The organism is Vibrio lamellibrachiae, from assembly GCF_050337265.1.
Lineage (GTDB): Bacteria > Pseudomonadota > Gammaproteobacteria > Enterobacterales > Vibrionaceae > Vibrio > Vibrio kyushuensis.
Genome location: NZ_JAKJSU010000010.1, coordinates 114809 through 170449, shown reverse-complemented (window position 1 = coordinate 170449; position 55641 = coordinate 114809). Strand labels below are relative to the sequence as shown.

Genomic DNA, 55641 nt, shown 5'->3' with positions numbered 1-55641 from the left:
ACCAAATCGGCTCTCTACTCGGCTGATGTAAAACGGGTCAACGTAGTATCCGCCGTTTGCAAAGACAGAGTAACCTTGAGCCATTTTAACCGGCGTTAAGCTACCTGCACCCAGAGCGATGGTTTCAGAACGAGGAAGCTCATCAATTTCAAAACCAAAGCGCGTTAAGTATTCGCGGGTTTCATCAAGTCCGACAGCACGAAGGACACGTACAGCCATCACGTTCTTAGATTGAGCTAAACCAATACGAACACGAGTTGGACCAATATACGTTGGTGGCGAGTTTCTTGGGCGCCATGCAGTGCCTTGGCTTTTATCCCACTGGTTAATAGGGGCATCGTTAATCAGTGTTGCCAGTGTCATGCCTTCATCCATCGCTGCAGCGTAGATAAACGGTTTGATACTTGAGCCTACCTGACGTACCGATTGAGTGGCACGGTTAAACTTGTTATGCACAAAGTTAAAGCCACCGACCAATGACAAGACAGCACCATTTTCAGGGTTCATAGCAACAAAAGCTGTGTTGGCATTAGGAACTTGGCTTAGTCGCCAAACTGCACTCGCTTTTTCAGCTTCTTCTTTCGCTTCTAGCTCTTCTAGTGTGAGTTCGTTATTTGTTTCAGTACTAATCGCTTCTTCATCTTGAACAGCAATATTACGAACCCAGATTTGTTCACCGATCGCTAAAACATCACTGGCTTCTTTTGGTTCAGGACCTTGACGGTCATCGGTCAAGAAACGGCGAGCCCAGCTTATCTCTTCCCACTTTATCTCTTGTGGACCATAGTTTTTGACCCACACATAAGTCGTGTTATCACGGATATCCGTCACGATAGCTGGAAGTAGAGAACCATACGACGGCTCTCTTGAAAGGTGACGGTTAAACTCTTTTTCAGTAGAAAGTGTTTGTTCATCAGTCCAGATTACTTTTTCTGCACCACGGTAACCATGTCGTTCGTCGTAGGCGATGAGATTATTAATCGCTGCTTCGTTAGCCGCCGATTGAAGCTTTGAATCTACCGTTGTATAGATGCTCATGCCTTGTGTATAAGCATCTTCGCCATGTTGCTCAACCATCCAAGCACGTGCCAATTCAGCGACGTATGGTGCTCTTAGCTCTATTTCGGCGCTGTGGTAGCGTGATTCAATTTCTTCAGCACGAGCGTCATCAAACTCAGCTTGAGTGATGTATTGCTCATCAAGCATTCGACGCAACACCACATTACGACGATGTGTGGCACGTTCAAGTGAGTAAATAGGGTTCATTGTTGATGGTGCTTTTGGCATGCCGGCTAAGGTCGCCAATTGACTCAGTGTCAGCTCATCAAGGTTATTACCAAAATAGGTTTGAGCGGCAGCGCCGAAGCCGTAAGAGCGATGACCTAGGAAGATCTTATTGACATAAAGCTGCATGATCTCCTGTTTGGTCAAAGACTGCTCAATGTGAAGTGCCAATACGATCTCTTTAACTTTTCGGATGATCTTCTTTTCGTTGGATAAGAAAAAGTTACGCGCAAGCTGCTGCGTAATAGTACTTGCACCTTGCTTCGCTGAACCTGACATGGCGACCACGACTGCAGCACGAGCAATACCAATTGGGTCTATGCCGTAGTGGCTGTAAAAGCGGCTGTCTTCGGTGGCGATAAGCGCTTCGATAAGATGCTGCGGAATTTCATCATATTCCACTGGCACTCGACGTTTTTCACCAAATTGGGCGATGAGTTTGTTGTCTTGGCTAAACACCTGCATTGGCGCAGCGAGTTCAATGTGGCGTAACTTTTCCACATCGAACAACTTATCTTTGATTAATTCATTTTTTGCATAGTAATAGACGCCAACAATCGTACTGACCCCAAGAATCGTGCAAACCAATGTGAATATAAATAGTCGCTTTATGAACTTCACCGAAGAATCCCTGATTAGTAGAGGTGGCAACTATGCAACCCCTTGTATTCTAAAATAAAAAATAACTTAAATTTTAAGTGATGGTGCTAAGGCTAGCAACGAAGTCTATTGATAGCAATGAAACCTATTAATAGTAAGTAAAGTCACTGGAGCAAAACACATGGGTAAATCATTAATAACTGGTATAGATATTGGTCACTATAGTATTAAAGCCGTAGTCTTAAAGCCAGTGAGTGATGGATATTCACTGATTAGTTTTACAGAACTACCAATTTCAACAAGCGTATTCTCTGATAATCACACAGTTAATTATCATGAAATTGTAAAGAAACTAAAAGAACTAAGAAAGGCTCTCCCTTTATTTAGCCGTCGTGTCGCGATCGCTATCCCTGATAACGCAGTGATCAGCAAGGTTCTACAGATTGATAGTGACCTTGATGAACGAGAAACTGAATTTGCTATCTATCAAGCATTTTCCCATCAATCTCCCTTTCCTATTGAAGAGCTTAGTCTCGATTTTGTCCGTAGTGATAAGGCAAGCAAAACGCCAACTGTTGCCTATCAAGTCTATGCCACTAAAAAAGAGGTGGTTGACAGCCGCTATAGCGCAGCAAAAAAAGCAGGCTTCACTCCGGTTGTATTTGATGTGCAAGCGCATAGCTTAGTCAGCATGTGGCAACTGGCTGCAAGCCAATCGAATAATCATGATTGGTTGCTGGTTGATATTGGCTATACCCAAACCTCTCTGTGCATGGATTTTTCGAATAAGCCCCCGTTTAGTAAAGAGATCGCGCTGGGGACTCAGTTTATGGATTTAGAGCCCTCCTCAATGAATGCGCAGATTGAAAATAGGAGTGAGCAGTTTATTCAGCTGATGATTGAAAGGATTCAAAGGCAAATGCAGATGTTGTTATCAGTGAGTGGATTACCTGCTGTTCAGGGCATTTGGCTATCGGGTGGTGGCGCTGCAACGCCCAATTTAGCGGAAGAGATTGCCCATCGTTTAAAAATCGAGTGCCAGGTTTTTAATCCTTTAAGTTTATTTAGCGGTAAAACGCCTCGAAAGTCCCATCGTCATAATGATCTCAATTGCTTTAGTACGGCTGCAGGCATTGCGATAAGAGCTAATGACTGGTTGGAGACGACTCATGTTGCATAGTGTGAACTTATTATCTTGGCGAGATGAGAAGCGCGAGAAGCATAAAAGGCGCTTTGTAAGCCTTGTTATTTTAGCGTTGTTGATTGCCTTTTTACTCCAATACGCTGTTGGTTGGTATTTCAACGGTGAGCTTCGCAAGCAGCAAGGAAGAATCAACTATTTCACTCACTATATCGAGCAGCTAGATCGGCGTATTGATGATTTAAAGCTGACCGAGCAAGATCATAGCGCTCTGTTAACCCGCTTATCTGTCGTCGAACGTTTGCAGCAGTCACGCAATAAAAGCACCGACTTCATGATTGAAATACAAAAGCTTGTGCCAGAAGGGGTGTACGTCGACAAAATAAAACTGAATGGTGATGAAATTGAAATGAAGGGGATCAGTGATAGCACAGCTCACCTTGCGGCCATGTTAGATAATTTAGAAAAGTCGTCATTTCTGTCAGATGTTGAGATGCACTCTATTGTTCATGATCAGAAGCGTTTTGAACAAAACTTCCATACCTTCAAGGTCTCGTTTCGAATTGCCGTTAACCCTGATCACCCAGAAGAGAACAGTGTGAAGCTAAGTGCTCGATTAAAGAACGGTGCGTTGTTGAAGAAAGAAGAGCGGTTGAGAATGAATCCACCATTAAGGAGGGTACATGGCTAATTTTAAAGATCTTGATATTGATGAGATTGCCGAGTGGCCGTTGATTCCGCAGTTAGGGACGTTAGTGCTGTTGATTTTAGTTTTACAGGGGGTTGGTGGCTGGTTCTATGTTTTGCCAAAACAAGAGAGTCTTGATGAGCTGAAAAGACAAGAACAAACACTGAAATCCACGTTAAGAATCAAAGCGAATAAAGTTGCAACACTGCCCAAGTTAAAGGTTCAACTTGATGAGCTTCAAGAGCGATATGACTACTTAATGCGGCAATTACCTGAGCAAAAAGAGCTGGCGAGTATGCTGGCATCTGTTAACGAGTTTGGATTAAAGAACTCGCTCACTTTTACTCGAATAGACTGGGGACAGAAACAAAATCAAGAGTTCCTCTATCGTTTACCGCTCAACATCGAATTGACAGGAAGCTACAACAATATCGGTCAGTTCTCAGAAGCGATTGCCAACCTGCCCCGCATTATCGTGTTAGAAGATATTGATTGGCAGCGAGTGAGCCAAGAGAGCAGCACGCTTCACTTTCGAGTGCGCGCTTACACCTACCAATTTAAATCGGAGGTGAAAGATGAAGGTTAACTCATTCTGTTTGTTACTGGGCGCGACTCTACTTGTCGGCTGCAATGCTAATCAAGAGTCTATTGATGAGTATATTCAGACGGTTGAATCTCAGGCTCGTATCGATGTTGAACAGCTCGCACCCATTATCACTTTCCAAGCATCACCCTACAAAAGTAGAGGTCTTCGCGAACCTTTTGTTCTTCCCATCGCGGCACTTGTGCAAGAGCAACCCATCGCTAAAAAAGATTGTTGGCAGCCGAGTAAGCGCAATAAGTCTGGACAGCTCGAACGTTACCCCATTAGCAAATTAAAGCTAAAAGGCGTGATGGGGAGTTCCGGCCAGATCTCGGCCTTAATACAAACCCCAAAAGGTCAGGTGGTTAAGGTTGGTAAAGGGCAGTTTGTTGGCTTGAATAATGGGCGAGTAACAAAGGTCACATCGAAATACTTACTGATTAACGAAACCTTGCCCGATGGACTTGGTTGTTGGAACAAGCGCAACGTCAGGCTTGCTCTTAAATAGAATTACTTGTTTTGAGATATCATCATGATTAAAGGATTAACGATTAAAATGGCTACAGTTCCTCGTCAGCTCCTATTTGGCTTGTTGGTTATAACATCCATGTTATTTGGTAGTGCCTTAGCAGCAGAAGCCAATCAACTAAAGAACATCGATTTTCGCGTTGATGGCGATAAAAACGCTCGAATTATTATTGAGCTTGCATCGCAATCTTCCGTAGTGGATGTACAAAAAGTGCAGGAAGGGTTAAGCATTGAGTTATTAAAAACAGATGTGAGTGATACCCAGCTCTATCTGCTCGATGTGAAAGACTTTGCGACATCAGTTGAAAGCGTTGAAGTGTTTCGCAAAGAACCAAGCACTTTACTGGTGGCATCCATTATTGGTGACTATGACTACAACTACAGTTTGAAAGGCAAATACTTAGAAATAGTGGTCAGCCAGTTAAAGGAAGAACAAGTACCCAACAAGGCGAGCTTGCTTGAAAGAGAAGGTAAACTCATCTCAATCAACTTCCAAGATATTCCTGTGCGAAATGTATTGCAGCTTATTGCGGAATACAATGAGTTTAACTTGGTGGTATCTGATTCGGTCACTGGCAATCTGACACTGCGCCTTGATGGTGTTCCATGGCAGCAGGTGCTAGATATTATCTTGCAAGTTAAAGGGCTAGATAAACGAGTCGATGGCAATGTTATTTTGGTTGCGCCAACCGCGGAGCTAGATTTGCAAGAGCAGCAAAAACTTGAAAAGTCTCGCTTGGCGGAAGAGTTGGGCGACCTCACCTCCGATATTATTAAAATTAATTTTGCCAAGGCATCAGATATCGCCGATATGATTGGCGGTGATGGCACTGTGAGTATGCTCTCTGATCGAGGTTCAATCACAGTTGATGAAAGAACAAACTCACTATTAATGCGTGAACTACCAGAAAATATCGAGATCATTCGAGAGATTATTGCCTCGCTGGATATTCCTGTTAAACAGGTTCAAATAGAGGCAAGAATTGTCACCATTAATGAAGGCAATATGGATGAACTAGGCGTACGTTGGGGCTTTACTAATACGAATGGTGATAACACTGTCGGAGGGTCTATTGAGAGTAATTTATGGCAAAAAGGCTTATTAGCAGGGGATGAGCTACCCATTGATGACTTTCTTAATGTGAATTTAGGAGCGACATCAGCCAATGCCTCTTCAATAGCTTTTCAAGTGGCAAAGTTAGGATCGGACATGCTACTTGATTTAGAGCTATCTGCACTGCAAAGAGAATCCAAGGCAGAAATTATTTCCAGCCCACGTCTTATTACAACCAATAAAAAGCCGGCTTATATCGAGCAAGGTACAGAAATTCCCTATTTGGAATCGTCTTCAAGCGGAGCGACGACTATTGCCTTTAAAAAAGCGGTATTAAGTTTAAAGGTGACGCCCCAGATAACACCAGATAATCGATTAGTGTTGGACTTGAGTGTGACTCAAGATAGACCGGGAGAAGTCGTTAAGACGGGAACAGGGGAGGCTGTGGCTATCGATACACAGAGAATTGGCACGCAAGTATTGGTTAATAATGGTGAAACGGTGGTACTTGGAGGGATCTATCAGCACAGTACAACGAACTCTGTTGATAAAGTGCCACTACTTGGTGATCTCCCTTTACTAGGGGCTTTATTCCGCCGAACTTATGAGCAAAAAGGCAAAAGCGAGCTGTTAATTTTCGTCACTCCGAAAGTAATTCTTCAGTAGTGGAGAATAAATAATCGCGATCAACAAAAAATAAAGTTGCATTAGTGGCATCAGATCTAGATAATTTCGGGTCTTATCACGAAATATCTGTGAGGAATAGGTGCCACAAGCAAATATAAGGCCTGAGAATATCGGGTTACTCTTGTGGCGATGTCATTGAATTAACGATGTAAAATACTCCTAAAAACATGGCTGAGAAACGCAATATCTTTCTTGTTGGCCCAATGGGCGCCGGCAAAAGTACAATTGGTAGACACCTTGCACAACAACTGCATATGGAGTTTTTAGACTCTGATACAGTTATTGAAGAACGCACAGGTGCTGATATCGCATGGGTTTTTGATGTTGAGGGCGAAGAAGGCTTCCGTACGCGCGAAGAATCTGTCATTAACGATCTAACTGACAAGCAAGGCATTGTTCTTGCGACAGGGGGCGGCTCTGTAAATAGCAAGGATAACCGTAACCGTCTATCTGCACGAGGCATTGTTGTTTATCTTGAAACAACAATTGAAAAGCAACTTGCGCGTACTAATCGCGACAAGAAGCGCCCACTGCTACAAACAGACAATCCTAGAGATGTATTAGAATCTTTGGCTGGTGAACGTAATAACCTCTATGAAGAAGTAGCGGATTATACGGTTCGTACCGATGACCAGAGTGCAAAAGTAGTAGCCAACCAGATCGTAAAAATGCTAGAAGAACGTTAAGTCGTTTTTTATCGGAGAGCAAACCATGGAACGGATTACGGTCAGTTTGGGCGAACGAAGCTACCCAATCTCTATCGGTGCCGGATTATTTAATAATTCGGCACAACTTTTTTCTTCTTATCTCGATCAAGAATTTTCTGCTTATCAAAAAGTAGTGGTTATCAGTAATGTGACCGTTGCTCCGCTTTATGCCGATCAAATTTTGGCTCAGTTTAATGAGCTTGGTTGTGATACGTCACTATTGGAATTACCTGATGGTGAACAATACAAGAGCCTCGATACCTTTAATCAAGTGATGAACTTCCTACTGGAAGGGAATTACAGCCGCGATGTCGTTGTGGTTGCGCTTGGTGGTGGGGTTATTGGTGATCTTGTTGGATTCTCGGCTGCGTGCTATCAGCGCGGAGTTGATTTTATTCAAATTCCTACCACATTACTTTCTCAAGTTGATTCTTCTGTTGGCGGAAAAACCGCTGTGAACCATCCACTTGGTAAAAATATGATTGGTGCATTTTACCAACCTAAATCCGTCATTATTGATACCAATTGCTTATCGACGCTACCCGAACGCGAGTTTGCGGCAGGCATCGCTGAAGTGATTAAGTACGGTATTATTTATGATGAAGCATTTTTTGTTTGGCTAGAAGAGAATCTAGACAAGCTCTATGCTCTTGATAACGATGCACTAAATTACGCTATCTCTCGCTGCTGTGAAATCAAAGCGGAAGTTGTCGCTCAAGATGAAAAAGAGTCAGGCATTCGTGCTTTATTGAATCTAGGTCATACATTTGGTCATGCCATTGAGGCTGAACTAGGGTATGGTAAATGGTTGCATGGGGAAGCAGTTGCATCAGGTACAGTGATGGCCGCAAAGACAGCGCAGCTACAGGGTTTGATCTCTGAGCAGCAAGTTACGCGAATTATTTCTATACTGAAAAATGCCAAGCTACCTGTGCATACTCCTGAAAACATGGCTTTCAGCGATTTCATGAAGCATATGATGAGAGACAAAAAAGTATTAGCCGGAGAGCTTCGACTAGTATTGCCAACCAGTATTGGCACTGCAGACGTTGTTAAAGGCGTTCCTGAGTCTGTGCTTGAACAAGCCATTGATTTTTGTCGTAGCGTATAATTTTATTTGTAGACAGTGATCTGTCAGTAGGACGGCCTAATGAGTTTAACGCATGAATCCCGTGTGTTGGAATTAGAGTCTCAAACCGAGTTACTTGAGCGTTTACAGCTGTTGACTAATTTTGGTTCTAATCTTGTTACCGTTGGTGGTGAGGTTGGCGCTGGAAAATCTTGGTTAGCGCAACGTTATTTAGAAGCTTGGGCGCAAGATAAAAATCAGTCGTTATTGATGTGTCATCCTAATCAAGATGATGCACAGCGCCGTTCTACTATTTTAAACCAAGTCATCTCTAATCCCCTTTTTAGCCCTCAAGATTCACTTGTTGATAGCCTGAAACAAATTCTCGACGGTGAGCCCTGTGATCTCGTTATAGTGGTTGATGATGCTCATCAATTAACAGAGTCTTTAATTTCAGAATTGTGGATGCTGGTGCTTGAAGCGCAAGGTAATCCTCATTGGAGTATCAATGTCGTTCTTTTTGCTAAATCCAATAGCATAGAGGGGCTTCTAACTCGTTTAAGTTACGGTCAAGACCATAAACCTATTGAGCTAGAGGTTGATTCACTTAGCTCTGAAGAAGCAGATCGATTTTTTGAGTTTCTCGTTATTCGTTATGTGGATGACGATTTAGAGAAACGAGTTCGTCAGGTGTATAAAAAGGTGTCACCTTTACCAGGTGCAATCATGGCATTAGGGGATCATAAAGTGGAAAAACGCATCATCATCCGTTCAATTGTTGGCTCTCCTACAAAAATAGCGGCGCTGGTTATTCTACTGCTACTTATCATTGGTGGTGGTTACTACTGGATGATGGGACAGCCCTCGCCAGATGAAAAAGCTCAGCAGATCACTGATAATCTAGAGCAAACAGTGATTCCAACATTGCCGACGGTCGCTTCTTCGGCAGAATCAAGTCAAGCCACTGGCATGGATGGTCAAGAGTCCGAAATGCTTGACCCAAGTTATCAAGGGGCAGATGACGACAGTATGTCATTACCACAAGATGTGATTGATGAAACAGCCAGCGTAGGCTCTGCCGATGATAATCATCAGCGAGTGGTGATCACTTCTGATGTTGTTGATGCGCTACTCGATGATAAACCAGTCGATACTAGTAGCATTGATAATGCGATTGCAGATGCAAAGCAGCAAGCGTCTGATGTTGTCGAACCTGAAGCGGCTATTGAAGTAGAAGCGGCGGTTGAAGAGCAACAGGCCCCAACAGATAAGCCTATTACTTTCTCGTTCGCTCGAGAAGCACTACAAGCATTTTCTCCTCGAAGCTACACACTTCAGTTAGCGGCAATGAATTCACTATCTGAAGTCCAAGAGTTTATTGAAAAATATGACCTACACCATAAGGTGCGTGTTTACCCAACCACTCGAAATGAAATCGAATGGTACATCGTGACTTATGAAAACTATCCAACCATTCAAATTGCACGTGATGCAGTAGAAACGCTACCAAAAGCACTGAGTGAGTTAGGTCCATGGGCGAAATCGATGAGTCAGGTGCATCGGGAAATTGAACGTGCGAAATAAGACTGAGGTTAGCGTGAAAATGTGTTACATTCCGCAACCTTATTTTGTGGTGGATAGACTGAGCAGTAGATGAAAAAGCAGCGCGCCTTTTTAAAATGGGCTGGTGGAAAATATGGCCTAGTTGAAGATATTCAACACCACCTACCTCCTGCTCGAAAATTGATCGAACCTTTTGTAGGGGCTGGTTCTGTATTTCTTAATTCAGAATTTGACCACTATCTGCTTGCGGACATCAATCCAGATCTGATCAATCTCTATAATCTATTGAAAGAAGAACCTGAGCTTTATATTTCAGAAGCCAAGCGTTGGTTTACCCCTCATCATAATCAGAAAGAGGTTTATCTGGACGTACGTGTTCAGTTTAATGCAACGGATGACATTATGTACCGTTCATTAGCTTTTCTGTATATGAACCGATTTGGTTTTAATGGCTTGTGTCGTTATAACAAAAAGGGCGGATTCAACGTACCATTCGGGTCTTATAAAAAACCTTATTTTCCTGAAGCTGAATTAGAATTCTTTGCTCAAAAGGCGAAGAAGGCGACGTTTATCTGTGAAGGGTATGTCGAAACATTCAAACGCGCTCGTAAAGGCAGTGTTGTCTACTGCGATCCGCCTTATGCGCCACTGTCGACAACCGCAAACTTTACCTCTTATGCTGGTAACGGTTTTTCATTGGATGACCAAGCTGCGCTAGCGGATGTTGCTGAAAAAGCCGCTTATGAACGTGGCATTCCTGTTTTGATTTCTAATCACGACACAACACTGACTCGCCGCCTTTATCATGGCGCGGAACTTAATGTTGTGAAGGTGAAGCGGACCATCAGCCGAAATGGCGCAGGACGAAATAAAGTCGACGAATTGCTCGCGCTATTTTATGACAAGCAAAACCAAGTCACAGACAAATCACTTTAAACACTAGCCTCGCTTAGGTAGAATTGCGCGCGAAACTTGTTCAACGCCAATTTTATTAAAATAGCTGTGCTCGGTTTTTCATCTACCCGAACAGCTATTTATCCATTTATGCTTTATTCATTAAAGCAATAGCACAGAGGCTAGGTATGAAAGACTTTCTTATCGCTCCATCCATTTTATCTGCAGATTTTGCTCGCTTAGGCGAAGACGTTGAGAAAGTACTCGCGGACGGTGCTGATGTTGTGCACTTTGATGTAATGGATAACCATTACGTACCAAACCTAACGTTTGGCGCGCCAATCTGTAAAGCCTTGCGTGACTACGGAATCACAGCACCAATCGATGTACATCTAATGGTGAAGCCAGTTGATAGCATCGTTCCTGAGTTCGCAAAAGCGGGCGCATCTATGATCACTTTCCACGTAGAAGCTTCAGAGCACATTGATCGTACGCTTCAACTTATCAAAGAGAACGGTTGTAAAGCGGGTGTGGTTCTAAACCCTGCAACGCCATTAACGTGTCTTGATTACATCATGGATAAAGTGGACATGATTTTGTTGATGTCGGTAAACCCTGGATTCGGTGGACAATCTTTCATTCCAAACACATTGGATAAACTGCGTGCGGTTCGTAAGTTGATTGACGAATCTGGCCGTGATATTCGTTTGGAAATTGATGGTGGCGTTAAAGTCGATAATATTCGTGAAATCGCCGAAGCGGGTGCGGATATGTTTGTAGCGGGTTCAGCTATTTTTAACCAACCAAACTACAAAGAAGTTATCGACGAAATGCGTGCAGAGCTTGCGCAAGTTAATAAGAAGTAAACGCTCAAGTATAATAAGATAGATGTGATATTAAGGGGCCATGATGCCCCTTTCTTTATAAGTATAAGAGTAGGAAGAAAGATGTCGTTAAGCTCAATAAAACTGATTGCCTTCGATTTGGATGGAACCTTGCTAGACAGTGTGCCTGATTTAGCGGTAGCGGCAGATCAAGCCGTTCAAGAATTAGGTTTTCCATCAGTAACAGAAGAGCAAGTTCGTGATTACGTAGGTAACGGTGCCGATATTTTAATTGGTCGCGCGCTAAGTCAAAACTTAACGGTGGACCCTGAACTGAGTGAAGAGACTCGCAGTAAAGCTCGAATCTTGTTTGATGACTTTTACGAGCAAGGCGGTCATAAACTGAGTCACCTTTATCCATCAGTAAAAGAAACGTTAGCCGAGTTAGATAAAGCTGGCTTTACGATGGCGTTGGTAACCAACAAACCAACTAAATTTGTCCCAGATGTATTAGCACAGCACGGGATTGATAAGTATTTTGTTGATGTGATTGGTGGCGACTCTTTCCCTGAGAAAAAACCCAACCCAATAGCACTTAACTGGCTACTAGAAAAACATAACGTTAAAGCTGATGAAATGTTGATGGTCGGGGACTCGAGTAATGATATCAAAGCGGCGAAAAACGCAGCTTGTCACTCGTTTGGTCTGACTTACGGCTACAACCATGGCGAGCCAATTTCAGACTCAAACCCTGACTATGTCGCAGATGATATTTCACAATTACTAGAAGTTGTCCTAGTTTCAGCGTAAAGCTCTTGGTTTCAGAACAAAGCATCGAAAACTTACAGAATGCCTCTGGTAATATACTTGCCAATGAGTACACTGCTAAAACCGTATTGATAAATTCGATGCGGTTTTTTTAATCGAATTATATAAGAAGTCAAAGGAATCAGAAGCATGAGCAAACCCATTGTATTGAGTGGCGTTCAACCGTCAGGTGAACTTAGTATCGGTAATTACTTGGGTGCTCTACGTCAATGGCAACAGATGCAGGATGACTACGATTGCCAATATTGTGTTGTAGACCTTCACGCCGTTACGGTTCGTCAAGATCCTAAAGCATTGCATGAAGCCACTCTTGATGCATTAGCAATCTGCCTTGCGGTTGGTGTTGATCCTAAAAAGAGCTCTCTATTTGTTCAGTCACACGTACCAGAGCATGCTCAACTTGGCTGGCTTCTTAACTGCTATACCCAAATGGGTGAACTGAGCCGTATGACTCAGTTTAAAGACAAATCACAGCGTTACGCAAACGACATCAACGTTGGTCTATTTGATTACCCTGTATTGATGGCGGCAGATATCTTGCTATACGGCGCACATCAAGTACCGGTAGGAAGCGATCAGAAGCAGCACTTAGAGCTTGCGCGTGATATTGCAACTCGCTTTAACAACATTTACAACCCTGAAGCGCCTATTTTTACTGTGCCAGAACCTTACATTCCGACAGTGAATGCACGTGTCATGAGCCTGCAGGATGCAACTAAGAAGATGTCTAAGTCAGATGATAACCGTAAGAACGTTATTACTTTGCTTGAAGATCCGAAATCAATCCTGAAAAAGATCAACAAAGCGCAAACTGACGCTGAAACTCCACCTCGTATTAAGAGTGATTGGGAAAATAAAGCGGGTATCTCAAATTTAATGAGTTTGTATTCAGCGGCAACTGGCAAGACATTTGAAGAGATTGAAGCGCAGTACCAAGGCGTGGAAATGTACGGCCCATTTAAGAAAGATGTTGGTCAAGCCATTGTTGCAATGCTAGAGCCTGTACAAGCCGAATATAAGCGTATTCGTGATGATCGTGCGTATCTAGACTCGGTAATGAAAGCGGGCGCTGATAAAGCGTCTGAGCGTGCTGCTGTGACGCTGAAAAAAGCGTACGAAGCGGTTGGTTTTGTTACTCGTCCATAGTAGCGAATAGAGTGGGATGACAACAGTCTGAATACTCTTTGTTCTATCTATTTGTAAAGCCCTTAGCGCCAGTTAAGGGCTTTTTCTATTTATAAATCCATCAGTTAGTGCCACTGATAACTCCCCTATACTTCTTCTGTTTACTCTGCTTGTTGAAAGTATGCGCCTCATTCAGCTATTTGATTTAGTAATGAGATCGCGATCTCGATATGTCATGTGAATGTTTTTATAACTTACATAAAAGTCCAACACTGAACGCGCAAAATAAAAACGACAATTCAATTAATGTGATATGGAACGCCTTCTGGGATGCAAAGCGACATTTGAGAGGGCATTAGAGGTGGATAATGGAAACCAAATTTACGCGTAACTTGCTTGCTCTTGCAATGGGCTCTACGTTGGCAACACCTGTGTTAGCAGATGTAGTTATTTCTCAATATGTCGAAGGTGGTAGTTATAACAAAGCGCTAGAGATTGCCAATACTGGTGATACGGCAGTGAGCCTAGATAACTTTCAATTGGCGAAGTCGAGTGATGGTGGAGGCAACTGGGACACAACACTTTCACTATCAGGCTTGGTGATTGAAGCAAATGATGTTTTGGTTATTTCACACAATCGTGACGAGCTTAGTGCGGATATCGTTGCTGTAAGTGATGTTAGAAACGGTTCGGTTATTAACTTCAATGGTAACGACCCTGTTGCACTGCTTAATCTTGATGGTAGTGTCCACGATATGATGGGCATAATGGGCGGCGCTAACTGGGGTAAAGATGTCACTTTAGTTCGCGCTGACCTAACACCCTCAACAAGCTATCAAGCTTCCCAATGGGTTGCGCTAGCTAAAGATAATTTCGACGGTTTAGGGGAGCTAGAAGTGGTTGAGCTTCCACAACCGTTCGCTTGCAATCAAGATGGTGCTAATCCTGTCTTCACCTCTATTCAAGAAATCCAAGGCGAAGGTGATACCTCGCCATTTATTGATGGCTACCCATACATTACCGATGAAGAGTACTTTGTTGAAGGTGTTGTAACAGCAGTCACAACAGGGCTAACCAAAGGCTTTTATCTTCAAGCATTAGAGGGCGACTACAATTCAAATACCTCTGATGGTCTGTTCGTTCACACCAACCTTGCTCAGTCAGACCTAGTACCGGGTGACGTCGTCTGTGTGAAGGGGAAGGTTCAAGAATATTACAGCTTAACTCAGCTTAAAGCCGAGAATAACAACTGGGTGAAGACGATCGAACAAGCAGTGCCAGAAGCTGTCGATATTGAAATACTCGATAGCGATGAAAACTTCGAGCAGACGCTGGAGCGTTACGAAGGCATGCTAGTAAGAACAACTGAAGAGCTTGATATGCGTGTCACGCGCACCTTTGGTTATGATTACTCGGGGCGTCGCAACAATATGGTACTGGCGCAGGGCGAAATAAACATGCAGCCTAACCAACTGTTTGTTGCAGGATCAGAAGAAGCAAAAGAGCAGACCGAGAAAAACAAACTAGCACGCCTATTTGTCGAAACGGATCAAAAAGCACCGAATGGAGAAGTGCCTTATTACCCTGATTTTGGTCGTACTGACATCGATCAAAACGGTTCAACAGAAGATTACATCCGTGTCGACGATACTATTGTCGGATTAGAGGGCGTATTGAGCTACAGCTACAACGAGTATCGCTTAATCGCGACCAATCAGCTGACTAACGAAAACTTTGTTCGTAATTCACCACGTACAGATCGTCCAGAGATGAATCGTGGTGATCTGCGTATCGCTACATTCAATGTTCTTAACTATTTCAACTCGCCATTCGGTGGTGATTCCAACTTGCATGGCGGTAATCGTGGTGCGGACTCGTATGAAGAGTTTGAAATTCAGCAAGAGAAAATCGTTAATGCAATCTTGTTTCTTGATGCTGACATCGTTGGTTTAATGGAAATAGAGAACAACGGTTTTGGTGACAGTGGTGCGATTACCCAGCTTGTTGATCAAATAAATCTACGTATTCCTAAGAAGAAAGATCAGTACTCTTTCGTTGCGGTAGATTCAAATCAAGATGGCGAAACCAACCACTTAGACTCGATTGGCACCGATGTGATCACGACAGGTGTTATTTACCGAGCTAAGGTTGTGAAGTTAAAGACTAGCCGTGTTATTGCGATGCCAAGCCAGCTAGCGCCTGAAGTTATCGATGATGACGGCAAGGTGATTGAAAGTGGTAAAAACTACCAACGTGACTCTTTAGCGCCAACGTTTAAAGTGAAAGGCACTAAAGAGAAAATTACGGTGGCGGTAAACCACTTTAAATCGAAAGGTTCAAAATGTTGGGAAGACGCTGCACCGGTTGAGCAAGGTGGTCAGGGTGGTGTTGATGCGGATAAACAGGGTTCATGTGAAAACTTCCGTGTTGCTGCAGCCGTTGCACTTGGCGATGCTCTGAATGAGATTAAAGGCCATAAGGTAATCCTTGGTGATATGAACTCTTACGGTATGGAAGATCCGATGCTGGTTCTGACGGATTACAGCGCTGAGAAATATGGTAAAGAGATCAAAGCGGCGCGTAATACCTTTATTGCAGGTGAGCCTCAGTTTGGCGATGATGGCGCGGTTATTACTGATAACTATGGGTACATTAATGCTGTTGCCATGATGCACCCTAAAAGCTGGAGCTATTCATACAATGATGAAGTGGGCGCGTTAGACCACCTACTGATCAGTGAGAGCTTAGAAGATAAAGTGGTTGATGCAACAGATTGGCACATCAATGGTGGTGAGTCGACTCTGTTTGATTACAACGAAGAGTACAAAGGCGACTTACCGAAGTACCAAGATCACTACCGCTCTTCAGATCATGATCCAGCAGTACTTGAGCTGCAAATGGGTGGTTCGTTTGGTTTAGGGGCACTTATGTCGATGTTTGGGCTTATGATGTGGCGTCGACGTCAATAAGACGAGTAAAGCTAATAACGTCAGTGTAAAAGTAAAATAATAACAACTCGTGTAAACCAATAAGACCAGCAATGGCTGGTCTTATTTTTGTCTTTTTCAGAGTTAATACTTGCCTTTCACTCTTGGTATTGCACAATACCGCCCTCTGAGTGTTTCAATGTTTTTGAGCTGTATTTTTGCCATGCTATTGATTATCGATAATTACGATTCATTTACCTATAACCTATACCAGTACTTTTGCGAACTGGGTGTAGAGGTTAAGGTTGTGCGTAACGATGCCATTGATATTGCAGGAATTGAAGCGCTTGTTCCAACCCATCTTGTTATCTCACCGGGGCCTTGTACACCCAATGAAGCGGGTATCTCTTTAGCCGCCATCAAACACTTTGCAGGTCAACTTCCTATTATGGGCGTCTGCCTTGGTCATCAAGCCATTGCACAAGCCTTTGGTGCAAACGTGGTGAAAGCTAGGAAAGTGATGCATGGGAAAACCTCGCCAATTGTTCATACCAATCACAGTGTATTTCAAGGTTTAAATAACCCATTAACAGTGACCCGTTATCACTCCTTAGTTGTGCAAAATGGAACCCTTCCAGACTGCTTTGAACTGACAGCTTGGACTACTCTTGCTGATGGTTCAATAGATGAAATTATGGGTTATCAACATAAGACTCTGCCAATCGATGCCGTGCAGTTTCACCCTGAATCGATCAAAACAGAACAAGGCCATCAACTATTGGCTAATTTCTTAGCTCGTAGAGCCAATTAGACAACCTGACCGCGATCACCTTTCTTAACATTTCTTTCATATATTAAGTGCCGTTCAGCGAATGAAAAACTATTCGCAACAGATACTCTGTTAAACCGCATAGCCTTGATACCGCTGAGTTCCTACTACTTCTTTCTCTCCGCATAAAAAAAAAGCTTCATAAAAGCCTCGACTTGATGCATAAATAGTCATGTGAAGTGATTACTGGTGGATGCTTCCGTGCTTGAAAAGAATAAATCACTATTGAAATGGTTAATTAAATGTAAATACAATGCTGCAGCAGTCAAAATGCGAAATAATATATGCCTTCATTTTTAGGGGGCTAATACGCTGAACTGCTTGTTGGTCGTGTTAAGAAGGAATGTGCAATGACAATGGAAAACGTTGAAAAAGTAGAACGCAGTTTATTCAATGAGGTGATGGTACCTTGTTATAACCCAATGGAAATGATTCCTGTAAAAGGGGAAGGCGCACGCGTTTGGGATCAAGATGGTCGAGAGTACATTGACTTCGCTGGTGGTATCGCGGTGAGTTGTTTAGGTCATTGCCACCCGGCGATGGTGAATGCGCTTACTGAGCAAGGCAATAAGATCTGGCACTTGAGTAATGTGATGACCAATGAGCCAGCACTGCGTCTTGCAAAAAAACTGACGGAAGTGAGTTTTGCTGAAAAAGTCTTCTTTGCTAACTCTGGTGCTGAAGCAAATGAAGCAGCGTTAAAGCTCGCTCGTCGCTGGGCTGCCGATGTTCACGGCGAAGAAAAATCTGAAATCATTGCTTTCCAACAAGGTTTCCATGGTCGTACGTTCTTTACTGTAACCGTGGGTGGTCAAGCTGCTTATTCTGATGGCTTTGGACCTAAACCTGGCGATGTTACTCATCTTCCATACAATGATATTGAAGCTCTAGAAGCGCATATGTCAGAGCGTACCTGCGCCATTATGATGGAGCCACTTCAAGGCGAAGGCGGAATTGTTTCTCCTACCGATGAGTTTGCCAAAAAAGTTCGCGAGCTATGTGACAAACACAATGCACTGCTGATTTTTGATGAAGTACAGACCGGAAATGGTCGTACTGGTGAATTTTATGCGTATCAAGGTCTAGGCGTTACACCTGACATTTTGAGTACAGCGAAATCTTTAGGTGGCGGCTTCCCTGTTGGCGCAATGCTTACCACATCTAAACTTGCCGAACATTTGAAAGTGGGTACTCACGGTTCGACTTACGGTGGTAATCCATTGGCGTGTGCTGTTGCCGAAGCGGTTGTTGATATTGTGAGTCAGCCTGAAACTTTAGCGGGTGTAAAAGAGCGTGAAGCTATTTTCCGCGAAGGGCTGGCTAAGATTAATGATAAGTACCAAATCTTCTCAGAAGTGCGTGGTAAGGGCTTATTGCTGGGCGCAGTACTGAACGATCAGTGGCAAGGTAGAGCACGTGATGTTTTGGTTGCAGCTGGTCAGCAAGGGCTAATGGTCTTGGTGGCAGGCGTGAATATCGTACGCTTTACACCCTCTTTAGTGATTACCACACAAGAGATTGAACAGGGCCTTGCTAAGCTTGATGCAGCGATTGCATCACTTTCAGCCTAGTCGCTCACTTAAAGAACAGTTAGTTGTTCACTTAAAAAATAAAGTTAAGCACTTCTATAATTAATGAGTATTCAAATGAATACCACTCGGGGCTAAGTTTCTATTTAGCCCCACAGCTTTTTAGCTTCACTCGCATCAGGAGGGAATTTCGATGCTGGTAATTCGTCCAATTACAATGTCTGACTACGATGCTTTGCATACTTGCGCTGTTGAGTCTGGTCATGGTTTTACATCTCTTCCTGTTAATGAAGAACTCCTTACTAATCGTATACAACACTCTGAATATAGCTTTACTAAAGATGGCGTTACCGAGCCGGGTGATGAAGGCTACCTGATGGTTGGCTTTGATAGTGAAACCGAAGAGGTAGCAGGGTGTACGGGAGTCGAGGCCTCTATTGGCTGGGATGTTCCATTTTACTCTTACCACATCAGCACCGTTGTACACGCCTCACCAAAACTGGGTGTGAACAATGTGGTTAAATTGCTGACGTTTGGTAATAACTACACGGGTTGCAGCGAAATATGTACTCTGTTTTTGCGCCCAAGCTTTCGTGGCGGTCTTAATGGTCGCTTGATGTCTAAGTGCCGATTCTTAATGTTGGCTGAGCATCCACATCGTTTCTCTAAAACCATCTTTGCTGAGATGCGTGGTGTTTCAGATGAAGAAGGTAATTCTCCTTTTTGGCAGTGGCTACAAGAGCACTTTTTCTCCATTGATTTCACCATGGCAGATTACTTAACCGGTATCGGTAAGAAAGGTTTTATTGCTGACCTCATGCCTAAGCTTCCAATCTACGTAAACTTGTTGAGCAAAGAGGCTCAGGCCGTCATTGGACAAGTGCACGAGAACACTCTACCTGCACTTAAATTGCTAGAGCGAGAAGGTTTCACTTGTCGAAACTATGTCGATATTTTTGATGCAGGCCCGACGGTTGAGTGTGATGCGCGAAACATTGATTCAATCAGAAACTCTTTTAGATCAAAAGTCGTTATTGCTGAGCACACTAGTGCAGATCACTACCTAATTTCAAATACGTCATTTGAGAACTTTAGAGCGACTGCGGCAAAGGCTGCGTATGACCAAGCCAGCGACAGCGTTATTTTAGCGCCAGATGTAGCAAAGGCATTGCAAGTTGTTCAAGGCGACTATGTACGGATGCTTGCTCAGTAATAGGCTGCTTAAAGGTGGTCAGTTCAGCAGTAGAAAACTCTATAAACAATTTTCCACGTGGAAAGTTTTGCAGTAACAAGAAAAGGATTTATTTATGACTCATTGGATTGGTGGAGAATGGATCGCAGGACAAGGCGATGCGATGATTTCAACGAGCCCGTACAACAATCAGCAGATTTGGCAAGGCGATAGTGCTACGCCAGCTCAAGTCGAATCGGCCGTTAGTGCTGCTCGAAAGGCGCTTGTTGAGTGGAAGAAAACAAGTTTCGCAGAGAGAGAACAGGTCGTTCTAAGGTTTGCTGAAAAAGTAAAAGAGAACAGCGAAGAAATCGCTGAAATCATTGCTAAAGAAACGGGCAAGCCAATCTGGGAAACTCGTACGGAAGCGGGTGCAATGGCCGGTAAAATAGCCATCTCTATTCGTGCTTATCATGAGCGAACAGGTGACGCGAGACGCGAAGCCGCAGGTAACCAAATTGTTCTTCGTCATAAGCCGCTCGGTGTTATGGCGGTCTTTGGCCCGTACAACTTTCCTGCCCATCTACCCAATGGTCATATTGTTCCAGCCTTACTAGCTGGAAATACTGTGGTATTTAAACCTTCAGAGCAGACGCCGTGGATAGGTGAATTTGCTATGAAGTTGTGGCAACAAGCCGGTTTACCTGCAGGTGTGCTTAACCTAGTTCAAGGCGCTAAAGAGACAGGTATTGCATTAGCCGATGCGAAAGGCATTGATGGCGTATTGTTTACTGGCAGCGCGAATACAGGGCATGTACTGCATCGTCAGTTTGCTGGGCAGCCGGGTAAAATGCTTGCGCTTGAGATGGGTGGCAATAACCCAATGGTTATCTCAAACGATTATGGTGACTTAGACGCTACCGTGTATACGATTATACAGTCTGCCTTTATCAGCGCAGGTCAACGCTGTACGTGTGCTCGTCGCCTTTATGTACCTCAAGGTGAAAAGGGTGACGCACTGTTGGTTGCACTGGTTAAAGCAACTCAGAAAATCAACGTTGACCAGCCGTTTGCAGAGCCCGCGCCATTCATGGGCCCGCAGATCTCGATGGCTGCGGCAAAAGTGATACTTGATGCTCAGAGTGAGCTGCAATCATTGGGTGGTAAGAGCCTTGTTGAAGCCAGAGCAGGAGACGCTGCTTTTGTCACTCCTGGCATTATTGATGTGACCGCAATTGACGAACTACCTGATGAAGAGTACTTCGGGCCACTTCTACAAGTTGTTCGTTATCAAGGTCTCGAAAGTGCTGTCGAAATGGCAAATGATACACGATTTGGTTTATCGGCAGGCTTAGTGTCTACCGATGATAGTGAATGGAATTACTTTGTTGACCATATTCGTGCGGGTATCGTTAATCGAAATCGCCAGTTAACAGGAGCAAGCGGGGATGCACCATTTGGTGGTCCGGGAGCTTCCGGTAACTTAAGACCAAGCGCTTACTACGCCGCGGATTATTGTGCGTACCCAATGGCATCAATGGAAGGCGATGAAACGCTTCTTCCTACGACGTTCAGCCCTGGCATTGAATTGTAACTCGAACTCTAAACAAGGACACGTTATGACACCGGATACTCTATTTAGCGCTTTATGGAATGATTATATTGAGCGTTTGTGCCCATCGGCAGACAAAGTTCATCAATTACTGCGTGAGAACGATGAATTAATTAATGATCATATTGCGTTGCGAACATTCAATCTAGCGCCTCTTGGTATTGAGACGTTGGCTAAGCCGTTTTTGGATGTGGGATATGTTGCTTGTGGTGATTATGAGTTTGAGAGCAAAAAACTTGTGGCAAAACACTATGAGCATCCAGACCCTAATCAGCCGAAAGTGTTCATCAGCGAACTCAAGGTTGATGAGTGTTCTGTTGAACTGCAGCAGATCGTCGCCAAGCTTGTAGAGCAATTGGATCATAGTAACCTAAAAGGTCATGAGTTCTTATCCGGTGGCCGACTTTGGGACTTGAGTTATGCTGATTTCCAAGTGTTAGCAAAAGAAAGTGAGTATGCGGCTTGGTTAGCCGCTCATGGCTATGGTGCGAATCACTTTACCGTGAGTGTGAATCAGCTTAATGAATTCGATGAAGTGAAGCAGGTCAATGACCATTTACGTACTTCTGGTTTTGTCATTAATGAAGCGGGTGGTGAAGTGAAAGGCTCGGCTGAGGTACTACTTGAGCAGTCGTCGACCATGGCCGATAAAGTAGCGGTTAGCTTTACTGAAGGGATAGAAATTATTCCGGGCGGATTTTATGAATTTGCTAAGCGATATCCGATGGTAAATGGTTCGCTATATACCGGTTTTGTTGCGGCTTCAGCGGATAAAATCTTTGAAAGTACGGACAGCTAACGTTAGTTAAAACTTTTCATTAGCTCTACGGCTAAGAAACGAAAAAGCCACCAACTTTCGCAGCTGGTGGCTTTAATATTTTTCTTAATCTCTAATTAGTTAGAAATTAACGAGTACCGTAAACAACGATAGTCTTACCGTGGGCAGAAATCAGATTCTGCTCTTCTAGCATCTTCAAGATACGACCAACGGTTTCACGAGAACAGCCAACGATTTGACCAATCTCTTGACGAGTGATCTTAATCTGCATGCCATCTGGGTGAGTCATTGCATCAGGTTGTTTCGCTAGGTTAAGTAGCGTTTGTGCAATACGGCCTGTAACGTCAAGGAACGCTAGATCACCTACTTTTTGGCTTGTCACTTGTAGGCGGTTAGCCATCTGTGACGAAAGACGCATTAGGATATCTGGGTTAACTTGGATAAGTTGGCGGAATTTCTTGAAAGAGATTTCAGCTACTTCACAAGGAGACTTAGCACGAACCCATGCGGTACGTTCTTGGTCTTCTTCGAATAAGCCTAGTTCACCAATAAAGTCACCTTGGTTTAGGTAAGAAAGAATCATCTCCTTACCTTCTTCATCCTTGATTAGTACCGCTACAGAGCCTTTAACGATGTAGTACAACGTCTCAGCTTTTTCACCCGCGTGAATTAGCGTGCTTTTTGAAGGGTACTTATGAATATGACAGTGTGAAAGAAACCACTCTAGTGTTGGATCTGTTTGAGGTTTGCCTAAAACCATAATATCTCACTTCCTCTGAAGGTGTACTGGTAGCTTTCCATTTATGCAGCTAAGCATAATAAGCCTGCTTTGGATATGCGCACGTTACTTGTGCTGCAAGCTATCTTGTATTTCGGTTAAGAATAGTATCCTTTTTTGCACAGGATTTCTTGATTTTAATCGGGTCTAAACGAGGATATTTTACGCAAAAACGTGCACATGATCACGGTATGAAAAGTAATCGGTCGCTCCGGTGAGAGTTTATCCGATTTTCCCTGTCTCAATTAGCTGCTGCAAGATAGGTCTTGCAATGAGTTCCATAGCGAAGCTCATCTTTCCCCCCGGTACAACCAGAGTATTGTGTCGCGACATAAATGAACCATCAATCATTGCCAGAAGATATGGGAAGTCGACATTCTTTATTCCGCGCAAACGTATTACAACAAAGCTTTCATCTAAACTCGGTATTCCCTTTGCATTTAATGGGTTCGAAGTATCAACCGTTGGGACTCGTTGGAAGTTGATATGAGTACGAGAAAATTGCGGCGTAATGTAATTTAGGTAGTCATCCATTGAACGAACAATCGAGTCCATAACCGCTTCTCGTGAGTGACCACGATCGCGGGTATCTCGAACGAACTTTTGAATCCACTCAAGGTTTACAATCGGTACCATGCCAATAAGCAGGTCAACGTGCTGGGCGACATTAACATCCCCATCAACCACACCACCATGTAAGCCTTCGTAGAACAACACATCGGAGTCTTCGGGTAGGTCTTGCCAAGGCGTAAATGTGCCGGGCATCTGGTTGTAAGGGACCGCTTCATCAAAGGTATGCAGGTAGCGACGGACTTGTCCTGAGCCTTCATTACCATAAGTACGGAAAAACTCTTCAAGAGTAGGGAAGTCATTGGCTTGTGGGCCAAAGTAGCTGATGTGCTTACCTTGCTCTCTAGATTTACGGATTTCAACATCCATTTCTGGTCTGGTAAAGCGGTGGAAACTATCGCCTTCAACCCATGCTGGTTTCACGCTCATCATATTGAACATTTTTCGAAACGCTTCAGATGTGGTGGTCGTTCCTGCTCCTGAAGAGCCGGTTACTGCGATAATTGGATGTTTTGCTGACATGACAAACCTTGTCGTAGATGTAACGTACTTGTTTAGAGCCTGAAGCTTCATATTGATTGAAGCCCCAAAGCCAGTTTTTCACTATAGCATGCAAAATAGAAAGGTCTACGTTGAGCAAAGGAGTGAAGTGAAAAGCGAGAAGGCTATAGCGAATTGCGTAATTTTATGTCCACTGTTTCATGTAACTCTGAGAACACAACCGTCGCTTCGCCGCTTTTTAACAGAGTTTTTACCTGCTCGATTTTATCTTGTAATGAACATTCATGTTCACCGTAATCGGTCCCTTCACGAAGGACAAATTCTTTGATGAGGTTTTCTAGTGTCTCGTTTTCTATCTGTTGCCAAGGAATAATCATAGCGCTCTTTCTAGTTGTTCAATTTTGTTTTGATTGGGTCTTTTTGTTTTAGCGAGTCATAGTAAGCCGGTAGCATTTTCTCTAGCCAGAAACTAGGGTTGGCTAAGCTGCCGGATATAAAACCAACATGGCCGCCATGGTCGAGGAGTCGATAGTCGATGTTATCGGGAAGAATAAAACTAGGGATGACATCGTGAGTCATGAACGGGTCGTCTTTGGCATGAATAATCTGCAATGGAAGCTTAATTTCTTGCAGTCGATGTATACCAGAACAGCGTTGGTAATAGTTCTGTGCACTCTCGAATCCATGCAGAGGTGCGGTGATGAGCTCGTCAAATTCATACAGCTTTGAGATACGCTTGATACGCTTATAAGAAAGCCCTAGTTCTCCTTTTAGCAAACGGTGTTTATGCAATGCGCTCTTTTTCAACGATGAGACTAAGTAACGGCGATAAATCTTGGAAAACCCCTGTTCAATACGTTTAGAGCAGGATGATAGATCCAGCGGTGCAGAGACAATCGTTGCGGCGTCTAACATAGGCTGCTCTTTATAGTGAGCAAGATAGTTTGCTAGCATGTTGCCACCAAGAGAAATACCAACAGCAACCTTAGTATTATTTGGAAAGCGCATATTGAGGTAGTTTAAGAAGTAGCGAGCATCTTCAATTTCACCTGAGTGGTAAGCTCTCGCTAGATTATTCGGTTTACCGCTGCAGCCACGAAAGTGCATCATGACGGATAACCAACCTTGTTTGGCGAATGCTTGCATTAAACCGTTGGCATAAGGGCTATAAAAACTGCCTTCTAAACCATGGAATAGGACAAAAATAGGTTTATTAGCAGCTTGCTCAGATATTGGGTCTTCACTCCACGCTAGATCGACAAAATCGCCATCAGCTGTATCGAGCGTTTGCCAAACGGGTTCGAAAAGCGCTTTTTTACGCATAAAACGCGGCGCAAGTGTTTGTAAGTTCGGGTTTTTAATTCCCGTCGCTGCAATAAATTGAGTCATGATAAACCGTTAATGTTTGTGGCTGTTATTGTTTTCTATCGTCATTTTTGTAAGGTGCTGGCGCTGAAAAAGCTTGATAAAGGTGTTCGCCGCCAAGTTGACGGCAGTAACGCTGCGTTAGTGAAAGGTGAGCGTTATTGTTTGATGACAGCTGACTGGTTAAAGGAAGCCCATTGATGCATTCGACAAGATCGGATTGTTGTTGCCTCTCAAGCTGAAGTTCGAATTGCAGTGATTCGCGGTAAAGCGTATCTGGAAGGTGCAATTTGAGTTTACGTCTTAGTTCTCGGTAGCTATGGAGCAGTGCTTCGGAGCGGCCAAGGCACTCTTCGACTTTGTGCCAATCTTCATCAAGAAAACAGACTTGCTGCTCATCAAGCCATTTTAGCAGTAGCAGCAAGTTTACGTTTCCATGATATTGATTCTGCAACTCTAAACACGCCTGTTTCACTTCCCGCACACCGTAATATTGAAGACTAAATTGCCATAGCCTTTCAAGTGTTAGAGAGAGTTCAGCGTGCATTTGAGTCATTATCGATTAAATTCCTCTTCCATCTGCTCCAGAGCTTCTTGCTCTGCCATCCATTCCATTTCGACCTCTTCAAGTTTTGACTTACTGGTCGCTTGAAGCGCTAATACTTCAGTAAGCTTAGCTTTATTTTCAGCTTCATACAGTGAAGTATCTGATAATTGCTCTTCAGCTTGAGAGATCGCTTCACTAAACTTATCCATCTGTTTCTCTAATTTGGTTAAGTTTTTACGTAGTGGAGCGGTGAGCTTTCTGAATTCGGCTTCTTTGCGCTTCTGCTCTTTTTTCGCCATTGCGCTGTTGCTGCCATCTTTTGATGGTTGTTGAGATTGCGCCTCTTTACGTTCAATTTTTTGCTGTTCGGTTAGCCACTTATAGTAATCGTTCAAATCACCATCAAATGGAGCAACTTGGCGGTCATGAACCAAATAGAGGTCATCCGTTGTTGCGCGTAATAGGTAGCGATCGTGACTGACAATAACCATTGCGCCTTCGAAGGTTTGTAGGGCAAAGGTGAGCGCTTGACGCATATCGAGATCAAGGTGGTTAGTTGGTTCATCAAGTAGCAATAGGTTTGGCTTTTGCCATACCACGAGAGCTAAAACTAATCGTGCTTTCTCTCCACCAGAAAACGGCGCCACTTTATCGAGAGCTTTTTCTCCTTGGAAACCAAAGCTACCCAAATAATCTCTTAGTTGTTGTTCGGTTTTGCCCGGAGCAATCTGCATCATGTGTTGCAGAGGCGTTTCGTCAGGGTGTAGCGTTTCGAGCTGATGCTGAGCAAAGTAGCCAATTTTAACGCCTTGAGAAAAGCCTAAATCGCCCGACTGAGGTTTAAGTTCACCAGAAAGTAGTTTAATTAATGTCGACTTACCTGCGCCGTTACGACCAAGCAAACCAATACGACTTCCCGGAACAAGATTAAGGCGAATTTTCTCTAAGATTAGAGTGTCATCGTAGCCTGCACTAACATCATCCATCATCAAAATTGGATTCGGCAACGCAGCGGGTTCTTTGAACTCAAAGCTGAATGGGTTATCAAACTGAGCTGGAAGCACTTTTTCCATTTTTTCCAAAGCTTTGATTCGGCTCTGAGCTTGCTTTGCTTTGGACGCTTTATAACGGAAGCGATCAATATAGCTCTGCATGTGATTCACTTGCTTCTGCTGTTTTTGATACATCGCTTGTTGCAGTACGAGCTTTTGTGCACGCTGTGTTTCAAAAGAGGAGTAGTTACCGGTGTACTCGTTGAGCTGCTGATTTTCTACATGGATAATTCGACCCACAATAGGGTCAAGAAAATCTCGGTCATGGGAAATCAGGATCAGTGTACCAGGATAGTTTTGTAGCCAGCGTTCTAGCCACATAACAGCATCTAAATCTAAGTGGTTGGTTGGTTCATCAAGAAGTAACAGATCTGAACGACAAAGTAGCGCTTGGGCTAAGTTGAGTCTCATTCTCCAACCACCAGAGAACTGGGTCAGGTTCCAGCTCATCTGCTCTTGGGTAAATCCTAAGCCATCTAATAACTCTGCGGCACGAGATTTAATTGTATAACCACCAATGGTTTCTATCTTTCCATGCAGCTCAGCCACCAAAGTGCCGTTATCAGCTTCTTCTGCCTTAATTAAGTCATTTTCTAGTGAACGGTATTCGCGATCGCCGTCGATAACATATTCTAGTGCGCCACGCTCAAGTGCTGGCGTCTCCTGAGCAACCCAAGCGAGCTCCCAATGCGAAGGTTGGCTAAATGAACCTGCATCAATAGACAGCTCATCTTTGAGTAGAGCAAACAAGGTTGACTTACCGCAGCCATTTTTTCCCACAAGGCCGACTTTGTCGCCAGGGTGGATGGTTGCGGATGCTTGATCTAAAAGAGGCTTACCACCTCTGAGTAACTGGATGTCAGAAAAGATAATCATAGAATGTTAACTAGCACGTGGTGGCATTTATGGCGACAAATAGTAGGGGGAATAAGGATAAATGTCGATCATTATACAAATTGCGTTATGATGCTAAAAAAGAATAACAACTTTATAACACGTTAGGATGCTTGCTCTCGAAATGACGGAACTTAATAAGCAGAACCAACAATCCCCAAAAGTATTAGTGATTTATGCTCACCCAGAGCCTGACAACTCAATCGCTAACCAAGTGATGATTAAAAAAATTGAGTCACTTAATCATGTGACGATCCACGACTTATACGCCCACTATCCTGATTTCTTCATTGATGTCGCTGCAGAGCATCAGCGCCTTCTTGACCATGATGTGATTGTTTTTCAGCACCCTCTTTATATGTACTCATGCCCATCTCTGCTTAAAGAGTGGTTTGATCGCGTGTTAAGTAAGGGGTTTGCCTTTGGTAGTGCAAGCGAACTAAAGGACAAGGTTTGGCGTAATGTGATCACCACGGGCGGTAAAGAAGTCGCTTTTGGAGATAAAGGTTATAACAAGTATCCGTTAGAACAAATTCTCCAACCCTTTGAGTTGATGGCGGCGCTTTGTCAGATGCAATGGGTTGAACCTTTAGTGTTGTATTGGTCTCGCAATGCTACGGATATGGATCGCTATCAACATGCTGAATGTTATCGTCAGTGGCTGCTATCACCGATGAAGGAGCTTTCTTCTACTAACGAACACGCTTCTATTACAGAACAATCTCCGTTAGAAAATGAATCTTCAACGACCCAGAAAGGGGAAAGCAATGGCGCTTGAATATGACTTTCTACAAAGCAGCGTCATCTTTCTAACTGCCGCTGTAGTTGCTGTCCCGTTAGCTCAACGAATCGGGTTAGGGTCAGTGTTAGGTTACTTGTTAGCAGGCGTGGCGATTGGTCCCTGGGGACTTGGATTGATCAGTGATGTTGAGGATATTCTACATTTTGCCGAGTTTGGTGTGGTCCTACTACTGTTTTTAATTGGCCTAGAGCTTAATCCTAAAAAACTGTGGCAAATGAGAGGCCCCATCTTAGGTTTAGGTGGTGCTCAGGTTTTGATTACTACCGTTATCATTTCTCTCATTGTCAGTGCTTTTGATTTAAGTTGGCAGACTAGCCTTGTTATCGGCATGGGATTAGCTCTCTCTTCCACGGCTATAGCCTTAAGAGTCATTGAAGAGCGAGGGCTTGCTGGCGGGGAAACTGGACAATCTGGTTTTGCCGTTTTGCTCTTTCAGGATGTAGCAGTTATCCCAATGTTAGCTATTTTACCGATACTCGCGGGAAACACCGCCGGGGATTGGCTTGATGCGATATGGATGCTAGGCGGAGTGACGGCACTGCTAGTCATTGGCCACTTCTTACTTAGACCTTTATTTCGATATGTTGTACTCAGCGGAGTAAGAGAGCTATTTACCATAGCGGCACTATTGCTGGTCATTGGTATTGCGTTAGTAATGAAGCAACTTGGTTTATCAATGGCGTTGGGAACCTTCCTCGCAGGCGTTCTCTTAGCGGAAAGCGAGTACCGTCATGAATTAGAGATTGCGATAGAACCATTTAAGGGATTGTTACTTGGATTGTTCTTTATATCTGTTGGTATGGCAGCGAACTTAGGTTTATTAGCTTTGGAGCCGATGAAAGTACTGCTGGCAGTCGCTGCATTAGTTTTTGTCAAAGGGTGGGTGCTTTATTTATTGGCTCGCTCTTTTGGTATTCGCGCGAAAGCACGTAGTAAAATGTCGGCTATTTTGAGCCAAGGTGGTGAGTTTGCCTTCGTTATTTTTACCGCGGCTACCGCTGAAGGTTTGCTATCACCAGAGCAGCTATCTTTTCTATTAGTCGTAGTGAGCTTATCAATGGTCACTACACCGGTTCTGCTTATGCTACAAGCTAAGTGGTTTGCCAAATATCTGAATCAACAAGAGTCGAGTACATTATCGTCAGACATTATTAATAAAGAGCCTCGAGTGATAATTGCAGGCTTTGGTCGTTTCGGTCAGGTTATTGGACGATTAATGTATGCGAATAAAATCAAAATCACGGTATTGGAAAGTGATGCCAGCCAAATAAAGCTGTTAAGAAAGTTTGGTTATAAAGTGTTTTATGGCGATGCTACTCAGCTTGATTTATTGCGTGCAGCGGGCGCAGATAAGGCTGAAGCAATTATCATTTGTACCGATACGCCTGATGAAATAATCAAAATCGTCGATCTATGTAAACAGCACTTTCCTAAGCTTAAGGTGTTGGCGCGTGCTCGTAGCCGCGTGGAAGCGTATCAATTGCTCAGTCATGGCGTTGATAACTACTCACGTGAAACCTTCTTAGGGGCGTTAGATTTAGGAAGACAAGCGTTGACGGAGTTAGGCATGCATCCGTACCAAGCAAAACGTGCCGAAGCTCACTTTAGAAAGTTGGATAACGCGATGCTAAAAGAGCTATTGCCGCAGCATAGCGAAGATAAGCAACTTGCGTTAAGAGCGAAAGAGGCTCGTAAAGAGTTAGAAGAGATCTTTGGGCGAGAAATGGATAACGATCGTCAATCTCATAATTATTGGGAAAAGTAAGACTGCTGGATTTAGCTAACCAGTGACCAAAGGAGTTTTTTATGAGTAATCAGGAACAGAGAGTGAAAAAACGATTTATTGCTGGGGCAAGCTGCCCAAAGTGTCAGGCACAAGATGCATTACGTTGGTGGATTGAAAACAATATTGAAATGGTTGAATGTGTTGAATGTCAGCATGTTGACCAGCGTAAACCTAAGTCTGTAGACACCAGTGAACATGCTTCACAAGAAATGATTGGAATTTTTAAGCCGGAATAATTGAGTTTCATTATTTGATCCCCATAATATATCCAACTGACTTGGGGTAAGACTCAAGAGAATAATTTTTGCTTGAGGATAGTCTCAAGCCCAAACTGCCTCGGAGCAAATATGAAAATTGAAAAGAACGTTGTCGTTAGCTTGGCATATGAAGTAAAAGTTGAAGGTGCAGTAGTAGACCAATCCACTGTTGATGCACCACTTGATTACCTTCACGGTCACAACAATCTAGTGACAGGCCTTGAGAGCAAGCTTGAAGGTAAAGTTGCTGGCGATAAGTTCTCTGCAACTATTTCTCCTGAAGACGGTTACGGTGAGCACAATGACGCACTAGTTCAACGCGTTCCTGCTGATGTATTCCAAGGTGTAGAAGAGATTGAAGTAGGTATGCGTTTCCTAGCGGATACTGACCAAGGTCCTATCCCTGTAGAAGTAACAGAAGTTGATGGCGATGAAGTTGTTGTTGATGGAAACCACATGCTTGCTGGTCAAACTCTAGTATTTGATGTTGAAGTTGTTGCTGTTCGTGAAGCGACGGCTGAAGAAGTTGAGCACGGCCATATCCATAAAGACGGTGGTAGCTGTGGTCACGACCATGATCACGAAGGTGGTTGTTGTGGTGGCGAAGGCCATGAAGAGAAAAAAGAAAAAGAAGGTTGCTGCGGTGGCGGTGGCTGTAGCTCTCACTAATTGAGCACAAATTTTTCTGAGTTAGTTCCCATGTAATCTTATTACATTGGATGCTTATTCTAAATAGAACGCTACTCATACATTGAGTAGCGTTTTTGTTTCTACGATTAGAAAATAGCGAGCACAAGTCACCTGTTTAGTAGCAATGAGGCTGTTGTATCTTTCTCCAGCAGCTCAATGACTTAGTTTGTGTTTGCATAGTTATGGTTAGAAAATGACTGCACGAAGTGTGATTCGGTGCTAGAATCCATTTTTAACTAGCTATTAGAATTGGAAAGATGGGAAATAACGTAGTCGTTCTTGGCACCCAATGGGGTGACGAAGGTAAAGGTAAAATTGTTGACCTTTTAACTGAAGATGCAAAATATGTGGTTCGCTATCAAGGTGGTCACAATGCAGGTCACACTCTAGTCATTGACGGTGAAAAAACCGTTCTTCACTTAATTCCATCAGGTATCCTTCGCGATAACATCAAATGTGTTATTGGTAACGGTGTTGTACTTTCTCCTGAAGCTCTGATTCAAGAAATGAAACCTCTAGAAGCACGTGGCATTCCAGTCCGCGAGCGTCTGTACGTTTCTGAAGCTTGTCCATTAATTCTTCCTTACCATATTGCTATCGACCAAGCGCGTGAAATCGCACGTGGTAAGAAAGCAATTGGTACAACAGGTCGTGGTATCGGTCCAGCATACGAAGATAAAGTTGCACGTCGCGGTCTGCGCGTTGGTGACCTTTTCGATATGGAAGCCTTTGCAGAAAAGCTAAAAGAAGTGATGGAATTCCATAACTTCCAACTAGAGCATTTCTACAAAGCTGAGACGATTAGCTACGATGAAGTTCTTGAGCAATGTAAAGGCTACGCAGACATGCTAACCGCTATGGTTATGGATGTAACTGACGAGCTAGACGCAGCACGTAAACGTGGCGACAAAGTTATGTTTGAAGGCGCTCAAGGTACTCTACTAGATATCGACCACGGTACTTACCCATACGTAACGTCTTCTAACACGACTGCTGGTGGTGTTGCTGCGGGTTCAGGTTTTGGTCCTCGTCATATCGGCTACATTTTGGGTATTACTAAAGCTTACTGTACTCGTGTAGGTTCAGGTCCGTTCCCAACAGAACTATACGATGGTCTAGATAAGCAAGACCCTGTAGGTAAACATCTAGGTGATGTTGGCCACGAGTTTGGCGCAACTACTGGTCGTCTACGTCGTACTGGTTGGTTTGATGCTGTCGCTATGCGTCGTGCAATTCAAATCAACTCTTTATCTGGTATGTGTCTAACGAAACTAGACGTACTAGATGGCCTAAAAGAACTAAAAATCTGTACTGGTTACAAGATGAAAGACGGTTCTATCTTGGAAGTTTCTCCAATGGCTGCTGAGTCATTTGAAGAAGCAACGCCAATGTACGAAACAATGCCAGGCTGGTCTGAAAATACTTTTGGTGCACAATCTCTAGACGCGCTTCCACAAGCGGCGCTAGATTACATCAAGCGTATCGAAGAACTAACAGGTGTACCGATTGATATCGTATCAACAGGTCCTGATCGTAATGAAACAATTGTGAAGGTTCACCCATTTAACGCTTAGTAATAAGTAAATGGTTGAAATATAAGCTTTTGTATTAACCGGCCTAAATGGTCGGTTTTTTTATGCCCTAATTGATGTTATTTTGCTCGCTCGGTGGCAATAAATTGCCGATCTCGGCAAGTTTTGCCTAAAGAGTTTATCTCTGTTGCCGATAAAGAAATCATGCCCATGCCCTTGATGTGAAATTTCACTATACTTAAGGGGCTATCGGAATTGATAAAGAGTGCAGATATGAAGCTACGAACGGTAGCAGCTTCGTTATTAGTGGTATTGAGTTCATCATTGAGTCATGCAAAAGTGGCAGAAGTGGGTGAACCTATTCCCATATATTCTGAAGCTGAGCTAATTAAACTGATAGAACAAAACAGACACCTAGAGCGTGTCAAAGCTGATAAGTGCCAGTTAGTGGAAGATATCGTGGCGCGTGCGACTCGTATTAGCCTGCCTTCTTATGAATTCCTTTATGGTGATATGTTGGCGTGGGGCGTTTGTGTCGAGCAAGACGTAGAGCTCGGCATCTATTATATGGAAAACGCTGCGCATCAAGGTTTACCTTCAGCACTAGAACAGTTAGGTAGTTACTACTCTCGTGGCACACTGGTACAGCAAGATAAAGAGAGAGCAATTCCTTATCTTCGCGAAGCAGCCGCAATGGGTAATCTAGATGCACGTATTCATCTAGCGGAACTACTATTGCGTGATTATGGTAGCCCGCTTGATTATGAAGACGCTTACCGATGGCTATATAACTCGGTAACCGCCGATCAACGAACACACCGCCGTATTTCGGTACTGCGGCAAAGTCTGGAAAATCGAATGCCAGACAATATTATTGCCAGAGCCAAACGGCGTGACACATTCTGGTAAAAATGAATTACTTCTGAAATGCCTAGCAATTGATTGCTAGGCTTTTTGTTTCTTTATCTTAAAAGCAATTCTGTAGCTTGGCTTGGGAGTCAGATATACTAAAGTTAATCCCTCCTTGCTTCAGTAGGCGAGTATATGTCAGAAAAAATCAATAACGATCCGTTTGCCGATCGTGAATCAAAGAACTATGAAAACCCAGTGCCAAGTCGAGAGTTTATTATTGAGTTCTTAAGAGAGGCCAACGTGCCTATGAACCGTAACGACTTGTTCGAAGCGCTAAAGTTGCAAGGGGAAGAGCAATACGAAGGGCTTCGCCGCCGTCTTCGTGCCATGGAGCGAGATGGTCAGCTTATCTTTACTCGCCGTCAATGTTACGCATTACCTGAAAAACTAGAACTTGTTAAAGGTTTAGTGATTGGTCATAAAGATGGTTTTGGTTGGGTGAGACCAGAAGGCAGCATCGGTAAAGACAACGATGTACTGCTACCACATCACCAGATGCGTCATATTATCCACGGCGATCTTGTTTTAGTTCAGCCAGCAGGCACAGACAAACGTGGCCGAAAAGAAGGTCGTTTGGTTCGAGTATTAGAAGAGCGTAAAACACCTTTAGTCGGTCGATTCTTTCTAGAGTACGGTCACTCGTTTGTTGTGACTGATGACTCGCGTATTACCCAAGATATTCTTATCCCGAACGAGCACAAAGGTGGCGCTCGAATGGGTAACGTCGTGGTGATTGAACTGACAGATCGTGGCACACGTAGCCGCGGCATGATGGGTAAAGTAACGGAAGTACTTGGCGAAAGTATGGCACCTGGTATGGAAACGCAAATAGCGATTCGTACTCATCAAATTCCAAATGTATGGCCTGACGCAGTTGATAAACAGATCGCTAACTTAGGCGAGCACGTTCCTGAAGAAGCGAAGCAAGATCGTGTCGATCTTCGCGATCTGCCATTAGTCACCATTGATGGTGAAGACGCTCGCGACTTTGATGACGCTGTTTATTGTGAAGCGAAGAAAGGCGGAGGCTGGCGTCTCTGGGTAGCTATTGCTGATGTAAGTTATTACGTTCGCACAGATACGGCTTTAGACAAGGAAGCCATTAACCGTGGTAACTCAGTTTACTTCCCATCTCAAGTTGTCCCTATGCTTCCGGAAGTGCTATCGAACGGTCTGTGTTCGTTGAATCCACAAGTAGATCGCCTGTGTATGGTTTGTGAAATGACCATCTCAGCGAGTGGTAAGCTGTCGGGTTACAAGCATTATGAAGCGGTGATGAACTCTCATGCTCGTCTTACCTATAACAAGGTAGGTTCAATTCTTGATGGCGCTGAAGAGCTGCGCCAACGTTATGAGAAAGAAGTTCCTCATTTAGAAGAGCTTCATAAAATGTATAAAATTCTTAAGCAAACGCGTGATAAGCGTGGCGCGATAGAATTTGAAACAGTTGAAACCAAATTTGTTTTCAATGCGGACCGTAAAATTGACCGTATTGAACCAGTAATTCGTAACGACGCACATAAGATCATCGAAGAGTGTATGATTTTAGCCAATATTGCTTCCGCCTCTCTGGTTGAGAAAGCGAAAGAAGCGGCTTTGTACCGTATTCATGAAACTCCAGGAGAAGAGCGACTAACTGGATTTAAGAGCTTTTTAAGTGAGCTTGGCTTAACGCTAGGTGGCGGATTACAACCATCGCCAACCGACTACGCAGAATTAATGCATCAAATCGGTGAGCGTGAAGATAAAGAGCTGATTCAAACCATGTTGCTGCGCTCAATGAAGCAGGCCGTTTACAATGCGGATAACTGTGGGCACTTTGGTCTAGCGCTCAAGCGTTATGCGCACTTTACCTCGCCGATACGTCGTTACCCAGATCTACTGCTGCACCGTGCAATCAAATACCTGATCGCAAAAGGCGAAGGGCGTAACACCGATCGCTGGACACCAACGGGTGGTTACCACTACTCATTTGATGACATGGACTTTTACGGCGAGCAATGTTCAATGACAGAGCGTCGTGCTGATGATGCCACTCGTGAAGTGAATGATTGGCTGAAATGTGAATACATGCAGGATCATGTTGGCGAAGAGATGGATGGTGTGATTGCTAATGTCACTGGCTTCGGTTTCTTTGTTCGCTTAACTGAGCTCCATATTGATGGTCTAGTACATATCTCTTCACTCGCGAATGACTATTACCAATTTGATGCAATGGGGCAACGCCTTGTTGGTGAAAGTGGTGGCATGATTTATCGCTTAGGCGATTCAGTAAAAGTGACAGTTAAAGCCGTCAATTTAGACAGCCGCCAAATTGACTTTGAACTGGTTGGAACTGAACGTAAAGTTCGTGGTAAAGGTAAGACAACCAAAAAGCGTGCAGCTGAAGCTCAAGAGAAAGCGAAGAATAAGCGTCGCAGCTCTAGTAAAGGTAGAAAGCCGGGTGCTAAAGCTCAAGCGATGGTCGAGCCAACCAAACGCCCTGATGGTAGTAATGAAGATACCTCGAACAAGGGCGGCAAGAAAAAGAGCAAGGCTACAGGCCGTAAGAAGAAATCTCGCGCAGGCACAGATAAACCCCGCGCTAAAAAGTAAGTACTGGATTATATAATGAGTAACGAATTTATTTACGGCATTCACGCGGTTAAAGCGGTGCTAGAGAAAGACCCAGCAAGATTAATTGAAGCGTATGTATTAAAAGGACGCCAAGACGATCGTATGTTGCCACTACTGAATGAGCTGAACGTTTGTGGCGTTTCTATTCAGCAGATGGGTCGTAAAGCATTAGATGACAAAGCTCAAGGTGCGAATCACCAGGGGCTGATTGCGAAAGTTAAAGCAGCTAAGCAACTTAATGAACAAGATCTTGATGCGATTTTAGCGCAACATGAACAACCGCTACTGTTGGTTCTTGATGGTGTGACTGATCCGCATAACCTTGGCGCATGTTTACGTAATGCTGATGCGGCTGGCGCGGCAGCGGTGATTGTCCCTAAGGACAGATCTGCTCCGTTAAGTGCAACAGTAAGTAAAGTTGCTTGTGGCGCTGCTGAAACGGTTCCACTAGTGCGAGTAACTAATCTAGCGCGTACAATGCGAGCACTGCAAGAGCAGGGCATTTGGTTTGTTGGCACCGCGGGCGAAGCAACTCATGATATTTATCAAGCTAAGCTGGCTGGCCCACTTGCCATTGTTATGGGAGCGGAAGGGGATGGCATGCGTCGTCTAACCCGTGAAACTTGTGATGATCTGATCAAAATCCCAATGGCCGGTAGCGTATCAAGTCTGAACGTATCGGTCGCTTCGGGCATTTGCTTGTTTGAAGCGGTTCGTCAGCGCTTAGCTTAATTTGTAAAGATAAGATGAAAAGAGGCCACGTAACCCTCTTTTCATCTTCTTACCATCCTCGTTTATCCTCTACGCCTCTTTGTTGTTGCCCCCTTTCGATTAATATTCAAACACCCCTTGCAAGTGAAACTGTGATCTGTATAATGCACCGCACTGGTTAAGCCAGTTGTGAACCAATGAGCGTCGAGGAGCTAACTTTTCGTTAGATTAGTTAGGTAATGTAGACTCAGCTTATGTTCGCAGTTAATACAATTAACTATCTATTTTTAAAGAATAACTGTACCAAAGGTGACTTTGTCTACGGGGCTAGTTAATCGAAAATTAACTGACAATGCGTCCTAATCTTGGATGCTACGGTTTCACATAAATCAATCGGCATTCTCTCGTCTTAACGAGCTTGAGTGGCGATATTGTTTGTGTAATATTTAATTATTGGAGCTCTGTCTCATGCAGAACCAACGTATCCGAATCCGCCTTAAAGCATTTGATTACAAGTTAATCGATGCTTCTACTGCGGAAATCGTAGAAACAGCAAAGCGTACCGGCGCACAGGTTCGTGGTCCTATTCCACTACCTACTCGTAAAGAGCGTTTCACTGTTCTTGTCTCTCCACACGTCAACAAAGATGCACGTGACCAGTACGAAATTCGTACTCACAAGCGTTTGATCGACATCGTTGAGCCAACAGATAAAACTGTTGATGCTCTAATGCGTTTAGATCTTGCTGCAGGCGTTGATGTACAAATCAGCCTAGGTTAAGGGAGATTAGAATAATGATTGGTCTAGTCGGACGTAAAGTGGGTATGACCCGCGTATTTACCGAAGAAGGCGTTTCTATCCCAGTAACTGTTGTTGAAGTTGAAGCTAACCGTGTTTCTCAAGTACGTACTATTGAGAACGACGGCTACGCAGCAATCCAAGTAACAGCTGGAACTAAGAAAGCTAACCGCGTATCTAAGCCAGAAGCTGGTCACTTTGCGAAAGCAGGTGTTGAAGCTGGTCGTGGTCTTTGGGAATTCCGTTTAGAAAACGGAGAAGAGTTTGAAGTTGGCGCTGAGCTAAACGTAGAACTATTCAATGAAATTAAGAAAGTAGACGTTACTGGTACTTCTAAAGGTAAAGGCTTCCAAGGCGCTATCAAGCGTTGGAATTTCTCTACTCAAGATATGACTCACGGTAACTCTTTGTCTCACCGTGCACCGGGTTCAATTGGCCAATGTCAAACTCCAGGTCGCGTATTCAAAGGCAAAAAAATGGCAGGTCACATGGGTGCTGAGCGTGTAACGACTCAAAACCTAGAGATCGTACGTGTTGACGCTGAGCGCAATCTTCTCCTTATTAAAGGTGCGGTTCCGGGCTCAACAGGTGGCAACGTGATCGTAAAACCAGCTATTAAAGCATAACGTCTAGGAGTAAGTAATGGAATTGATGGTTAAAGGTGCTGATGCACTAACTGTTTCCGAAACTACTTTCGGACGTGAGTTCAACGAAGCCCTTGTTCACCAAGTAGTTGTTGCATTTGCAGCAGGTGCTCGTCAAGGTACTCGTGCTCAAAAGACGCGTTCAGAAGTTTCTGGCGGTGGTGCTAAGCCATGGCGTCAAAAAGGTACTGGCCGTGCGCGTGCTGGTACAATTCGTAGCCCAATCTGGCGTACAGGTGGTGTTACTTTTGCTGCGAAACCACAAGATCACAGCCAAAAAGTAAACAAAAAAATGTACCGCGGTGCTATGAAAAGCATTCTTTCTGAGCTTGTTCGTCAAGAGCGTTTAATCGTTGTTGATAACTTCTCAGTAGAAGCACCAAAGACAAAAGAACTAGTAGCTAAACTTAATGAACTTGAGTTAAGTGATGTTCTTATTGTGACTGCCGAAGTAGATGAGAATCTATTCTTAGCTGCTCGTAACCTATATAAAGTTGATGCGCGTGACGTAGCTGGTATTGATCCAGCAAGCCTAATCGCTTTCGACAAGGTTCTAATAACTGCTGAAGCAGTTAAGCAAGTTGAGGAGCTTCTAGCATGATCACTGAAGAGCGTCTACTAAAAGTTCTACGTGCTCCACATATCTCTGAAAAAGCAACTATGGCTGCTGAGAAAGCGAACACTATCGTTTTCAAAGTATCTATCGATGCAACTAAGAAAGAGATCAAAGCAGCTGTAGAGAAGCTATTTGAAGTTGAAGTTAAGTCTGTAAATACTCTTATTACTAAGGGTAAGACCAAACGTCAAGGACTACGCCAAGGTCGCCGCAGCGACGTTAAGAAAGCGTACGTAACCTTGAACGAAGGTCAAGATCTTGACTTCGTTGGCGGTGCTGAGTAACAGGAGTAGTTAAAAATGGCTATTGTTAAATGTAAGCCGACTTCCCCTGGTCGTCGTCACGTTGTTAAAGTTGTTAACGCTGACCTACACAAGGGTAAGCCATACGCACCACTTCTAGAGAAAAACTCTAAGAATGGTGGTCGTAATAACAACGGTCGTATTACAGTACGTCACATCGGTGGTGGTCATAAACACCATTACCGTGTAGTTGACTTCAAACGTACTAAAGACGGTATTCCAGCGAAAGTTGAGCGTCTAGAATACGATCCAAACCGTAGCGCTAACATCGCTCTAGTTCTGTACGCAGACGGTGAGCGTCGTTACATTATCGCACCTAAAGGTGTTAACGCAGGTGACCAGATTCAATCTGGTGCTGATGCGCCAATCAAAGCAGGTAACACTCTGCCGATGCGCAACATTCCAGTAGGTTCTACTGTACACTGTGTTGAACTTAAGCCTGGTAAAGGTGCACAGCTAGCTCGTTCGGCTGGTGCTTATGCTCAAATCGTCGCTCGCGACGGTGCATACGTAACTATCCGTCTACGTTCTGGCGAAATGCGCAAAGTACTTTCTGAAGGCCGTGCAACGGTCGGTGAAGTTGGTAACTCTGAGCATATGCTACGTGAATTAGGTAAAGCTGGTGCTAGTCGCTGGCGTGGTGTTCGTCCAACCGTTCGCGGTGTGGTAATGAACCCGGTTGATCACCCACACGGTGGTGGTGAAGGTCGCACATCTGGCGGTCGTCACCCAGTTTCACCATGGGGCCAACCTACCAAAGGCTTCAAGACTCGTAAAAACAAACGCACCGACAAGTACATTGTACGTCGTCGCACTAAATAATCTATAAAGAGGAATCGCCATGCCACGTTCTCTCAAGAAAGGTCCTTTTATTGACCTACACTTGCTGAAGAAGGTAGAGAAAGCGGTGGAAAGCGGAGACAAAAAGCCTATTAAGACTTGGTCCCGTCGCTCAATGATCATCCCAACAATGATTGGTTTGACCATCGCTGTCCATAATGGTCGTCAGCACGTACCAGTATTTGTTACCGAAGAAATGATCGGTCACAAACTGGGCGAATTCGCACCAACACGTACTTATCGCGGCCACGCTGCAGATAAGAAAGCTAAGAAGCGTTAGGAGTAGATGATGGAAGCACTAGCTAAACATAACTTTGCTCGCATTTCGCCTCAGAAAGCTCGCTTAGTTGCAGACCAAATTCGCGGTAAATCTGTTGATCAGGCTCTAGAAATCTTAACGTTCAGCAACAAAAAAGCTGCTGAACTAATTAAGAAAGTTCTTGAATCAGCAATCGCTAACGCGGAACACAACGAAGGTGCAGATATCGACGATCTAAATGTCGCTAAAATCTTCGTAGACGAAGGCCCTATCATGAAGCGTATTATGCCTCGTGCTAAAGGTCGTGCGGATCGTATCTTGAAGCGTTCAAGCCACATCAGTATTGTTGTAGCTGATCGCTAGACTAGGAGAGTAAGCAATGGGTCAGAAAGTACATCCTAATGGCATTCGTCTTGGCATTGTAAAGCCTTGGAATGCTACATGGTTTGCTAATACCAAAGATTTCGCTGACAACCTAGACGGCGACTTCAAGGTACGTCAGTTCTTAACTAAAGAACTGAAAAAAGCATCTCTATCACGTATCGTTATCGAGCGTCCTGCTAAGAGTATTCGTGTGACTATTCACACTGCTCGTCCAGGCGTAGTAATCGGTAAGAAAGGTGAAGACGTAGAAAAACTACGCGCAGCTGTAGCTAAAATCGCAGGTGTACCAGCGCAAATTAACATCGCTGAAGTACGTAAGCCTGAGCTTGATGCTCAACTTGTGGGTGATAGCATCGCGTCTCAACTAGAGCGTCGCGTAATGTTCCGTCGTGCTATGAAGCGCGCGGTACAGAATGCTATGCGTCTAGGCGCTAAAGGCATCAAAGTGCAAGTAAGCGGTCGTCTTGGCGGCGCTGAAATCGCACGTGCTGAGTGGTACCGTGAAGGCCGTGTGCCTCTACACACTCTACGTGCAGACATTGATTATGCAACTTCTTCGGCTCACACCCAATACGGTGTGATCGGCATTAAAACTTGGATCTTCAAAGGTGAGATTCTAGGTGGTATGCCAGCAGCTAACGCTGTTGAGCCAAAAGGCGACAAGCCTAAGAAGCAGCGTAAAGGCCGTAAGTAAGGAGTCGACAGATGCTACAACCTAAACGTACTAAGTTCCGCAAGGTTATGACTGGTCGCAACCGTGGTCTAGCTAAAGGCACAGATGTAAGCTTCGGCACATTTGGTCTTAAAGCTGTTGGCCGTGGTCGTTTGACTGCTCGTCAAATTGAAGCGGCACGTCGTGCAATGACGCGTCACGTTAAGCGTCAAGGTAAAATCTGGATCCGTGTGTTCCCAGACAAGCCTATCACTGAAAAACCACTTGAAGTTCGTCAGGGTAAAGGTAAAGGTTCAGTTGCGTACTGGGTTGCCCAAATCCAACCTGGAAAGGTTATGTACGAAATGGACGGTGTACCTGAAGAATTGGCTCGTGAAGCGTTCCGTCTTGCGGCTCGCAAACTGCCGTTCAAAACTACATTTGTAACTAAGCAGGTGATGTGATGAAAGCACAAGATCTACGCGAGAAAAACGTTGAAGAGCTTAATGCTGAGCTATTAGAATTGCTACGTGAACAGTTTAACTTGCGCATGCAAGCTGCAACTGGTCAACTACAGCAAACTCATACTCTTAAAGCTGTACGCCGTGACATCGCACGTGTGAAAACTGTTTTGACTGAAAAGGCAGGCGCATAATGAGCGAACAGAAACGTACCCAGCAAGGTCGTGTTATTAGTGACAAGATGGACAAGTCTATCGTTGTTGCTATCGAACGCACAGTGAAACACCCGATTTACGGTAAGTACACTAAGCGCACGACTAAAGTACACGCACACGACGAGAACAACACTTGTGGCCTAGGCGACAAAGTTGAGATCGCTGAGTGTCGTCCTCTGTCTAAGACTAAGTCTTGGACATTGGTATCAATCTTAGAAAAAGCGAAAGGTTAATTTCAATTTTTCTTTGATTATCAAGCGGCTCCAGACTATTTTTGGGGCCGCTTGTTTTTTGTCTATCCAATCGAAAGAAAGGGTGGTACAATTCGCGTCCCTCATATAGGGGGAGCCCGACCCGAGAGGGTCTAGTATTAATATTTAGCGGAGCACTAACATGATCCAAATGCAAAGTACACTCGAGGCTGCGGATAACTCCGGCGCTCGTAGAGTAATGTGTATTAAGGTCCTGGGTGGTTCACATCGCCGTTATGCACATATCGGAGACGTCATTAAAGTTACTGTTAAGGAAGCAATTCCTCGCGGTAAAGTTAAGAAAGGTGACGTTCTGAAAGCGGTGGTCGTGCGCACTCGTAAAGGCGTTCGTCGTCCAGACGGTTCTGTCATTCGCTTCGACCGAAATGCTTGCGTACTGTTGAATGACACTACTGAGCAACCAGTCGGCACACGTATCTTTGGTCCTGTGACTCGTGAACTTCGTAATGCGAAATTCATGAAAATTGTGTCACTTGCACCAGAAGTTCTGTAAGGAGCGGCAACATGGCAGCTAAAATCCGTCGTAATGACGAAGTAATCGTTCTTGCTGGTAAAGATAAAGGCAAGAAAGGTAAAGTAACTAAGGTTCTGGTTACTGGTAAACTAATCGTTGAAGGTATCAACCTTGTTAAAAAACACCAAAAGCCTGTACCGGCTCTAGGTCAACAAGGTGGCATCGTTGAACAAGAAGCAGCTATTGATGCTTCTAACGTTGCAGTCTTTAACACGGCTACTGGTAAAGCAGACCGTATCGGTTTCCGCATTGAAGATGGTAAGAAAGTTCGTTTCTTTAAGTCTAACGGCGAAATCGTTTCTAACTAATTAGAATGTAATTTGGAGTTCTACTATGGCGAAACTGCATGATTACTACAAGTCGTCTGTAGTCGCTGAGCTTACCAAAGAGTTCAGCTACTCAAGCGTCATGCAAGTCCCTAGGATTGATAAAATCACCCTAAACATGGGCGTTGGTGAAGCAATCAACGATAAGAAACTGCTTGAAAACGCAGCTGCTGATATGGCAACGATCTCTGGTCAAAAGCCACTTATCACTAAAGCGCGTAAATCTGTTGCAGGTTTCAAAATTCGTGAAGGCTACCCAATTGGTTGTAAAGTAACCTTACGTGGCGAGCGTATGTGGGAGTTTCTTGAGCGTTTAATCTCAATTGCTCTTCCGCGTGTACGTGACTTCCGTGGTGTTAGCGCTAAGTCTTTTGACGGACGCGGTAACTACAGCATGGGCGTTCGCGAGCAAATCATCTTCCCGGAAATCGACTACGATAAAGTAGATCGAGTACGTGGTCTTGATATTACTATCACGACAACTGCTAAATCCGATGAGGAAGGGCGCGCTCTGCTGACTGCATTTAACTTCCCATTCCGTAAGTAAGGTGAAGGGTTACTGTTATGGCTAAACAATCAATGAAAGCACGTGAAGCTAAACGTGCAAAACTTGTTGCTCAGTTCGCTACTAAGCGTTCTGCGTTAAAAGTTATCATTAGCGATGTAAACGCATCAGAAGAAGATCGTTGGAATGCAGTTCTTAAATTGCAATCTCTTCCACGTGATTCAAGTGCATCTCGTCAGCGCAACCGTTGCAACCAAACTGGTCGTCCACACGGTTTCCTGCGTAAGTTCGGTCTAAGCCGTATTAAGGTTCGTGAAGCTTGCATGAAAGGCGAGATTCCGGGTCTTCGTAAGGCTAGCTGGTAATTGCCACTTAATCATTTGGAGTAAATCTTATGAGCATGCAAGATCCGATCTCGGATATGCTGACCCGAGTACGTAACGGTCAGGCAGCAAATAAAGTTGCTGTTACAATGCCTTCTTCAAAGCTTAAAGTTGCAATTGCTGCACTACTGAAAGCTGAAGGTTACGTTGCTGATTTCGCTGTAAACAGCGAAGCAAAACCAGAGCTAGAAGTTACTCTTAAGTACTTCCAAGCTAAACCAGTAATTGAGCAAATCCAACGTGTTTCACGTCCTGGCCTGCGCGTCTACAAGAATAAAGACTCGCTTCCGTCAGTGATGGGTGGCCTTGGTGTTGCTGTAGTTTCCACTTCCAAAGGTCTTATGACCGATCGCGCTGCACGTAAAGCCGGTCTTGGTGGTGAAATCATCTGTTACGTCGCTTAAGGAGTAGACTATGTCTCGTGTTGCTAAAGCACCTGTCGCTATTCCAGCTGGCGTAGAGGTGAAACTAAATGGCCAAGAAATCACTGTAAAAGGTGGTAAGGGTGAGCTGACTCGCGTTCTAAACAACGCTGTAGTTATCGCACAGGAAGAAAACAACCTAACTTTCGGTCCACGCGAAGGTGTTTCTAAAGCTTGGGCACAAGCAGGTACTGCTCGTGCACTAGTTAACAACATGGTTGTTGGTGTTACTGTAGGCTTCACTAAGAAGCTAACTCTTAAAGGTGTAGGTTACCGTGCTGCTATGAAAGGCAACTCTGTAGGCCTAACCCTTGGCTTCTCCCATCCGGTCGAGCATGCTCTTCCAGAAGGTATTAAGGCTGAATGTCCTAGTCAAACTGAGATCGTTATTACTGGTTGCGATAAGCAATTAGTAGGTCAAGTTGCGGCTGATATTCGTTCTTATCGTGAACCTGAGCCTTATAAAGGCAAGGGTGTTCGTTACGCCGATGAAATCGTGCGTACTAAAGAAGCTAAGAAGAAGTAAGGTAACACTATGGATAAGAAAGCATCTCGCATCCGTCGTGCTACACGCGCACGTCGTAAGATTGCAGAACTGGGTGCAACTCGCCTAGTAATACACCGTACTCCTCGTCACGTGTATGCTCAGGTTATCGCATCTAATGGATCTGAAGTTATTGCTGCAGCATCTACAGTAGAAAAAGCGGTCCGTGAGCAAATTACGAATACTGGTAACATCGATGCAGCTAAAGCAGTAGGTAAAATTATTGCTGAGCGCGCTCTTGAAAAAGGCGTAGCTTCAGTTGCATTTGATCGTTCTGGTTTCCAATACCACGGTCGAGTAGCGGCGCTAGCAGATTCTGCTCGCGAAGCTGGTCTGAAATTCTAAGGTAGGGTTGGAAGATGGCTAAAGAACAACAACAAGCTAGTGATTTGCAAGAAAAGCTAATCGCAGTTAACCGTGTTTCTAAGACGGTTAAAGGTGGTCGAATCATGAGCTTCACTGCACTAACAGTAGTTGGTGACGGTAATGGTCGCATTGGTTTCGGTTACGGCAAAGCACGTGAAGTACCAGCTGCGATTCAAAAAGCAATGGAAAAAGCGCGTCGTAACATGGTTACTATCGCACTTAACGAAGGCACTCTTCACCACGCGGTGAAAGGTCGTCACTCGGGCTCTAAAGTTTACATGCAACCTGCAGCAGAAGGTACTGGTGTTATCGCCGGTGGTGCTATGCGTGCAGTGCTTGAAGTTGCTGGTGTACATAACGTACTTGCGAAAGCGTACGGTTCTACAAACCCAATCAACGTTGTTCGCGCAACTGTTGCTGGTCTAGTAGATGTTAAGTCGCCAGAAATGGTTGCTGCTAAGCGTGGTCTAACTGTTGAAAGTATTTCGGAGTAGAACACAATGGCAACTATTAAAGTAACTCAAACTAAAAGCTCAATTGGTCGCCTACCTAAGCACAAAGCGTGCTTAAAGGGTTTAGGCCTTCGTCGCATCAACCATACAGTAGAACTTGAAGATACTCCGTGTACACGCGGTATGATCAACAAGGTTTACTACATGGTTAAGATTGAGGAGTAATCAGAATGCGTTTGAATACTCTATCACCGGCTGCTGGCTCTAAACCTTCTAAGAAGCGTGTAGGTCGTGGTATCGGTTCTGGCACTGGTAAAACAGGTGGCCGTGGTCACAAAGGTCAAAAGTCACGTTCTGGCGGCTCTGTTCGTCCAGGTTTTGAAGGCGGTCAAATGCCTTTGAAACAACGTCTACCAAAATTCGGTTTCACTTCTCGTAAGAGCCTAGTGTCTGCTGAAGTTCGTCTAGGTGAACTAGCGAAAGTAACTGGTGACGTTGTTGATCTTAACAGCCTTAAAGCTGCTAACATCATCACTAAGAACATCGAATTTGCAAAAATCGTTCTTTCTGGTGAAATTGGTAAAGCGGTAACTGTTAAAGGTCTACGCGTGACTAAAGGCGCTAAAGCTGCAATCGAAGCTGCAGGCGGTAAAATCGAGGAATAATCTCGAGGAACGAGGTACAGATGGCTAAGAAACCAGGACAAGATTTTCGTAGTGCTCAGAGCGGCTTAAGTGAACTAAAGTCGCGCTTATTATTCGTAATTGGTGCACTTTTAGTATTCCGAGCCGGCTCTTTTGTGCCGATTCCTGGTATTGACGCAGCTGTACTTGCCGATTTGTTCGATCAGCAAAAAGGTACCATCGTAGAGATGTTTAACATGTTCTCCGGTGGTGCTCTTGAGCGTGCATCTATATTAGCGTTGGGCATCATGCCGTATATTTCGGCATCTATTGTTGTCCAATTGCTAACTGTAGTTCATCCAGCGTTAGCCGAACTCAAGAAAGAGGGTGAAGCAGGCCGTCGTAAGATAAGCCAATATACGCGTTATGGCACGCTTGTACTTGCAACATTCCAAGGCATAGGTATTGCAACTGGCCTTCCAAACATGGTCGATAATCTGGTTGTTATCAACCAAACCATGTTTACGCTAATTGCTACCGTAAGTTTAGTAACCGGCACCATGTTTTTGATGTGGTTAGGTGAACAAATTACAGAGCGTGGAATTGGTAATGGTATTTCGATACTAATATTTGCAGGTATTGTTGCTGGGTTGCCTTCGGCAATCGGACAAACAATTGAGCAAGCGCGTCAAGGTGAATTGCACGTACTTCTTCTATTGTTAATTGCAGTATTATCTTTTGCTGTTATTTACTTCGTAGTTTTCATGGAGCGTGGTCAACGTCGTATCGTCGTTAACTATGCAAAGCGTCAACAAGGTCGTAAAGTGTTTGCAGCACAAAGTTCTCACTTGCCACTTAAGATTAATATGGCAGGTGTAATACCAGCGATTTTTGCATCAAGCATCATTTTGTTCCCAGGAACATTAGCACAATGGTTTGGTCAAAATGGCGAGAGCAGCGCATTCGGTTGGTTAACTGATGTGTCTTTGGCTCTTAGTCCAGGTCAGCCTTTGTACGTAATGCTTTATGCAGCAGCGATAATTTTCTTCTGTTTCTTTTACACGGCGTTGGTTTTCAATCCCCGTGAAACAGCAGATAATTTGAAGAAGTCTGGTGCATTCGTACCCGGTATCCGCCCAGGTGAGCAGACAGCAAAATATATTGATAAAGTAATGACGCGTTTAACCCTCGCGGGTGCGTTATACATTACCTTTATTTGTCTGATTCCTGAGTTCATGATGGTCGCGTGGAACGTACGTTTCTACTTCGGCGGCACATCACTACTAATCGTAGTGGTAGTTATCATGGACTTTATGGCACAGGTACAGACTCATCTGATGTCACAACAGTATGATTCTGTGTTGAAAAAAGCAAATCTGAAGGGCTACGGTCGTTAAATCGACGGTAGACTGAAGATTTCATTTACGGAGTTTAGCAATGAAAGTTCGTGCTTCCGTTAAAAGAATCTGCCGTAACTGTAAAGTTATCAAGCGTAACGGTGTCGTTCGCGTGATTTGCAGTGAGCCAAAGCATAAACAACGCCAAGGCTAATTAGCAGAATTTTTTACTTGTAAAACTAGGTAGTGTCGAGTATATTCCTCGGCCTACCTTTTGCGTGCAAAAGAAGTAGTATGCCGCAGCGTATCCTCACGGGCTCTGCTGCGGATAATTCTTTATCAAAGTACTAGGAGTGAATAGTGGCCCGTATAGCTGGCATTAACATTCCTGATCAAAAACACGCTGTAATCGCTTTAACAGCAATTTACGGCATCGGTAAAACCCGCTCTCAAGCTATCCTAGCTGAGTCAGGTATTGCTGAAGATGTTAAGATCAGTGAACTAACTGAAGAACAGATCGATCAACTGCGTGATGGTGTAGCTAAATACACTGTAGAAGGTGATCTACGTCGTGAAGTATCGATGAACATCAAGCGTCTTATGGACCTTGGCTGTTACCGCGGTCTTCGTCATCGTCGCAGTCTACCACTACGTGGACAGCGTACTAAAACCAACGCTCGCACCCGTAAGGGTCCGCGCAAGCCGATCAAGAAATAGTCGGATAAGGTAGAGTACAATGGCAAAACAACCAACTCGCGCGCGTAAGCGCGTACGCAAGCAAGTAGCTGATGGCGTAGCGCACATTCATGCTTCTTTTAATAATACAATCGTAACTATCACAGATCGCCAAGGCAATGCTCTTGCTTGGGCTACTGCTGGTGGTTCTGGTTTCCGCGGTTCTCGTAAATCTACTCCGTTCGCTGCACAAGTTGCTGCTGAACGTTGTGCTGAAATGGCTAAAGAATACGGTCTTAAGAACTTGGAAGTTATGGTTAAGGGTCCAGGTCCAGGTCGTGAATCTACTGTTCGCGCACTGAACGCTGCTGGTTACCGCATCACAAACATTGTTGATGCTACACCAATCCCTCATAACGGTTGTCGTCCACCTAAGAAACGTCGCGTTTAAGTTTCGTTTTTAGGAATATTGGAGAAGAATCATGGCAAGATATTTGGGCCCTAAGCTTAAGCTTAGCCGTCGCGAAGGCACTGACTTATTTCTTAAGTCTGGTGTACGTGCGATCGATACCAAGTGTAAAATTGATAACGCACCAGGTGTACACGGCGCTCGTCGCGGTCGTCTATCTGAGTATGGCGTTCAGCTTCGTGAGAAGCAAAAAGTTCGTCGTATCTACGGCGTTCTAGAAAAACAATTCCGTAACTACTACAAAGAAGCTGCTCGCCTTAAAGGCAACACAGGTGCAAACCTACTTCAGCTTCTAGAAGGTCGTCTAGACAACGTAGTTTACCGTATGGGCTTTGGCGCTACTCGTGCTGAATCTCGTCAACTAGTTAGCCATAAAGCTATCCTAGTTAACGGAAACGTTGTAAACGTTCCTTCGTTCAAAGTTGCGGCTAACGACGTTGTTTCAATTCGCGAGAAAGCTAAAAAGCAAGCTCGTGTAACTGCTGCTCTAGAAGTAGCTGGACAACGTGAGAAACCAACTTGGATTGAAGTAGATGCTGGCCAAATGGAAGGTACATTCAAGCGTATGCCTGAGCGTTCTGACCTATCAGCTGACATCAACGAACAATTGATCGTCGAGCTTTACTCTAAGTAAGGTTTAAAATAAAGAGAGGACACAATGCAGGGTTCTGTAACAGAATTTCTTAAGCCACGTCTTGTTGACATCGAACAGATCAACACGACACACGCAAAAGTAACTCTTGAGCCGTTAGAGCGTGGTTTTGGCCACACTCTAGGTAATGCTCTTCGCCGCATTCTTCTATCTTCTATGCCAGGTTGTGCTGTAACAGAAGTTGAGATTGAAGGCGTATTACACGAATACAGTACCAAAGAAGGTGTACAAGAAGATATCCTTGAGATTCTTCTTAACCTGAAAGGTCTAGCTGTTCGCGTTGCTGAAGGCAAAGATGAAGTGTTTATAACACTGAATAAATCAGGCTCAGGCCCTGTGGTTGCAGGTGACATCACCCATGATGGTGATGTAGAGGTCGTAAATCCTGAACACGTTATTTGTCACCTAACGGATGACAACGCTGAGATCGCTATGCGTATCAAAGTTGAACGTGGTCGTGGTTATGTTCCAGCTTCCGCTCGCATTCATACCGAAGAAGATGAGCGTCCAATTGGTCGTTTACTCGTTGACGCTACATACAGCCCAGTAGACAAAATTGCCTACTCTGTTGAAGCGGCACGTGTTGAACAACGTACTGACTTGGACAAACTTGTTATCGATATGGAAACGAACGGTACTCTTGAACCTGAGGAAGCTATCCGTCGTGCAGCTACAATTTTAGCTGAACAACTGGATGCATTCGTAGATCTTCGTGATGTACGTGTTCCTGAGGAGAAGGAAGAGAAGCCAGAATTCGATCCTATCCTACTTCGTCCTGTAGACGATCTTGAACTAACAGTTCGCTCTGCTAACTGTTTGAAAGCAGAAGCGATTCACTACATCGGTGATCTTGTACAGCGTACTGAGGTTGAGCTACTTAAAACGCCTAACCTTGGTAAAAAATCTCTTACAGAGATTAAAGACGTACTTGCATCACGTGGTCTTTCTCTGGGCATGCGCCTAGAAAATTGGCCGCCAGCGTCTATCGCTGAAGATTAATCGATATTAGTTAGAAGGATTAGGTCATGCGCCATCGTAAGAGTGGTCGTCAACTCAACCGCAACAGCTCACATCGTAAAGCGATGTTTAGCAATATGGCATGCTCTCTAGTTAGTCATGAAGTTATCAAGACTACTTTGCCAAAAGCAAAAGAGCTTCGCCGCGTCGTTGAGCCTTTGATTACGCTAGCTAAAACGGATAGCGTTGCTAACCGTCGTTTAGCATTTGCACGTACTCGTGATAACGAAGTAGTTGCAAAACTGTTCAACGAACTAGGTCCACGTTTTGCTACCCGCCAAGGCGGTTACACTCGTATCCTAAAAGCTGGTTTCCGTACTGGTGATAAAGCTCCAATGGCTTACATTGAGCTTGTAGATCGCCCAGTAGCAGAAGAAGCAGCTGAGTAAAAGTTCGAATGAACTTAAAAAGCCGAGCGAAAGCTCGGCTTTTTTGTGCCTGCCATTTTCTGTTTTGATAATCACATATTATTGCGATAAATTTTGGGCACAAAAAAGGTTAGCTAATTAGCTAACCTTTTTAATATCTACTCTACCGTAAGCGGCAGTAGATGCTATAGATTAAAGAATCGCTAGAAGCTCAACTTCAAATACTAGTGCAGCAAATGGTGGGATTGCAGCGCCAGCGCCACGCTCACCGTATGCAAGATCTTGTGGGATGTATAGTTTCCACTTAGAACCTACAGGCATTAGTTGAAGAGCTTCAACCCAACCTTTGATTACGCCAGTTACTGGGAACTCAGCAGGTTCGCCACGAGATACAGAGCTGTCGAATACAGTACCGTCAGTTAGCTCACCGTGGTAGTGAACACGTACTTGCTTATCTGAAGTTGGTACTTCACCAGTACCTTCAGTAAGGATTTCGTATTGTAGACCAGACTCAAGAACCGTTACTTCTGAACGTAGAGCGTTGTCAGCTAGGAATACTTCACTGTCAGCAGATGCCGCTTTAGCAGCTTCAGCGCGTGCGCCTTCAGCGCGAGTGTGTAGTTCTTGAAGAGCGTTGTTGATTTCATCAATCTCAATAGCTGGCATGTCACCAGTTAGAGCTGTAGCAATACCAGCAGCGATAGCGTCAACGTTAAGACCTTCTAGACCACTACCTGCTAGTTGTTGACCCATTTGTAGACCAATACCGTAGCTTGCTTTTTGCTCAACAGTTTCGAATTTTACTTCAGACATGAATGTTACTCTTAGTTAAAGAAATTTAAGGCGTACAGGATACCAGTTAACCAATCAGGTTTAAACGGCTTAAAGAAATCGACACAGCCAAGCAATGACAATGTGAGCTTTATCTTACATCGATACAAAAATCGTAAGATTTTACTGCTCAATGACGTTGAATCTAGAATTAATATATACTCAAGCGCTGATGGTTTTTATACTATGAAGTATTGAGTTTAGGAGACGGATATTAATGAATCGTCGTAAGAAGAAGCCACAAAAGACTGATTACGTGGAACTGGCCAAGAGTCGATTAAATGCTATCGATTGGCAAGCACATATTCAAAGGGCAAAACTCCTTTGGCAAAAGCTACCGCAGCTCCATCGACGTGCTTTGATGGTGTTGATCCCTGTGGTTGGTGTTTTATTGCTACTTCCTAATTCTAAAGAAGAGAAGCCGACGATAACCGCGCTTAACGAAAGGGTTGAGATCGCAATTAATACCCAAGGCCTGAGTGAACAGTCAAAACAGAAAGCCGCTTCACCAACGTCGGATATCTGGAATGAGTATACGGTTAAAACTGGAGACACGCTTTCTAAGGTTTTTCGTACGAATGGTTTACCAATGACTGACCTAAACGCGTTAGTTCAAGTGGAAGGTACAGACAAGCCACTCAGCCATATAAAACAAGGTCAACTGGTTAGGTTTAAACTCGCAGACGATGGAAAACTGGATATTTTACAGCTTGAAAAGAGCAAAAATTCAGTGATGTTTTTCCGTTTATCTGACGGTGGTTTTGGTCGCAGTAAATAGCATTTAGATTTATTTATATGAGCAATTAAGCGTCTGACAGAGATTAAAGCGAATACGAACTAACGTTTAATCAGTCTCTTAATTGGCATTAAGGGCAGTACAATTAGGCCAATGCCAACCAAGGTTAGTAAGTTTGGTGTTTCATCAAACCACCAGATGCCGAAAAGGGTGACAAAAACCAACCCCGAATATTCTGCAATAGCAATTTGATAAGCGTGAGTTTTTTTGTACGCCATCACTGCAAGTCCGTTGTAGGTCAATATAAGTAGTGCACTGACCGCAACCCACCCAAGCTCCATTAATTCAATTGGCTGCCAAAATACCCAAGCAAGAACCCCCGATGCTGGTAATGACAGTAGAGTTGTCCACATTAATGTGCTGATGACCGGTTGTTCTTTGGGAATCTTACGAACCAGAATATTAAATAGCGCCAGAGTTAATGCTGTTCCTACGGCAAATATCGCGGCCCAATGAAACTCTGATGGACGCAAAACGATCAGCACCCCAACAAACCCAATAATGGTTGCTAATACTTTCCCTCTATTTGGTCTCTCTTGTAGCAACCAGATCGATAAAGGCAGCATTAATAGAGGGGCCGCGTAGAACACGGCATTGGCAGTTGCTAAAGGTAAGTGAGTGATTGCTACCATCATGCAGCCACTGCCGATGAGAACTAGCTTTGCACGAACTAGTGTTAGGTAGGGGTTAGTTAGACCTCTTTGGGGTTTTGTCAATTGAAGCCAGAAAGGAACCAACACGATCAGAGATATCAATTGCCTAAGGAAAATATATTGAAACGGTGAAATCCCCCCTTCAAGCATTTTTACCGCAACGTCTGATAGTGAAGCTGTTAGGTTGCCCAATACGAGTAATAGGATACCCAGAGACGTTGCTGACAGCTTGAACACTCTACTTCTCACATCTCATGTCAATATGAGGGATATCATCTTCCAAATACATTTCAGAAATCTTTGCAAAGCCGTGAGAAGCGTAAAAATTGGCTAGATGCTCTTGTGCACCAATTGTGATCGATTGGTTTGGCCATAAAGATTGGCAATTGGCTAATGCAGTACGCACCAGCACGTTACCCAACCCTGTCCCACGAACTGTGCTTGAGGTTGCAATGCGACCGATACTGACATCGGCATAGCTAATATCACGGGGAAGAAGCCGAGCGCAGGCAACTAAACGATCATCGATATAGCCTAACAAGTGATGTACATCTTGCTGGATGTCTTTGTTATCAAGTTCTGGGTATGGGCAATTTTGTTCAACGACAAACACATCGACACGCAGTTGCAGTAATTGGTAGAGCTGTAATGTTGTTAGCTGATCGAATCGAAGATTGTGCCAGATAATTTGTTTCATTATTATTTTGGGCCTAGGGATAAAGTTAGCTCACTATAGCTATTTTTTATTCAGATCAGCATTAACAATTGTTAATTATGTGGTGCGATTTTTAATTCGGCTTAGGCTTATTGCGGTAATTCCTAGATAAGCGGCAATTTGATAATCATTTAAACGAGAAAGAAGTTCAGGGTAGTGCTCACAGAAAAGTTGATAGCGTTCTTGAGGTGTGAAGAGAAGCATGAAGCGCTCTTTGTTCTCTTTATACATCAATTGAGCTTCAAGCAGCTTTAGGTAGATGGTGTGTTTCTCGTCTCGCCAGTAGTGCAATGTATTAAGCGGAAGGTAGATGAGAGTCACCGCGGTTAACGTCTCTAAAAGATAGGGAGAAGGTTGGTTCTTTATAACGCTTTCAAACCCTATCATCCAATCTTGTTCCCAATAGAACTCTTTGCTGTACTCTTTCCCTTTTTCAGTCAAATAACTTGCGTGACAAATACCATCAAGAACAAAGTAAATGCCGTCGGCATGCGCACCCTGGTTAACGAGGATATGCCGAGTTGGCAGTTCCATAAGAGCACTTGATTCATCAATCGCTTCTACTTCAGATGGAGAAAACCCATTCTCTGCTAGATATTTTAAGAACCGTTCAGTCATATTTTCTCCATAAAAAAAGCCGCAGCGAAAGGCTACGGCTTGTTACTGTATCTAACTGTTATCTACTTTTGTAGATCAATCTTGTAAACAGCAAAGCCAACATCATCTGTTGCGACTTTCTGCATTGGGTATTGACCTTTTTCTTTGATAAATTGCGCAGCTTTTTCACTTGGCGATGTTTCAAAGCGGATATCTAACGCTTTATCCGATTTGATTGGCGCAAATGACCAGTTGTTATCAGCACTTGGTGTTACTTCACCTTTCTCTTGGCTTACACGAGAGATGTAGTTAGCAACAACAGTACGGTTTTCATCTGGTGCTTCAAAGGCAATGTAATCAGCCCCCGTACCTGGGAATTTGTTACTGAAGGCACGGTAGTTGTTGGTTGCAATGATGAACGTTTGGTTCATGTTAATTGGCTTACCTTGGTAAGTCAGGTCAACAATTCGCTGCGAACCAGCATTGATAACTTTACAGTTACCGTCATATTTTGGCGCC

The 55641-nt window shown here is 44.0% G+C and carries 66 protein-coding genes and 1 pseudogene (2 of these 67 only partly in view); 55 read left to right on the top strand and 12 right to left on the bottom strand.

Annotated features, from left to right (window positions below):
- Positions 1-1905 carry the 5' portion of a penicillin-binding protein 1A gene (locus tag L4C54_RS17595; protein WP_428809168.1) on the bottom strand. The gene continues 711 nt to the left of window position 1, outside the view, so only the first 1905 of its 2616 coding nucleotides appear in the window; the start codon lies at positions 1903-1905; its stop codon lies beyond the left edge, outside the window.
- Positions 1906-2065: 160 nt separating this feature from the next.
- Between L4C54_RS17595 and pilM the strand changes: the two genes are divergently transcribed.
- From pilM to L4C54_RS17505, 18 genes and pseudogenes are all read left to right on the top strand, one after another.
- Positions 2066-3064 (top strand): type IV pilus assembly protein PilM, encoded by a 999-nt coding sequence (gene pilM, locus L4C54_RS17590; RefSeq protein ID WP_428809167.1) that lies wholly within the window; start codon positions 2066-2068, stop codon positions 3062-3064.
- A complete protein-coding gene (locus L4C54_RS17585) occupies positions 3054-3716 on the top strand; it encodes a PilN domain-containing protein (protein WP_428809166.1) in 663 nt (220 codons plus the stop codon). Before pilM ends, L4C54_RS17585 begins: the two co-directional genes overlap by 11 nt.
- The gene (locus tag L4C54_RS17580) at positions 3709-4299 is read left to right on the top strand and encodes a type IV pilus inner membrane component PilO (RefSeq protein ID WP_428809165.1); all 591 of its coding nucleotides are present in this window, start codon (positions 3709-3711) and stop codon (positions 4297-4299) included. Before L4C54_RS17585 ends, L4C54_RS17580 begins: the two co-directional genes overlap by 8 nt.
- Positions 4289-4804 (top strand): pilus assembly protein PilP, encoded by a 516-nt coding sequence (locus L4C54_RS17575; protein ID WP_428809164.1) that lies wholly within the window; start codon positions 4289-4291, stop codon positions 4802-4804. The genes L4C54_RS17580 and L4C54_RS17575 overlap by 11 nt, the downstream gene beginning before the upstream one ends.
- Before the next feature lie 111 nt (positions 4805-4915).
- Positions 4916-6544, top strand: a pseudogene (locus tag L4C54_RS17570) (type IV pilus secretin PilQ); the annotation flags it as partial.
- 188 nt (positions 6545-6732) lie between these two features.
- The gene (aroK, locus tag L4C54_RS17565) at positions 6733-7251 is read left to right on the top strand and encodes a shikimate kinase AroK (protein WP_428802688.1); all 519 of its coding nucleotides are present in this window, start codon (positions 6733-6735) and stop codon (positions 7249-7251) included.
- A gap of 25 nt (positions 7252-7276) precedes the next feature.
- Positions 7277-8383 (top strand): 3-dehydroquinate synthase, encoded by a 1107-nt coding sequence (gene aroB, locus L4C54_RS17560; RefSeq protein ID WP_428809163.1) that lies wholly within the window; start codon positions 7277-7279, stop codon positions 8381-8383.
- A 39-nt stretch (positions 8384-8422) separates the two neighbouring features.
- On the top strand, positions 8423-9925 hold the full coding sequence (locus tag L4C54_RS17555) for an AAA family ATPase (RefSeq protein ID WP_428809162.1): 1503 nt from the start codon (positions 8423-8425) through the stop codon (positions 9923-9925).
- Positions 9926-9994: 69 nt separating this feature from the next.
- Positions 9995-10840 (top strand): Dam family site-specific DNA-(adenine-N6)-methyltransferase, encoded by an 846-nt coding sequence (locus L4C54_RS17550; protein ID WP_428809161.1) that lies wholly within the window; start codon positions 9995-9997, stop codon positions 10838-10840.
- A 146-nt stretch (positions 10841-10986) separates the two neighbouring features.
- Complete coding sequence (rpe, locus tag L4C54_RS17545) at positions 10987-11664, top strand: ribulose-phosphate 3-epimerase (RefSeq protein WP_428802684.1); 678 nt, start codon at positions 10987-10989, stop codon at positions 11662-11664.
- Between the two features lie 81 nt (positions 11665-11745).
- Positions 11746-12432, top strand: a complete 687-nt coding sequence (locus tag L4C54_RS17540) for a phosphoglycolate phosphatase (protein WP_428809160.1) — start codon at positions 11746-11748, stop codon at positions 12430-12432.
- A gap of 147 nt (positions 12433-12579) precedes the next feature.
- Complete coding sequence (trpS, locus tag L4C54_RS17535; protein ID WP_428809159.1) at positions 12580-13596, top strand: tryptophan--tRNA ligase; 1017 nt, start codon at positions 12580-12582, stop codon at positions 13594-13596.
- Between the two features lie 347 nt (positions 13597-13943).
- Positions 13944-16544: an ExeM/NucH family extracellular endonuclease gene (locus L4C54_RS17530; RefSeq protein WP_428809158.1), complete on the top strand. Its 2601-nt coding sequence runs from the start codon at positions 13944-13946 to the stop codon at positions 16542-16544.
- A gap of 181 nt (positions 16545-16725) precedes the next feature.
- Positions 16726-17313, top strand: coding sequence for an aminodeoxychorismate/anthranilate synthase component II (locus L4C54_RS17525; protein ID WP_428809264.1), 588 nt, complete (start codon positions 16726-16728; stop codon positions 17311-17313).
- 368 nt (positions 17314-17681) lie between these two features.
- Positions 17682-18902, top strand: coding sequence for an aspartate aminotransferase family protein (locus tag L4C54_RS17520; protein WP_428809157.1), 1221 nt, complete (start codon positions 17682-17684; stop codon positions 18900-18902).
- A gap of 151 nt (positions 18903-19053) precedes the next feature.
- Positions 19054-20073 (top strand): arginine N-succinyltransferase, encoded by a 1020-nt coding sequence (gene astA, locus L4C54_RS17515; protein ID WP_428809156.1) that lies wholly within the window; start codon positions 19054-19056, stop codon positions 20071-20073.
- Positions 20074-20167: 94 nt separating this feature from the next.
- Positions 20168-21625, top strand: coding sequence for a succinylglutamate-semialdehyde dehydrogenase (gene astD, locus L4C54_RS17510; protein WP_428809155.1), 1458 nt, complete (start codon positions 20168-20170; stop codon positions 21623-21625).
- Between the two features lie 25 nt (positions 21626-21650).
- The gene (locus L4C54_RS17505; protein ID WP_428809154.1) at positions 21651-22442 is read left to right on the top strand and encodes a DUF1338 domain-containing protein; all 792 of its coding nucleotides are present in this window, start codon (positions 21651-21653) and stop codon (positions 22440-22442) included.
- Between the two features lie 106 nt (positions 22443-22548).
- Here the strand turns inward: L4C54_RS17505 and crp are convergent, their stop codons facing one another.
- The 6 genes from crp to L4C54_RS17475 form a co-directional block, all read right to left on the bottom strand.
- On the bottom strand, positions 22549-23181 hold the full coding sequence (gene crp, locus L4C54_RS17500) for a cAMP-activated global transcriptional regulator CRP (protein ID WP_017036097.1): 633 nt from the start codon (positions 23179-23181) through the stop codon (positions 22549-22551).
- Between the two features lie 240 nt (positions 23182-23421).
- A complete protein-coding gene (locus L4C54_RS17495; protein ID WP_428802675.1) occupies positions 23422-24291 on the bottom strand; it encodes a phosphoribulokinase in 870 nt (289 codons plus the stop codon).
- A 143-nt stretch (positions 24292-24434) separates the two neighbouring features.
- Positions 24435-24647 carry a YheU family protein gene (locus L4C54_RS17490; RefSeq protein ID WP_428809153.1) on the bottom strand — a complete coding sequence of 71 codons (213 nt, stop codon included), beginning with the start codon at positions 24645-24647 and terminating at the stop codon, positions 24435-24437.
- A 10-nt stretch (positions 24648-24657) separates the two neighbouring features.
- Positions 24658-25659: a hydrolase gene (locus L4C54_RS17485; protein ID WP_428809152.1), complete on the bottom strand. Its 1002-nt coding sequence runs from the start codon at positions 25657-25659 to the stop codon at positions 24658-24660.
- Positions 25660-25684: 25 nt separating this feature from the next.
- On the bottom strand, positions 25685-26191 hold the full coding sequence (locus tag L4C54_RS17480) for a TIGR02444 family protein (protein WP_428802672.1): 507 nt from the start codon (positions 26189-26191) through the stop codon (positions 25685-25687).
- Complete coding sequence (locus tag L4C54_RS17475; protein WP_428809151.1) at positions 26191-28110, bottom strand: ABC transporter ATP-binding protein; 1920 nt, start codon at positions 28108-28110, stop codon at positions 26191-26193. Before L4C54_RS17475 ends, L4C54_RS17480 begins: the two co-directional genes overlap by 1 nt.
- A gap of 142 nt (positions 28111-28252) precedes the next feature.
- On the opposite strand from L4C54_RS17475, the gene kefG reads away from it, so the two are divergent.
- The 36 genes from kefG to rplQ all read left to right on the top strand — a co-directional run bounded on the left by kefG (position 28253) and on the right by rplQ (position 51551).
- Positions 28253-28906 carry a glutathione-regulated potassium-efflux system ancillary protein KefG gene (kefG, locus tag L4C54_RS17470; RefSeq protein ID WP_428802670.1) on the top strand — a complete coding sequence of 218 codons (654 nt, stop codon included), beginning with the start codon at positions 28253-28255 and terminating at the stop codon, positions 28904-28906.
- Entirely contained in the window at positions 28896-30695 is a 1800-nt protein-coding gene (gene kefB / locus L4C54_RS17465; RefSeq protein WP_428809150.1) for a glutathione-regulated potassium-efflux system protein KefB, read from the top strand. The genes kefG and kefB overlap by 11 nt, the downstream gene beginning before the upstream one ends.
- 41 nt (positions 30696-30736) lie before the next feature.
- Positions 30737-30952: a YheV family putative zinc ribbon protein gene (locus L4C54_RS17460; RefSeq protein WP_428809149.1), complete on the top strand. Its 216-nt coding sequence runs from the start codon at positions 30737-30739 to the stop codon at positions 30950-30952.
- 111 nt (positions 30953-31063) lie between these two features.
- Positions 31064-31642: a peptidylprolyl isomerase gene (slyD, locus tag L4C54_RS17455; RefSeq protein WP_428802667.1), complete on the top strand. Its 579-nt coding sequence runs from the start codon at positions 31064-31066 to the stop codon at positions 31640-31642.
- 278 nt (positions 31643-31920) lie between these two features.
- Positions 31921-33237, top strand: coding sequence for an adenylosuccinate synthase (locus L4C54_RS17450; RefSeq protein ID WP_428802666.1), 1317 nt, complete (start codon positions 31921-31923; stop codon positions 33235-33237).
- Between the two features lie 231 nt (positions 33238-33468).
- The gene (gene motX, locus L4C54_RS17445; protein ID WP_428809148.1) at positions 33469-34104 is read left to right on the top strand and encodes a flagellar protein MotX; all 636 of its coding nucleotides are present in this window, start codon (positions 33469-33471) and stop codon (positions 34102-34104) included.
- Positions 34105-34239: 135 nt separating this feature from the next.
- Positions 34240-36702, top strand: a complete 2463-nt coding sequence (gene rnr / locus L4C54_RS17440; RefSeq protein WP_428809147.1) for a ribonuclease R — start codon at positions 34240-34242, stop codon at positions 36700-36702.
- 15 nt (positions 36703-36717) lie between these two features.
- Positions 36718-37455: a 23S rRNA (guanosine(2251)-2'-O)-methyltransferase RlmB gene (rlmB, locus tag L4C54_RS17435; RefSeq protein WP_428802663.1), complete on the top strand. Its 738-nt coding sequence runs from the start codon at positions 36718-36720 to the stop codon at positions 37453-37455.
- A 447-nt stretch (positions 37456-37902) separates the two neighbouring features.
- Positions 37903-38214, top strand: coding sequence for a 30S ribosomal protein S10 (rpsJ, locus tag L4C54_RS17430; protein WP_102406620.1), 312 nt, complete (start codon positions 37903-37905; stop codon positions 38212-38214).
- A 14-nt stretch (positions 38215-38228) separates the two neighbouring features.
- Complete coding sequence (gene rplC / locus L4C54_RS17425) at positions 38229-38858, top strand: 50S ribosomal protein L3 (protein ID WP_017036083.1); 630 nt, start codon at positions 38229-38231, stop codon at positions 38856-38858.
- Positions 38859-38874: 16 nt separating this feature from the next.
- Positions 38875-39477, top strand: coding sequence for a 50S ribosomal protein L4 (gene rplD / locus L4C54_RS17420; protein WP_017036082.1), 603 nt, complete (start codon positions 38875-38877; stop codon positions 39475-39477).
- Positions 39474-39776, top strand: a complete 303-nt coding sequence (gene rplW / locus L4C54_RS17415) for a 50S ribosomal protein L23 (protein WP_017036081.1) — start codon at positions 39474-39476, stop codon at positions 39774-39776. Before rplD ends, rplW begins: the two co-directional genes overlap by 4 nt.
- Before the next feature lie 15 nt (positions 39777-39791).
- The gene (gene rplB, locus L4C54_RS17410; protein WP_428802662.1) at positions 39792-40616 is read left to right on the top strand and encodes a 50S ribosomal protein L2; all 825 of its coding nucleotides are present in this window, start codon (positions 39792-39794) and stop codon (positions 40614-40616) included.
- 19 nt (positions 40617-40635) lie between these two features.
- On the top strand, positions 40636-40914 hold the full coding sequence (gene rpsS, locus L4C54_RS17405; RefSeq protein WP_005435078.1) for a 30S ribosomal protein S19: 279 nt from the start codon (positions 40636-40638) through the stop codon (positions 40912-40914).
- A 9-nt stretch (positions 40915-40923) separates the two neighbouring features.
- On the top strand, positions 40924-41256 hold the full coding sequence (gene rplV, locus L4C54_RS17400; protein WP_290324412.1) for a 50S ribosomal protein L22: 333 nt from the start codon (positions 40924-40926) through the stop codon (positions 41254-41256).
- A 16-nt stretch (positions 41257-41272) separates the two neighbouring features.
- Positions 41273-41971, top strand: a complete 699-nt coding sequence (gene rpsC / locus L4C54_RS17395) for a 30S ribosomal protein S3 (protein WP_428802661.1) — start codon at positions 41273-41275, stop codon at positions 41969-41971.
- An 11-nt stretch (positions 41972-41982) separates the two neighbouring features.
- Positions 41983-42393 (top strand): 50S ribosomal protein L16, encoded by a 411-nt coding sequence (rplP, locus tag L4C54_RS17390; RefSeq protein WP_248008229.1) that lies wholly within the window; start codon positions 41983-41985, stop codon positions 42391-42393.
- Positions 42393-42584 carry a 50S ribosomal protein L29 gene (gene rpmC, locus L4C54_RS17385; protein ID WP_017036076.1) on the top strand — a complete coding sequence of 64 codons (192 nt, stop codon included), beginning with the start codon at positions 42393-42395 and terminating at the stop codon, positions 42582-42584. Before rplP ends, rpmC begins: the two co-directional genes overlap by 1 nt.
- On the top strand, positions 42584-42838 hold the full coding sequence (gene rpsQ, locus L4C54_RS17380; protein ID WP_428802660.1) for a 30S ribosomal protein S17: 255 nt from the start codon (positions 42584-42586) through the stop codon (positions 42836-42838). The genes rpmC and rpsQ overlap by 1 nt, the downstream gene beginning before the upstream one ends.
- A 160-nt stretch (positions 42839-42998) precedes the next feature.
- On the top strand, positions 42999-43370 hold the full coding sequence (rplN, locus tag L4C54_RS17375; protein WP_248008227.1) for a 50S ribosomal protein L14: 372 nt from the start codon (positions 42999-43001) through the stop codon (positions 43368-43370).
- A gap of 11 nt (positions 43371-43381) precedes the next feature.
- Positions 43382-43699, top strand: coding sequence for a 50S ribosomal protein L24 (rplX, locus tag L4C54_RS17370; RefSeq protein ID WP_428802659.1), 318 nt, complete (start codon positions 43382-43384; stop codon positions 43697-43699).
- A 25-nt stretch (positions 43700-43724) separates the two neighbouring features.
- A complete protein-coding gene (gene rplE, locus L4C54_RS17365; RefSeq protein ID WP_428802658.1) occupies positions 43725-44264 on the top strand; it encodes a 50S ribosomal protein L5 in 540 nt (179 codons plus the stop codon).
- 17 nt (positions 44265-44281) lie between these two features.
- Positions 44282-44587: a 30S ribosomal protein S14 gene (rpsN, locus tag L4C54_RS17360; RefSeq protein ID WP_428802657.1), complete on the top strand. Its 306-nt coding sequence runs from the start codon at positions 44282-44284 to the stop codon at positions 44585-44587.
- Between the two features lie 29 nt (positions 44588-44616).
- Positions 44617-45009, top strand: coding sequence for a 30S ribosomal protein S8 (gene rpsH / locus L4C54_RS17355; RefSeq protein ID WP_428802656.1), 393 nt, complete (start codon positions 44617-44619; stop codon positions 45007-45009).
- A gap of 10 nt (positions 45010-45019) precedes the next feature.
- On the top strand, positions 45020-45553 hold the full coding sequence (gene rplF, locus L4C54_RS17350) for a 50S ribosomal protein L6 (protein WP_428802655.1): 534 nt from the start codon (positions 45020-45022) through the stop codon (positions 45551-45553).
- Positions 45554-45562: 9 nt separating this feature from the next.
- Complete coding sequence (gene rplR, locus L4C54_RS17345) at positions 45563-45916, top strand: 50S ribosomal protein L18 (protein ID WP_428802654.1); 354 nt, start codon at positions 45563-45565, stop codon at positions 45914-45916.
- 14 nt (positions 45917-45930) lie between these two features.
- Positions 45931-46431 carry a 30S ribosomal protein S5 gene (gene rpsE / locus L4C54_RS17340; RefSeq protein ID WP_017036067.1) on the top strand — a complete coding sequence of 167 codons (501 nt, stop codon included), beginning with the start codon at positions 45931-45933 and terminating at the stop codon, positions 46429-46431.
- 6 nt (positions 46432-46437) lie between these two features.
- Complete coding sequence (gene rpmD / locus L4C54_RS17335) at positions 46438-46614, top strand: 50S ribosomal protein L30 (protein ID WP_017036066.1); 177 nt, start codon at positions 46438-46440, stop codon at positions 46612-46614.
- A 5-nt stretch (positions 46615-46619) separates the two neighbouring features.
- The gene (gene rplO, locus L4C54_RS17330) at positions 46620-47054 is read left to right on the top strand and encodes a 50S ribosomal protein L15 (RefSeq protein ID WP_428802653.1); all 435 of its coding nucleotides are present in this window, start codon (positions 46620-46622) and stop codon (positions 47052-47054) included.
- A gap of 20 nt (positions 47055-47074) precedes the next feature.
- The gene (secY, locus tag L4C54_RS17325; protein ID WP_017036064.1) at positions 47075-48409 is read left to right on the top strand and encodes a preprotein translocase subunit SecY; all 1335 of its coding nucleotides are present in this window, start codon (positions 47075-47077) and stop codon (positions 48407-48409) included.
- A 40-nt stretch (positions 48410-48449) separates the two neighbouring features.
- Entirely contained in the window at positions 48450-48563 is a 114-nt protein-coding gene (rpmJ, locus tag L4C54_RS17320) for a 50S ribosomal protein L36 (RefSeq protein ID WP_082768678.1), read from the top strand.
- Between the two features lie 146 nt (positions 48564-48709).
- The gene (gene rpsM / locus L4C54_RS17315; RefSeq protein WP_428802652.1) at positions 48710-49066 is read left to right on the top strand and encodes a 30S ribosomal protein S13; all 357 of its coding nucleotides are present in this window, start codon (positions 48710-48712) and stop codon (positions 49064-49066) included.
- A gap of 19 nt (positions 49067-49085) precedes the next feature.
- On the top strand, positions 49086-49475 hold the full coding sequence (rpsK, locus tag L4C54_RS17310; protein WP_005597095.1) for a 30S ribosomal protein S11: 390 nt from the start codon (positions 49086-49088) through the stop codon (positions 49473-49475).
- A gap of 31 nt (positions 49476-49506) precedes the next feature.
- Positions 49507-50127, top strand: coding sequence for a 30S ribosomal protein S4 (gene rpsD / locus L4C54_RS17305; RefSeq protein ID WP_428802651.1), 621 nt, complete (start codon positions 49507-49509; stop codon positions 50125-50127).
- 24 nt (positions 50128-50151) lie between these two features.
- Positions 50152-51144, top strand: a complete 993-nt coding sequence (locus tag L4C54_RS17300) for a DNA-directed RNA polymerase subunit alpha (protein WP_017036062.1) — start codon at positions 50152-50154, stop codon at positions 51142-51144.
- A gap of 26 nt (positions 51145-51170) precedes the next feature.
- Entirely contained in the window at positions 51171-51551 is a 381-nt protein-coding gene (gene rplQ, locus L4C54_RS17295; protein ID WP_428802650.1) for a 50S ribosomal protein L17, read from the top strand.
- Positions 51552-51722: 171 nt separating this feature from the next.
- Here the strand turns inward: rplQ and bamJ are convergent, their stop codons facing one another.
- Positions 51723-52343 (bottom strand): BamJ family beta-barrel-assembly machinery protein, encoded by a 621-nt coding sequence (gene bamJ / locus L4C54_RS17290; protein WP_428802649.1) that lies wholly within the window; start codon positions 52341-52343, stop codon positions 51723-51725.
- 235 nt (positions 52344-52578) lie between these two features.
- Here bamJ and L4C54_RS17285 point away from each other — a divergent pair, with 235 nt between their 5' ends.
- The gene (locus L4C54_RS17285) at positions 52579-53139 is read left to right on the top strand and encodes a LysM-like peptidoglycan-binding domain-containing protein (RefSeq protein ID WP_428802648.1); all 561 of its coding nucleotides are present in this window, start codon (positions 52579-52581) and stop codon (positions 53137-53139) included.
- Between the two features lie 59 nt (positions 53140-53198).
- Here the strand turns inward: L4C54_RS17285 and L4C54_RS17280 are convergent, their stop codons facing one another.
- From L4C54_RS17280 to cpdB, 4 genes are all read right to left on the bottom strand, one after another.
- Positions 53199-54038 carry a DMT family transporter gene (locus L4C54_RS17280; RefSeq protein ID WP_428809263.1) on the bottom strand — a complete coding sequence of 280 codons (840 nt, stop codon included), beginning with the start codon at positions 54036-54038 and terminating at the stop codon, positions 53199-53201.
- Between the two features lie 10 nt (positions 54039-54048).
- On the bottom strand, positions 54049-54507 hold the full coding sequence (locus L4C54_RS17275; RefSeq protein WP_428809146.1) for a GNAT family N-acetyltransferase: 459 nt from the start codon (positions 54505-54507) through the stop codon (positions 54049-54051).
- Positions 54508-54582: 75 nt separating this feature from the next.
- Entirely contained in the window at positions 54583-55143 is a 561-nt protein-coding gene (locus L4C54_RS17270) for a Crp/Fnr family transcriptional regulator (RefSeq protein ID WP_428809145.1), read from the bottom strand.
- Positions 55144-55205: 62 nt separating this feature from the next.
- Positions 55206-55641, bottom strand: partial view of a 2',3'-cyclic-nucleotide 2'-phosphodiesterase gene (cpdB, locus tag L4C54_RS17265; protein ID WP_428809144.1) — the end only. The gene runs 1526 nt beyond the window's last position; only the last 436 of its 1962 coding nucleotides appear in the window; the start codon falls outside the window, past its right edge; its stop codon occupies positions 55206-55208.

Excerpts from the sequence above, each read along its gene's own strand:
- pilM (WP_428809167.1), top strand. The coding sequence starts at position 2,066 with ATGGGTAAATCATTAATAACTGGTATAGATATTGGTCACTATAGTATT.
- L4C54_RS17585 (WP_428809166.1), top strand. The coding sequence starts at position 3,054 with ATGTTGCATAGTGTGAACTTATTATCTTGGCGAGATGAGAAGCGCGAG.
- L4C54_RS17580 (WP_428809165.1), top strand. The coding sequence starts at position 3,709 with ATGGCTAATTTTAAAGATCTTGATATTGATGAGATTGCCGAGTGGCCG.
- L4C54_RS17575 (WP_428809164.1), top strand. The coding sequence starts at position 4,289 with ATGAAGGTTAACTCATTCTGTTTGTTACTGGGCGCGACTCTACTTGTC.
- aroK (WP_428802688.1), top strand. The coding sequence starts at position 6,733 with ATGGCTGAGAAACGCAATATCTTTCTTGTTGGCCCAATGGGCGCCGGC.
- aroB (WP_428809163.1), top strand. The coding sequence starts at position 7,277 with ATGGAACGGATTACGGTCAGTTTGGGCGAACGAAGCTACCCAATCTCT.
- L4C54_RS17555 (WP_428809162.1), top strand. The coding sequence starts at position 8,423 with ATGAGTTTAACGCATGAATCCCGTGTGTTGGAATTAGAGTCTCAAACC.
- L4C54_RS17550 (WP_428809161.1), top strand. The coding sequence starts at position 9,995 with ATGAAAAAGCAGCGCGCCTTTTTAAAATGGGCTGGTGGAAAATATGGC.
- rpe (WP_428802684.1), top strand. The coding sequence starts at position 10,987 with ATGAAAGACTTTCTTATCGCTCCATCCATTTTATCTGCAGATTTTGCT.
- L4C54_RS17540 (WP_428809160.1), top strand. The coding sequence starts at position 11,746 with ATGTCGTTAAGCTCAATAAAACTGATTGCCTTCGATTTGGATGGAACC.
- trpS (WP_428809159.1), top strand. The coding sequence starts at position 12,580 with ATGAGCAAACCCATTGTATTGAGTGGCGTTCAACCGTCAGGTGAACTT.
- L4C54_RS17530 (WP_428809158.1), top strand. The coding sequence starts at position 13,944 with ATGGAAACCAAATTTACGCGTAACTTGCTTGCTCTTGCAATGGGCTCT.
- L4C54_RS17525 (WP_428809264.1), top strand. The coding sequence starts at position 16,726 with ATGCTATTGATTATCGATAATTACGATTCATTTACCTATAACCTATAC.
- L4C54_RS17520 (WP_428809157.1), top strand. The coding sequence starts at position 17,682 with ATGACAATGGAAAACGTTGAAAAAGTAGAACGCAGTTTATTCAATGAG.
- astA (WP_428809156.1), top strand. The coding sequence starts at position 19,054 with ATGCTGGTAATTCGTCCAATTACAATGTCTGACTACGATGCTTTGCAT.
- astD (WP_428809155.1), top strand. The coding sequence starts at position 20,168 with ATGACTCATTGGATTGGTGGAGAATGGATCGCAGGACAAGGCGATGCG.
- L4C54_RS17505 (WP_428809154.1), top strand. The coding sequence starts at position 21,651 with ATGACACCGGATACTCTATTTAGCGCTTTATGGAATGATTATATTGAG.
- crp (WP_017036097.1), bottom strand. The coding sequence starts at position 23,181 with ATGGTTTTAGGCAAACCTCAAACAGATCCAACACTAGAGTGGTTTCTT.
- L4C54_RS17495 (WP_428802675.1), bottom strand. The coding sequence starts at position 24,291 with ATGTCAGCAAAACATCCAATTATCGCAGTAACCGGCTCTTCAGGAGCA.
- L4C54_RS17490 (WP_428809153.1), bottom strand. The coding sequence starts at position 24,647 with ATGATTATTCCTTGGCAACAGATAGAAAACGAGACACTAGAAAACCTC.
- L4C54_RS17485 (WP_428809152.1), bottom strand. The coding sequence starts at position 25,659 with ATGACTCAATTTATTGCAGCGACGGGAATTAAAAACCCGAACTTACAA.
- L4C54_RS17480 (WP_428802672.1), bottom strand. The coding sequence starts at position 26,191 with ATGACTCAAATGCACGCTGAACTCTCTCTAACACTTGAAAGGCTATGG.
- L4C54_RS17475 (WP_428809151.1), bottom strand. The coding sequence starts at position 28,110 with ATGATTATCTTTTCTGACATCCAGTTACTCAGAGGTGGTAAGCCTCTT.
- kefG (WP_428802670.1), top strand. The coding sequence starts at position 28,253 with ATGACGGAACTTAATAAGCAGAACCAACAATCCCCAAAAGTATTAGTG.
- kefB (WP_428809150.1), top strand. The coding sequence starts at position 28,896 with ATGGCGCTTGAATATGACTTTCTACAAAGCAGCGTCATCTTTCTAACT.
- L4C54_RS17460 (WP_428809149.1), top strand. The coding sequence starts at position 30,737 with ATGAGTAATCAGGAACAGAGAGTGAAAAAACGATTTATTGCTGGGGCA.
- slyD (WP_428802667.1), top strand. The coding sequence starts at position 31,064 with ATGAAAATTGAAAAGAACGTTGTCGTTAGCTTGGCATATGAAGTAAAA.
- L4C54_RS17450 (WP_428802666.1), top strand. The coding sequence starts at position 31,921 with ATGGGAAATAACGTAGTCGTTCTTGGCACCCAATGGGGTGACGAAGGT.
- motX (WP_428809148.1), top strand. The coding sequence starts at position 33,469 with ATGAAGCTACGAACGGTAGCAGCTTCGTTATTAGTGGTATTGAGTTCA.
- rnr (WP_428809147.1), top strand. The coding sequence starts at position 34,240 with ATGTCAGAAAAAATCAATAACGATCCGTTTGCCGATCGTGAATCAAAG.
- rlmB (WP_428802663.1), top strand. The coding sequence starts at position 36,718 with ATGAGTAACGAATTTATTTACGGCATTCACGCGGTTAAAGCGGTGCTA.
- rpsJ (WP_102406620.1), top strand. The coding sequence starts at position 37,903 with ATGCAGAACCAACGTATCCGAATCCGCCTTAAAGCATTTGATTACAAG.
- rplC (WP_017036083.1), top strand. The coding sequence starts at position 38,229 with ATGATTGGTCTAGTCGGACGTAAAGTGGGTATGACCCGCGTATTTACC.
- rplD (WP_017036082.1), top strand. The coding sequence starts at position 38,875 with ATGGAATTGATGGTTAAAGGTGCTGATGCACTAACTGTTTCCGAAACT.
- rplW (WP_017036081.1), top strand. The coding sequence starts at position 39,474 with ATGATCACTGAAGAGCGTCTACTAAAAGTTCTACGTGCTCCACATATC.
- rplB (WP_428802662.1), top strand. The coding sequence starts at position 39,792 with ATGGCTATTGTTAAATGTAAGCCGACTTCCCCTGGTCGTCGTCACGTT.
- rpsS (WP_005435078.1), top strand. The coding sequence starts at position 40,636 with ATGCCACGTTCTCTCAAGAAAGGTCCTTTTATTGACCTACACTTGCTG.
- rplV (WP_290324412.1), top strand. The coding sequence starts at position 40,924 with ATGGAAGCACTAGCTAAACATAACTTTGCTCGCATTTCGCCTCAGAAA.
- rpsC (WP_428802661.1), top strand. The coding sequence starts at position 41,273 with ATGGGTCAGAAAGTACATCCTAATGGCATTCGTCTTGGCATTGTAAAG.
- rplP (WP_248008229.1), top strand. The coding sequence starts at position 41,983 with ATGCTACAACCTAAACGTACTAAGTTCCGCAAGGTTATGACTGGTCGC.
- rpmC (WP_017036076.1), top strand. The coding sequence starts at position 42,393 with ATGAAAGCACAAGATCTACGCGAGAAAAACGTTGAAGAGCTTAATGCT.
- rpsQ (WP_428802660.1), top strand. The coding sequence starts at position 42,584 with ATGAGCGAACAGAAACGTACCCAGCAAGGTCGTGTTATTAGTGACAAG.
- rplN (WP_248008227.1), top strand. The coding sequence starts at position 42,999 with ATGATCCAAATGCAAAGTACACTCGAGGCTGCGGATAACTCCGGCGCT.
- rplX (WP_428802659.1), top strand. The coding sequence starts at position 43,382 with ATGGCAGCTAAAATCCGTCGTAATGACGAAGTAATCGTTCTTGCTGGT.
- rplE (WP_428802658.1), top strand. The coding sequence starts at position 43,725 with ATGGCGAAACTGCATGATTACTACAAGTCGTCTGTAGTCGCTGAGCTT.
- rpsN (WP_428802657.1), top strand. The coding sequence starts at position 44,282 with ATGGCTAAACAATCAATGAAAGCACGTGAAGCTAAACGTGCAAAACTT.
- rpsH (WP_428802656.1), top strand. The coding sequence starts at position 44,617 with ATGAGCATGCAAGATCCGATCTCGGATATGCTGACCCGAGTACGTAAC.
- rplF (WP_428802655.1), top strand. The coding sequence starts at position 45,020 with ATGTCTCGTGTTGCTAAAGCACCTGTCGCTATTCCAGCTGGCGTAGAG.
- rplR (WP_428802654.1), top strand. The coding sequence starts at position 45,563 with ATGGATAAGAAAGCATCTCGCATCCGTCGTGCTACACGCGCACGTCGT.
- rpsE (WP_017036067.1), top strand. The coding sequence starts at position 45,931 with ATGGCTAAAGAACAACAACAAGCTAGTGATTTGCAAGAAAAGCTAATC.
- rpmD (WP_017036066.1), top strand. The coding sequence starts at position 46,438 with ATGGCAACTATTAAAGTAACTCAAACTAAAAGCTCAATTGGTCGCCTA.
- rplO (WP_428802653.1), top strand. The coding sequence starts at position 46,620 with ATGCGTTTGAATACTCTATCACCGGCTGCTGGCTCTAAACCTTCTAAG.
- secY (WP_017036064.1), top strand. The coding sequence starts at position 47,075 with ATGGCTAAGAAACCAGGACAAGATTTTCGTAGTGCTCAGAGCGGCTTA.
- rpmJ (WP_082768678.1), top strand. The coding sequence starts at position 48,450 with ATGAAAGTTCGTGCTTCCGTTAAAAGAATCTGCCGTAACTGTAAAGTT.
- rpsK (WP_005597095.1), top strand. The coding sequence starts at position 49,086 with ATGGCAAAACAACCAACTCGCGCGCGTAAGCGCGTACGCAAGCAAGTA.
- rpsD (WP_428802651.1), top strand. The coding sequence starts at position 49,507 with ATGGCAAGATATTTGGGCCCTAAGCTTAAGCTTAGCCGTCGCGAAGGC.
- L4C54_RS17300 (WP_017036062.1), top strand. The coding sequence starts at position 50,152 with ATGCAGGGTTCTGTAACAGAATTTCTTAAGCCACGTCTTGTTGACATC.
- rplQ (WP_428802650.1), top strand. The coding sequence starts at position 51,171 with ATGCGCCATCGTAAGAGTGGTCGTCAACTCAACCGCAACAGCTCACAT.
- bamJ (WP_428802649.1), bottom strand. The coding sequence starts at position 52,343 with ATGTCTGAAGTAAAATTCGAAACTGTTGAGCAAAAAGCAAGCTACGGT.
- L4C54_RS17285 (WP_428802648.1), top strand. The coding sequence starts at position 52,579 with ATGAATCGTCGTAAGAAGAAGCCACAAAAGACTGATTACGTGGAACTG.
- L4C54_RS17275 (WP_428809146.1), bottom strand. The coding sequence starts at position 54,507 with ATGAAACAAATTATCTGGCACAATCTTCGATTCGATCAGCTAACAACA.
- L4C54_RS17270 (WP_428809145.1), bottom strand. The coding sequence starts at position 55,143 with ATGACTGAACGGTTCTTAAAATATCTAGCAGAGAATGGGTTTTCTCCA.